Genomic DNA, 50,070 nt, shown 5'->3' with positions numbered 1-50,070 from the left:
TTAGAGGAATAGCTACTCGATATGACAAGCTCAAAAGAAATTATCAAAGTTCTGTTGCCTTAGCCTGTATATTTTTATGGCTACCGTTATAGGGTTAATTATGAACAGTAAGTGTCAACAGACCCTAGTTATTTAACTTTATTTTATAGATGAAGATATTCTGAAATGACCCTAGAGTCAGGCCGCTTTTTTAGCTATGATCTAGGCTCTCGTAAAAAACTGTTTATATTTGGAGTGTGACGTGAAACCAGTTCGTCTGGCAATCCTCGGTCTTGGTACTGTGGGTGGTGGTGCCCTTAAACTATTAAAAGAAAATGCTGCTGAGATTAAACGTCGCACCGGTCGTGAAATTCAAATTACCCATGTTGGTACGCGTCGTCCGCGTCCTGATCTGGATCTACCTGAATCAGTTAAACAAAGTGCAGATCTGCTCGACATCGTACGTCAACCTGATGTAGATGTGGTGGTTGAAGTCATGGGCGGTATTCACCCTGCTTATGAAGTGATTAAAGAAGCCATTTTGCATGGCAAACAGGTCGTAACTGCCAACAAGGCCCTATTGGCTGAACATGGAAATGAACTGTTCAAACTTGCCGATGACAACGCTGTGCAAATTGCTTACGAGGCAGCGGTAGCTGGCGGCATTCCAATTATTAAAGTGATGCGTGAAGGTCTGGCAGCCAACAAGATTGACTGGCTGGCTGGTATCATCAACGGTACAGGCAACTTCATCCTGACTGAAATGCGAGATAAAGGCCGTGCCTTTGCTGATGTACTGAAAGAAGCGCAAGAACTGGGTTATGCAGAAGCAGATCCAACCTTCGATGTAGAAGGCATCGATGCAGCACACAAACTGACATTACTGGCCTCTATTGCTTTTGGTATTCCGTTGCAGTTTGATAAAGTCTTTACTGAAGGCATCAGCAAAATTACTGCACAAGACGTGAAATATGCTGAAGACTTGGGCTTCCGTATTAAACACCTCGGTATTGCCCGTCGTGCTGAAACTGGTATCGAACTCCGTGTACACCCTACCCTGATTCCTGAAGAGCAATTGATCGCTAATGTGAATGGTGTAAAAAATGCAGTTCTGGTTCAAGCCAATGCGGTTGGTCCTACACTGTATTACGGTGCAGGTGCGGGTGCAGGTCCTACAGCTTCTGCAGTAGTCGCAGATGTCGTGGATATCGTACGTGATATTTCTTATACTGAAGATGGTGCTGGTACAATTCCACAACTGGCTTTTGAAAGCTTAAGTGACCTGCCAATCCTGCCACGTGAAGAAATGACGACTGGATACTACATCCGGATCAATGCTGAAGATCAAACCGGAGTACTGGCTGAAGTAACCTCTATTCTAAGCCGCGAAGGCATCAGTATTGATGCAATTCTGCAGCAGTCACGTCTGAAAGATCTTATTCCTATCGTGATCCTGACTGATCCAGTCAAGGAAGCGAAAATGGATGAAGCGTTAAAACAAATTCAAGCTCTTCCTGTCATTCATGGCGAAATTGTACGAATTCGTTTAGAATCGCTTGATAATTAATCGGGTCGAGGGGACACTCTCCCCTTGCCAAGCTCTACACACAATTGGAACATCATCATGTCGAATGCCAATCGTTATACTGGTTTAGTTGACCGCTATCGCGACCGTTTACCAGTGTCTGCAACTACTAAAGCCGTTTCTCTGGGTGAAGGTAACACGCCACTGATTAAGCTTGCGAATATTCCGCGCATTATTGGCAAAAATGTTGAAATTTATGTGAAGTACGAGGGCTTAAACCCGACTGGTTCATTTAAAGACCGTGGTATGACCATGGCGGTAACAAAAGCGGTTGAAGAAGGCTCTAAAGCGATTATCTGTGCTTCTACAGGTAATACTTCAGCTGCTGCTGCAGCTTATGCAGCGCGTGCAGGTATCAAAGCGTTTGTTTTAATCCCAGAAGGCAAAATTGCGATGGGTAAAATGGCGCAAGCGATGATGTATGGTGCGATCACCATGCAAATCCGCGGTAACTTCGATGACGGTATGCGTCTGGTAAAAGAAATCGCTGATAAAGCACCTGTGACGATTGTTAACTCAATCAACCCATACCGTCTGCAAGGTCAAAAAACCATTGCTTACGAAATCGTGGATGAATTGGGCCGTGCACCAGATTACCACTGCCTGCCTGTAGGTAATGCGGGTAACATTACTGCGCACTGGATGGGTTATACCGAAGCGGTTGCAAATCAGCCTGCTGGCGAGTTTGAGCAAGTGGTTTACGACGCTGCTACTGATGCCTTCACTGGTCCTAAACCTGAAGGTCTGCCAACAATGGTAGGTTACCAGGCTTCTGGTGCTGCACCTTTCCTTCGTGGTGCACCTGTTGAAAATCCTGAGACTGTTGCAACTGCAATCCGTATCGGTAATCCACAAAGCTGGAACCATGCGAAAGCGGTTGTTCGTGATTCTAAAGGTTGGTTCGATGAACTGACTGATGCCGAGATTCTGGAAGCGCAACGTCTTCTTTCTATGTATGAAGGCGTATTCGTAGAACCTGCATCTGCAGCTTCAATCGGTGGCGCAATCCGTGACATTAAAGCAGGTAAAATTGCTGAAGGTTCTGTGATCGTGTGTACTGTAACTGGTAACGGTCTGAAAGATCCGGATACTGCGATCAAACAATGTTCTGATGCCGTAATGCTTTCAATTGACGCAACTTTAGAACAGGTTCGTGAATCAATTCTTTCTAATATGTAATTTAGATTGAAATAAAAGGCCCTGCAATTGCAGGGCTTTTTATATGCGCTTAAAAAAGATTAAACACGTTGTTTAGGCAGGCTAGATACCCAAGTCATCAGACGAGTCGCATCATTGGTACGTGCAGCAGTTGAATCCGCACCTAATACCACGACCACCACAGGACGGTTATTCAAGGTGGTGTGCATGACGACACAACGTCCTGCTTCATTAATATAACCGGTTTTAGACAGATTGATATTCCAGCCACCATTACGCACCAGTGAATTGGTGTTGTTGGATTTCAATACACGGTAACCCAGGTTGAAATCATAGCTGGCAGTGGTAGAGAATTGACGGATCAGGCCATACTGTGAAGCGGTATTGACCAGAATCCCCAAATCACGTGCAGAAGACACATTGCCAGGATGCAGGCCAGTAGATTCCATATAGTGGGTTGAATTCATGCCCAGCTCTTTAGCTTTGGCATTCATCTTCGCAATGAAGGCTGCACGACCGCCTGGATAAGTACGCGCCAATGCAGCTGCAGCCGGGTTCTCAGACTTCATCAAAGCAAATAATAAGGCTTCAGCACGATTCATGCTGTCCCCGGCTCTTAAGGTAGAACTTGAGCTCTTACAGCCTGCACAGGAAAAATCAGCCTGTTGCAGGGTAATTTTTTCAGACATATTCAAACGCGCATCTGAAATCACTACTGCAGTCATCAATTTAGTAATCGACGCAATCGGGTAAGCATTATTGGTATTTTTACTGAATAACACTTCACCCGTCTGTGAATCCATCACCAGAGCTGCACGCGCACTTACAGCAGGTTGATTAATAAAATGACTATTATCAATAATCTGCACAGGTTTTGTCGGTACTGGTGCTGGTGCGCCGCCCTGACGAATCGTCGTCGTAACAGTTGCTGAACCTGGTGGTGAAGGTTCTGCAGCAGATACGCTCAAATTATCATTCATGAGCTGATTGACTTCATCAGAAGACCAGCTGATGCTGGATCCGCCCTCTGTTGTGCCAGAATTCATAATGATTTCAGCAAAACTTGTCGTGCTCATGCTGATTAACACGGACAGGCCGAGTAGATGCCTTAAAGACTTGTTTATTTTCTTCACTATTCCTTCACTCAACTAACAGAGGTAAGATTGATTTGCGTATTACCTCTAATATGCCTTACATTTAAACACAATGCCGAACATTTTTTGTTCTTGACACTATGTGATAAGTTTCAGATTTAATCTGCGAATAGGATTGCTAATTTTGTAGTTTCATTGCAAGCTTATTTTGCTTTATGTAACAAAAAAATGATTTTTTAATGAGGGAGAGTCTAGGTGATCACAGTTTTAGTTGTCGACGACCATGAATTAGTTCGTACTGGAATTTGCAGAATGCTGGAAGACCATGCGGATGTTCAGGTGATTGGACAGGCTGAATCTGGTGAAGAAGCAATTACCCTCGTCCGTCAGCATCATCCCAATGTGGTTCTGTTAGATGTCAACATGCCAGGTATCGGTGGTGTAGAAACCACACGCCGTTTGCTACAGACTGCTCCTGAAACCAAAGTTCTTGCGGTCAGTGGCCTGGCTGAAGAACCTTATCCTTCACTATTATTGAAAGCAGGTGCCAAAGGTTATATCACCAAAGGTGCACCTGTATCAGAGATGGTCCGTGCCATCAATAAAGTCATGCAGGGCGGTAAATATTTCAGTGCCGACATTGCTGAACAGCTGGCGAGTTCTTACCTGTCCGATACCCAGCAATCTCCTTTTGACGCACTGTCTGAACGTGAAATGCAGGTAGCCATGATGGTAGTGAACTGTATTAGCGCGCAGGAAATTGCCGACAAGCTGTTTGTAAGTGTTAAAACAGTTAATACTTACCGTTACCGGATCTTCGAAAAACTGAATATCGATAGTGATGTTAAACTAACCCATCTTGCAATGCGCTATGGCCTGATTAAACCTTAATTTAACACTCTGCTTAATGCGGTTCCTATGGCGCAAACATCCAGTTATTCTGAACTGAATCAATATCATCTGGGCCTATGGTATAGCGCCTACCGCCTGATTATCAGCACGGGTCTGTTGCTGATTTTTCTGCTGACTTATCCTGATATGACTACAGATTATCAGTATCCTAAACTCTATCACTATGCCTTAATGATTAGCGTCGCCGTCAATACTGTGCAGCTGTTTACGCTGAGATGGGTAAAGCGCCTGATTCAGCCGCAGTTCATTCTGATTTTTGCCAGCGATGTCTTTTTTCTCAGTTTATTGACCTTGGCCAGTCAGGGTCCAAATGTGCATCTCGGACTGATTTTTGTTATTACCATTTTTTCAGCCTCATTATTGCTCGATGCCAAGAAGGCCCTGATCATCACCCTGATTGCGGTGATTAGTATCATCTACCAGCATTTTATCGGCAGTATTTTTGCCTTTTCCTCGCTTACCAATATCGGGAATAGTGCCCTGCTGGCCTTTTTGTTTTTTGTCGTCTATGGCTCAGGACAAATTGCGGTACGGCGCTTTCAGATTCTGGAAAACCTGAATTTTTCTCAATCGCTGGAACTATATCGCTTACAGAATATTAACCGCTATATTCTGGAACAGATTGAAACCGGCTATCTGGTTTTAGATGAGAATTACCATGTGGTGCTCAGTAATCCGGCTGCCTGTCATCTGCTCGGCATTGAGCCAATGTATGCCCATGAAAGATTTTCGTTATACCAATCTCAAAATGACCTGTTTGAACTGATCCGTTTTGAAAATCTGGAAAATGGCGAGCGGTTTCAATTTGAATCCCAGCAGAGTCGTTATAATATTCACGTGCAGGTACAAAAGCTGATTGTGCCGCACCAGACTCTGACTCTCCTCGTGCTGCAAGATGCCCGTAAACTTAATCAGCAGGTGCAACAGTTAAAGCTTGCTGCTCTAGGCCAGCTTTCCGCCAGTATTGCCCATGAAATTCGCAATCCTCTGGCTGCCATTGTACAGGCCAATGATCTTTATCTCGATTCTGAACCTGAACAGCAACAAGTTCTGCATCAGATGATTAGCCGACAGGCCACCCGGATTGACCGGATTATTCAGGACACCCTGAATATGGTGAAGAATAAAGAAACCCATCCAGTCGTAATTCAGCTGAATGAATTTATACCACTGTTTATTCAGGAAGATTTAGCAGATGTGGCGGACCAGATTCAATTTAATATTGATGTACCACTGGCAATTCAGTTCGATGAAGCCCAGTTACGTCAGATTCTAATTAACCTGATTCGTAATGCCATCCGGCATAATTCACCGGATTCGTCCCATATTCAATTGAATATTCACCCATATGAACATAAGGTATGGATAGATGTCCGGGATTTTGGCTCTGGTGTTGCCACCCATGATCAGGAATTATTATTTAAACCTTTTTTCAGCACGTCTATCCATGGAACGGGACTCGGACTATATTTATCACACAGTTTTTGTGAAGCCAATCAGGCACAACTCAACTACATTTCACAAGAACAGGGCGCATGCTTTCGGATTAGCTGTCAACGTGTGACAGCATAAAAGGAATAAGGGGAAATATTGTGGAACAACAACCACTGGTTTTATTGGTGGATGATGAGGAAGATCTATGTACCCTCATGCAAATGTCATTGATGCGCATGGGAATCCGTACGCATATTGCTCATCGTCTGGAAGATGCAAAAAAATGTCTTAGGGATCATCAATATGATGCCTGTCTGACAGATCTAAATCTTCCTGATGGCAATGGTCTGCAATTACTGGACTGGATTAACCAGCATTCCCCTCACCTTCCGGTAGCTGTTCTAACGGCTTATGGCAATATGGATATTGCTATTGCTGCACTCAAGGCAGGTGCATTTGACTTTGTTAGCAAACCGATCAATCAAAAGCATCTGGAACAACTGCTGCAAAAAGCACTGAATAAACCAGTAGACTATTATCAGAATAATTCCAATGATTCATTAGAACATAAATTGCTGATTGGACAATCTCTGCCTATTCAGCAATTGCGGGTCACCTTGAAAAAAATTGCCCGTTCTCAAGCTCCGGTATTTATTACTGGTGAATCAGGGACCGGGAAAGAAGTGGTGGCCAATCTGGTCCATCGTCTTAGTAACCGCAATGAAGGACCTTTTATCGCGATTAACTGCGGTGCAATCCCGACTGAATTAATGGAAAGTGAACTGTTTGGCCACAAGAAAGGCAGCTTTACTGGCGCGACTCAGGACAAACAAGGACTAATTCAGTCTGCCCATGGAGGTAGTTTGTTCTTAGATGAAATCGCCGAATTACCGCTATCTATGCAGGTTAAACTGTTACGTGCCGTCCAGGAAAAACGCATTCGTCCCGTCGGTTCCGATACTGAAATTGATGTCGATTTCCGTGTCATTAGTGCCAGCCACCAGGATCTCGATGCGCTGGTACAACAAGGCAAATTCCGTCAGGATTTGTTTTTCCGTATTCATGTGATGGATCTGGTCTTACCACCACTGCGTGAGCGTGGTCAGGATATTCTGCTCCTCGCTGAGCATTTTATTCAAAAGATCTGTCAGGAATGGGAGATTCCTGCGAAAAAGCTAACGGAACGGAGTAAAGAATTTTTACTGGAGCAATATTATCCGGGCAATGTGCGTGAACTGCGCAATATCATTGAACGTGCCATTACTTTGAGTGATGAAGACAAGATTGATCTTCAGCATCTGCAAACTGCTCCACTGCGTCATACGGTATCCGTCCAATCAGAAACGGCAAATCTGGCAGAGCCGACCTCATCTACGGATCAGATCATTATTCCCAAGAAACTCCCCGAAGAAGGTCTGGAACTGTATTTAGAAAAGATCGAAAAAGAAATTCTGCTGAATGCTTTGAATCTGACGCATTGGAATCGTACATTGGCCGCCAAAAAACTTGGTATGTCGTTTCGCTCTTTACGTTATCGTCTGAAAAAATTCGGACTGGATACCGAAGAAGAGGAATAATTATTTCTGCAGGAGCAGCAAGTCTGTGACGTGATCCAGATAGCTCTCCTCACGCGCATCCTGACCTAAGGGATAGGTGAAATGTGGCTGAATCCCCTGTCCTTCGATCATATTGCCGCTCGGGCTAAAGTATTGTGATACCGTCATCTGCAAAGCGGAGCCATTGCTCAAAGGAAACAGTTTCTGTACCACCCCTTTGCCATAGCTCTTTTCCCCTACCACCCAGGCACGATTATGTTCTTTCAGAGCAGCAGTAAATACTTCTGCAGCGGAAGCCGAGCGGTTATTAATCAGAATCCCGATTTTCAGGTTCTGAAACTCAATTCCTGGAAGTGCCTGAAATTGCTGATTGCCTTCAGAGCGGCTCTTGGTTGAAACAATAATGCCCTGATTCAGGAACAAATCTGCTGATTCAACAGCCGCCGACAATAAACCACCTGGATTATTACGTAGGTCAAACAGCACTGCTTTCAGGCGATTGCTTGAATAACTTTCAATAATCCGTTTGATTTCATTAGCGGTATCTTGCTGGAAAACTTTGACCTGCAGCACCAGAACTTGATTGCTGTGCAGCGTCGATTTAATCTCGGTATCCACTTTGGTATTGCGGACCAGTGTAATCGGTACACTTTGCGCAGAAAGCTGGAGCGTTAAAGTAGAGCCAATGGCACCGGTTAATAAATCTCGCACTTGCTCACGTTTCAGCGCACTCAAGACCTGATCATCAATCTTGTAAACTGTGACACCATTGCGAAGGCCTTGTTTGGCAGAATCAGCATCCAGACTTAAGCCTTGTACCATCCATTGTTTTAGCTGTGGATTAAAATGCAGATCAAAATCAATACTGGCCAGATCACCTTCAGTATATTCACGCAGCTGTTTATAGTCTTCAGGAGATAAATAGCGGGAATAGCGGTCCAGGCCACTCACCAGACCTTGAATGGCTTGCTGGAAAAGCACATCGTCATTTTTGTCTTGAATATAATTATCTTTGACGATGCCATAAATCTGAACAAATTCCTGGATGGATGTAACAGGAATTTCATTATAGACCTGTTCATCCATTTCCAGTTCATCGAGTGCCATCTCGGTCGAAACAGCACTCCAGGCGGAATGACTCAAACACATCAGTAAGCAGGATAAGACTACAGACTTGCCATGTGTTTTTATCATTCTTATACCTGTTTTATAAAAGATTAAGCGTGCAGCTCAATAAGATTGCGACCCTGCATTTCAGCTGGTACCGGAATTTGCATCAAGTTCAGCAGGGTTGGTGCAACATCAGCCAATACGCCACCTTCTGCGATTGTTGCAGAGCTTGGACCCACATAGATAAATGGAACCAGTTCAGTGGTATGCTGGGTATGCACTTGACCGCTCTGATAATCCTGCATCTGCTCCACATTACCATGGTCTGCAGTAATAATCATATGACCTTTTTTCGCCATCACAGCTTCATAAACTCGGCCTAAGCAAGTATCCACGGCTTCAACGGCTTTCACTGCTGCATCAAATACACCAGTATGGCCGACCATATCACCATTGGCATAGTTCACAACCAGTAGGTCAAACTCGCCTGAATTGATCGCTGCCACCAGTTCATCTGTTACTTCATAGGCACTCATTTCCGGTTTCAGGTCATAAGTCGCAACATTTGGAGATGGGATCAGGATACGTTTTTCACCTGGATATTCATCTTCACGGCCACCGCTAAAGAAGAACGTTACATGCGCATATTTCTCGGTTTCTGCAATACGTAGCTGAGTTTTACCCAGGTTCGACAGATACTCACCTAAAGAATTTACCAGCGCTTCTGGCATATAGGCTACTGGTGCATCAATGGTCGCCTGATAACGGGTCAACATTACGAATTTCGCCAGATTCGGTACAACCTTACGTTCAAAACCGGCAAAATCTTTTTCAACAAAGGCACGAGTCAATTCACGGGCACGGTCAGCACGGAAGTTCATGAATACGACGCTGTCGCCATCCTGAATCTTCACAGTGTCGCCAATGCGAGTCGCTTTTACGAATTCATCTGATTCCTCTGCAGCATAAGCCTGTTCCAGACCTTCAACTGCAGTAGCTGCAGTACGCATTGCTTCACCTTCAGTCAGCAGACGATACGCTTGCTCTACACGATCCCAACGGTTGTCACGGTCCATGGCAAAATAACGACCGATCATGCTGACAATACGACCCTGGCCCGGATATTGAGCAAATAATGCATCCAGTTTTTCTAAAGAGGGTTGCGCACTTTTTGGTGGTGTATCACGGCCATCGAGAAACGCATGCAGATAAACCTGAGCACCGCGTTTTAAAGCCAGTTCAGCCATCGCCACGATATGATCTTCGTGTGAGTGCACACCGCCTTCAGACAACAGACCCATAATGTGGACTGCGCCATTTGCTGCTTTGGCTTTCTCAACCGCATCTACCAGCACTTCATGTTCGAAGAAAGCCCCAGTACGGATATCTTTGGTAATACGGGTAAAGTCCTGATACAGCACACGGCCAGCACCAAGATTCATATGACCGACTTCAGAGTTCCCCATCTGACCATCAGGCAGGCCGACATCTTCACCTGAACCTGAGATCAAACCATGCGGATGCTTTTCCTGCATAGCAGTTAAATTTGGTCGTTTAGCCGCTAAAAACGCATTGTCTTCGACCGCTTCGCGATGACCCACACCATCCATAATCACCAAAACGTGAGGGATTTTGCCAGCAGTTGCATCCGTCATAATGAAATACTCTTTTCGTCTACGAATTAATCGCTCTAGTTTACTGAATTTTGCAAAAAGAGGCCATGACCAGACGATGGTTTAAGCCTCTTGTTGCGATTGATTTCTTCTATTTTCCTGTGGCTTAGCGGGCCCGATGGAGCAAGTAGCCGCCAATAGCAAACATCAGCAAAATAGGAATAAATACAAACCATGCCGGTGACGGCGCATAGACCAGACTGGCATAACCGAGAAAATCCTGCAGATAGAAGAAGCCTAACCCTGCGAATAACGCAATCACCAAACGGAAGCCCATCGATTGCTGACGCAATGGCCCAAAGATAAATGAACAGGCAATCACTACCAGCGCAATCAGGGCAAATGGCGAACCGACTTTCTGCCAGAAAGCCAGCTGATAGGTTTTAGGTACCTGACTATATTCATGCATATAGCTCATAAAGCTCACCAGCTGGCTTGGCGATAAATCTTCCGGATCAATCGTCACCATATGCACATATTTCGGCTGCAAGGCCAAAGCCAGTGGTTGCTCATCATGCTGTACTAGTGTCGCATTGCCATTTTGTAAAATATCAAACTGTTCTGTGCTATCTAGTTTCCAAGCCCCATCTTTGACGAATTCACCCTGCTTGGCATCCAGAGTACCCCGCAGTCGGTAATTGTCATCAAAGTCCAGCATCTGTACATTTTTCAGCTGGCCCTTGGCGTTAGCATAATCAATATAGATAAAGCGATTACCCTCACGCGTCCAGTAACCTTTCACTTCACCAATTTTGACTGGCTTGTTATAGCTTTTGACTGCTTTGGCCTGTTCATTGGTATATGGAATCACCCACTCGCTCAGGGCAAACGATAATACGACCAATAGCAATGCTGAACGGATCACCCAGCCGACAATCCGCCACAGACTGACTCCGACTGAACGCATTATGATCAGTTCACTATTGGAAGCCAATGTACCTAAACCGAGTACCGCGCCAATCAGTGCCGAAATTGGCAGGATTTCATAAAGATAATTCGGTGCCCCCCAGAGTACATATTTCAAGGCATCCCAGGCACCATAGCCTTCTTTCAGGGAACCCAATTCACCTAAATACGTAAATAAGACCTGCAGACCTGAAAGAACAGCGGTTGCCCCAAGCATCGCCAGCGCGGTGGTTCCGGTCACATGTTTGGCAACTATACGACGTGCTAACATTGTTAAGACCTCACTCGCTGAATCCGTTTTTTAATTTTTGGCGCCAAATTCTGTTTACGTGAGAACAATGCACCGGCTATGGCATATATGATCAGGACCAATGGATAAGCCCAAATGCCCATTTCCGCCTTGCTGACCCGGGTTTTGATGGCCATCAGGGCGACGATCAGGCTGGCAAAGATCATCAGTGCCGGGAATAATTTGAGATAGCGACCTTGACGTGGGCTCACTTCAGACAGGGCTACAGACAAAATCAGGGCAATTACAATGGCAAATGGTACAAAGACACGCCAGCCAAGCTCACTGGCTACGACAGGATCCTGACGATTTTTCCAAAGCTGTCCGGTCGGCAAGGCTTCAACTTCATCACTGGCCAGTTCTGCTTCTTTATCACTTTCGATCCGTAAACGATAGCTTTCAAATTCAGCCTGGGTATATTGCGGCGTGCCTGGATAAATTTCATAGCGGCGGCCATTGACGAGATCGACCACATTGGCCGCATCATTCGGCATTTCAATTCGGGTCGCTTCCTGCGCCAGAATCATCACATCTGGCTTGCCTTCTTTTTCCGCACGCTGATAGAAGAAGATATCTTTCAGGTTTTTGCGATCTTCGGATAGATCTCCGGCATAAATGGTATAAGGTCCGGAAGAGATAAATTCTTTGGGCCGAACCAGATCAAAGCCGGTTCGTACTGCCTGCTCACTGGTCAAGGCTTCGAACTGTCGAATCCCCCACGGTGAAGCCCACAACATGAGAAAGCCTTGTGCAAGGAGATAGACCAAAGTCATCGGAATCAAAAGACGTGCCAGCTGATGCCGGCTAATTCCGCTACCATTTAAGACCGCCATCTCATGATCAACATAGAGACGACCAAAGACCAGCATTAAGCCAATAAAGAACCCAAGTGGAAGAATCAAGGTCAGGAATTCAGGCAAACGATAACCAATGATGCTGAACAGGATTCCAGCATCCAGACGCCCCTGTGCGGCCACACCAAAATACTTGATCAAACGACCGCCCATCATGATAAGGGTCAGTAAGGCAATCACCACCAAGGAGGTCGATACCACTTGCTTGACCAGATAACGCCGAATAATCAAATTAGTTCTTCCAAAATGAGCTCCATAAAACGAGTGCTAGTTTACCCGAATAGCAAAAATATAAAACCTAGGTGGCTCTGCCCATTGAAAATCTATTCGGATAAATGTTTCAATGCTTGAATGATTTGCAAATCTAAACAGGCGTGAAAACAAGATATGAACCTTACAATTAATACGTCATTCCCAGAGAATGGATCAAGTCAATCTTTGTTGATTTTAGTCGACTCAGAACAGATTCAGAGCGCTGCATCAACATACCAAATCAACAGCCTAGATACATTAATTAAAGCATCTCAATTCAAGGCTGGTCTGGCAGAAAGTTTAAGCCTGATTGGACAGGTCAGCCAGTCTCAGCATGCGGCCCTGATCGGCCTCGGCAAGACTGCCGAATTACAAGCGGGAAAACTGGCGAAAATTGCCCAAGCCATTATTAAAGGCTCTCAAAAAAAATTCAAACAGATTTCTGTTGATCTGACACAACTTCCACAAGAATTGCACTATCTGTTTGCATTGGCTTTAACTCAAGCCAGCTACGGCTATGACGAATACAAGTCAAAAAAGAACGAATTTATTCTGCAGCAGATTGATTTCATCGCTGCCGAAACTCCGCTAACAGCTGAACAGTTGCAATTGATTCAGGCCGTTCAGACTGGTCAGAATCTGGCGCGTGATCTGGGTAATCGTCCTGGCAATATTTGTTTCCCAGAATATCTGGCAGAACAGGCGCAAGCGCTGGCGGCTCAATATCCGGACCTGCTTAAAGTAACTGTACTTAATGAACAGCAAATGGCTGACCTTGGTATGGGTGCCTTCCTTGCAGTTAGCAAAGGTTCAGACCGTCCAGGCCGTATTATTACAATTGAATATCTGGCTCATCGTGAAGAAGCACCAGTTGTATTACTGGGTAAAGGCATTACTTTTGATACCGGCGGTATTTCATTAAAACCAGGCGCTGGCATGGATGAAATGAAATACGATATGTGCGGTGCAGCTTCAGTTCTGGGCACGCTTCTTGCACTATGCGAATCTCGTTTACCAATTCATGTGGTAGGTGCGATTGCTGCAGCGGAAAATATGCCATCGGGCAAAGCCACCCGTCCAGGTGACATTGTAACCACCATGAGTGGTCAAACTGTTGAAATTTTAAATACTGATGCTGAAGGCCGTCTGGTACTCTGTGATGCGCTAACTTATGTGAAACGCTTCAACCCTGCCCTGGTGATTGATATTGCAACTCTAACCGGTGCTTGTGTAGTGGCCTTAGGTTCAGTCTTGACCGGTATGTTTACGCCAGACAATGAGCTGGCTGCAGAGCTTGAAACCGCCGGCCAAAATGCATTTGACCGTGTATGGCGCATGCCAGTACTGGACGACTATCAGGAACAACTGGATTCACCATTTGCTGATATTGCCAATATTGGTGGCCCTAAAGCCGGTTCTGTAACAGCTGCATGCTTCCTGCAACGTTTTACGCGTGAATATCGCTGGGCTCACTTGGATATTGCAGGTACTGCATGGAATTCAGGTCCAAATAAAGGCGCAACTGGCCGTCCAGTACCTCTATTAATGCAATTCCTGGCTAATCGCGTTCAAAAGCATGGCTAAGGTCAGCTTTTATTTATTTGAAAAAAGCCCTGAACGACAAGTGGACAGCACTTGTCGTTTATGCCGTAAAATTTTGCGTCAGCCAGAGCGTATCTGGCTGCTGTGTGCCGATCCTGCCTTACAGCAGGAACTGGATGAAAAGCTATGGAACTTTGATCCTGCCAGCTTTATTCCGCATGGAATCGATCAGCCAGATGCGACCGTTTGTATATCGGCTCAATTACCAGAGCAGCCTGGCTGGATTATTTTTAATTTTAATCCGGAAGCACTTGAACCTGATGCGAAATTTAGTCACATTATTGAGATTATTAAAAACAATGAACCAGCCAAACAGCTGGGACGTGAAAAATATAAACAATATCGTCGCTTTGGCATTCAGCCAAATACCTTTAAGCTCTAAGTAATCACGTGAACAAGGAGATGCAAGTGGCATTAAATGTAGGTCCAGATTTTAAACAGCGCTGGTTAAACACGCCTGAGGCTGTACGTCAGACCTTTATCGATGACCTCTCGCGCATCTGTGAAGTACTTAAGCCTGAAACCGCTGTAGAAGAATGGCTCGTTCGCGACCAACAGTTACAGAAAGAGTCTGAGCGTAAAATTGAAGCAGCGTATGCACAGCGCAAGGCCGAACTGATTGAAGAAGCACGTATTCGCAGACAACGGGCACTCGAAAAAGCCTTAGCCGAAAAACGTGCTGAAGAGCAAGCCTATGCCGAACAGCTACGCCGTGATGAAGAGCGAAAATTTGCCGAGCAGACCCGGAAGCTGGCTGAAATGCGTCATATGCTAGATACTGAGGTTCAGGATTATGCCGCACGTTATCAGAAAAATCCGGATCAGGTGCTCGACTTTGCCAAAGGTCGCCTAAATATCGACGATACCCAGATTTTATCTGAGCTGGAAAGTTTACGGTTACGTCTGGAACTCGAAGCAGAAACTGTGATTGAACAAACCGTCAATGCACTGCGTGAGAAATTACGCGCTGCAGCCAAAGAAGAAATTGACTATATTCTGAAAAATTCTGATCTGGCTGAGTAAAGTTGATAGTCAGTTGGCTGAAAAGATTCTTTTTATTTTTCAGCCTAATCCATCCCCTGTCTTGGTTAGTTTATTCCATCAAACTATAAAATCTGCTTTAAAATTAAAACAAGTCAGCCAGTAAAAATGCGGTATTGCCAAGCAGATAGCCAGCCCCTAGCAGAGTGCTAATCCAGAGAATTCCCCCAGTCACATTATAAAAACTGAAAGTTGCAAAGCTCATATGGCCAGAACCTGCCGCAAAAGGACCGAAGGAACGTACAAAGGGAATAAAACGCGCAATTAAGATCGTCTTGCCGCCATGTTTCATAAAATAATGATTGGTTTTGACCATATATTCGGGTTTGAAAAACCGTGAATGCTCATTGAAATATTTTAATCCGAGCACCCTGCCTGAATAATAATTCACGGTATAACCCAGAATCGAAGCAATCAGCAGCAATAAACCCATGGAGTGTAAGGTAATCAGGTCAGAGCTGGAACACAGCGCACCGACGGCAATCAACAGACTGTCACCGGGCAAAAAGAAAAAAAATGGCGAACCTGTTTCCGCAAAAATCACCAGGAACAAAATTGCATAGATCCATACCCCATACTGCTCCAGCAATAAGGGTAAAGACTGTTCAAGATGAAGTAAAAAATCGAGCATTCGACCTGTCCACTGGGGCTAAAATCGCGAGTTGAGCTACGTATTATCCCGAAAAATAAAAAAACAGTCTAATTTTTCAATTAGATTGTCTGGTAATTGCGCAGCTAATTTATTTCAAAAAGCCATTTTCGGCTAAGAATTCCATGCTGATTTTAGACTGTTCTGTAGTTTCTGCGGCCTTGTCACCAAGCAATAAACGCTCGATATAACGTGCCAGTACATCCACTTCCAGATTGACTTTAGTGCCTAACTTCCAGGTACCAATATTGGTCCGTTCTGCCGTATGCGGAATTAGATTCAGACTAAGGATATTTCCACGCAAATGATTGATGGTCAGGCTGATGCCATCTACTGTTATAGAGCCCTTCTCTGCCAGATATTTGGCAATTTCTTTTGGTGCAGTCACTTCAAAATAAATGGAACGGGCATCGGAACGTACCACCGTAATTTCACCTACAGCATCGACATGACCAGAAACAATATGTCCACCAAAGCGTGTAGTTGGTAGCATCGCCTTTTCGACATTTACAGGTTGGCCGACTTTCCAGTTAGCCAGTGTAGTCCGGTCCAGGCTTTCACGTGATACGTCTGCAGCATACCAGTTCTCACCCCAGTCAATTACGGTCAGACAGATACCATTGGTGGCAATTGAATCGCCTAGATGTACATCGGACATATCTAGATCCGTCTGGATGCGTAAACGCACATCACCGCCAACGCTTTGCAGGCTCTCGACCTTGCCCAGACTTTCAATAATACCTGTAAACATCTTTATTTCCTTTTTCTCTGCACTTACCACAAGGCCAATTGGGTACTCACCCCGGTCGTATCCACACCGCCCAGCTCGGCATAATGATGCAACTGGCTCAGTAACTGACGGATTGGCGGACCTGACTTGGCATGTGTGTCGGTAATTACAATAAATTCTAGTACACGTGCACGTTCAGACTGGCGCTGTTTGCTGACACGATAACGTGGCACATCCTGAGTGAGCAAGGTTACACGGCCACGTTTCAGGTTGGCCTGCAGCAAATCTGTGGCACTGATATTACCATCGGTTGAATAACTGGTCAGGATAAAACGCGCATTAATGGTCGCCAACAAAGTTTCATAGGCTTCTTTGGCATGCTTGGATGAGTTGTACTGACTTGGACGTTCTTTACGCCATGCACGGTCAATCCCGCTCTTGAAGCCTTTAGTGTCTGGAGTCGGTAAATCCACCTGATCCCACAGCGTTAAAGCATTGAGTACATGATAGTTACTACTATAGGCATGCTGGTTATACGGTGGATCCAGATAAGCCACATCGACTTCAAAACCACTCATCTGATTGGCCAGATGTTGGGCATCTACACACCACATTTCTGCAGCAGGTCCTTGATGCTTGGCATCTTCACAGAAACGGCTTGGCGTTAACCAAAGTAGTGATTCAATGCGTTCTAGTGCAGTCTGGGTTTTTCCACCCCAACCATGATGAAAACTTTTAAATACACCAGAAGTATTGCTGACAAAACTGGCTGAATAGAGCAGCGGTGCTAACAAAGCACTCATCTCGACATCATCGATTGCACCTTGCGCCTGCCAGGTCGCAATCTGCTGACGAATGGCATCAATACGCATGCCATTACGGCGCTTGAAGAACAAACGGTCACGGGTCGGATCATAGATTTCGTCATTGCGTGGACACAGGTTATGCGTCACCCAGCCTTTGACTTCAGGCAGACGGTTTAGATAGTCGATCGCTTTCTGATAGCCACCCAGTTCTTTAAATGCAGGTGCATCAGTGCATGCCAGAACTGCATGATTCAGCGCATGGCTATACGGTTCCCAGTCATTGGCAATGACACGATAGCCATTTTGACGTGCCAAACGTGATACCACACCAGAACCGGCAAAGAAATCGGCAAATATCGGCGCACGGCCATCTTCACGTTTTAGGGTTCCCGTGCTCTCAAGTGCTTCCAGAATTAAGTGTAGTAAACGGCGTTTGTTCCCCAGATAAGGAACCAGCTGATGGAAAAGATATTCATCTGTGGTACGTGCCGCATGGCGACGTTTGTGGTAAACCGTAGACTCTGAATTCATAGTGTCTCTTGAGAGGGAATTAACCTGAAGCGCATGTCATCACCCAAACGGGTCACGTCCTGCAACTTGAATCGAAGTTGTTCTGCCATTCGGCTGAATTCTGCATTGAACATACTACGCGCAGTTTGCCCCAATAAAGTCGGTGCAACATAACTGATGAGTTCATCCACCAGCCCTGCCTGTAAAAATGCAGTAGATAAAGTCGCACCTGCTTCAACCAGCACATCATATATCTGATGCTGCTGAACCAGTTGCTGTAATAATTCTTTTAAAGGCTGAATTTCGAATTGGATCACACCCAGATCAGCCAGCTCCTGACGATAAGGCCCCATCACCATCACCGTTTCTGGAGTCTCCAAAATCTTGGTAGTGAGGGGTAAACGCCCCTGGCGATCCAGAATAATCCGTTTGGGCTGAACTACCGTGCTGATGTCATTCATACCTTTCAGGCTACGGACATTGAGCTGACAGTCATCAGCCAATACAGTTTCAATCCCGGTAATCACTGCGCCAGAAATGGCACGCCAGTGCTGGACATCCTGACGGGCTTCAGGACCGGTAATCCATTTCGATTCACCCGATGCCATTGCCGTACGGCCATCCAGACTCGATGCAATTTTCAAACGGACATAAGGCATCCCAGTCGCCATCGCTTTTAGAAAGCCATCATTCAGTGGATGTGCTTCATCTTCACAAATGCCGACTTCAACGTCGATTCCGGCATCTTTCAGGATTTGCACACCTTTGCCAGCGACCAGTGGATTCGGATCAGGACAAGCCACAATCACTTTAGCTACGCCTGCTTCAACCAATCCTTTAGCACATGGTGGTGTACGGCCATAATGGGCACAAGGTTCCAAAGTCACATATGCTGTTGCGCCACGTGCCTGCTCTCCGGCCTGACGCATGGCAAAGACTTCCGCATGAGGCTGACCCGCTTTGGGATGAAAACCTTCACCCACGACTATGCCATCTTTGACAATGACACAGCCGACATTCGGGTTGGGTTTAGTAGAGTACTGTCCCTGACGTGCCAGCTCAATGGCACGACGCATCCAGATTTGATCTTGAGTGAGTTCAGTCATGCTTATTCTTGAAACTCACCGCGTTGCTGCATCTGTTCAATCTGACGACGAAAGGCTTCGACATCCTGGAAATCCTGATAGACCGAAGCAAAACGGACATAAGCGACATGATCAAGTGCAAATAGAGATTGCATGACAATTTCACCAATCGTGCGTGATTTCACATCACGCTCACCCAGACGGCGAATCTGCAACTGGATATCACTGAGCACCGTTTCAATCTGTTCTTGCGTCACAGGACGTTTCTGCAAGGCATGCATCAGGGAACGGCGTAATTTGGCTTCATCAAAGGGTTCATTCTTGCCATCAGATTTGATGACACGCGGCATCACCACTTCATAACTTTCAAAGGTGGTAAAGCGTTCATTACAACTGACGCATTCACGACGGCGGCGAATCTGGCAACCTTCAGCGGCCAGGCGTGAATCAATCACTTTACTGTCTGGTGTATTGCAAAATGGGCAATGCATAGCGGTTTAATTGAACAAATCCTGATGATTTCCGAGTGTAGCAAAAATTCCAAACTTTGTAGAGTTTTACGCAACATATAGAAAAAAAACAGCCCAGATGGGCTGTTTTACACAATATATTGATTATTGTTTTAGCAGATTATTCTACGCGTTCGCCATGTTGACTTAAGTCCAGACCCATGCGTTCATCATCAGAAGAAACACGGATACCGATGATCAGATCAATTACTTTAAGAATCACGAAAGTTAATACTGCAGAGTAAGCGATGGTTGCCAGTACACCTTCAACTTGAACCCAAAGTTGGCTCATTACATTTGCTGGAGCAGCATCACCCATGATGAATTCGCTTGCGAAGAATGCTGTCAGAATCGCACCAACGATACCACCCACACCGTGCAAACCAAAGGCATCTAGAGAATCGTCGGCTTTTAGTGCGCGTTTCAGAGCAGTAATACCCCAGAAACATACCACACCACCGATCAGACCCATTGCCAGCGCACCACCGACAGTCACGAAACCAGCTGCTGGAGTAATCACCACCAGACCTGCTACCGCACCAGAAGCCCCACCTAATACAGATGCTTTACCACGTACTACTTTTTCAGTAATTAACCAAGAGATCGCTGCTGCCGCTGCTGCAACTTGAGTTACGATCAGCGCATAACCTGCAGAACCATTTGCACCCAATGCTGAACCACCGTTGAAGCCGAACCAGCCTACCCAAAGTAAGCTTGCACCGACTACAGTTAAAGTCAGGTTATGTGGCGCCATTGATTCACGGCCAAGACCCATACGTTTACCAAGCATGTAGGCTGCAACCAGACCCGCTACACCTGAGTTGATGTGAACGACTGTACCACCAGCAAAGTCAAGCGCACCGTCGTTACCTAACCAGCCGCCGCCCCAGACCCAGTGAGTAATTGGTGCATACACCAGAATCACCCAGAGTGCAATGAATGCCACAAAAGCACCAAACTTCATACGCTCAGCAATCGAACCGCTGATGATGGCAACCGTAATAATGGCAAACGTCATTTGGAAGATCACGAACAGGATTTCAGGAATTGTGCCTGAAAGCGCATCGGTGGTTATTCCAGCCAGCATGAGCTTGTCCAGACTGCCGATAAAGGCATTTCCTTCACCAAAGGCCAATGTATAGCCAATCACGACCCAGGCAATACTGACTACGGCTGCGGCAACAAAGCTGTGTGCCATTGTTGCCAGCACATTTTTCTTACGGACCATACCGCCATAGAACAGGGCTAAACCTGGAATGGTCATCAGTAATACAAGGGCTGTTGAAGTGAGAATCCAGGCTGTATCGCCAGTATCGAGAGTAGCTTCTTCTTCTGCAGGCGCTGCTGGTTCAGCTGGCGCCACTTCAGCAATCTCTGCTGTAGTTGTGTCTGTTGTTGTAAGTGAAGTATCACCAGTCTCTGCAACGAGTGCGACTTCTTCAGTAGGTGTTGGTGCTGTTACGGCCTCTTCAGCCCACGCAACAGAACCACCTAAAAGAGCGCTGGACAAGCCGAACGCCATTAGCATTTTTTTCATTCGTATCCCCCAACCATGTTTTTTGTGAGTTATTAGGTACTCAGCAAACTTCGTGCCAAATTAAACAGCGTCTGCACCTGTTTCACCGGTACGAATACGGATGACTTGTTCTAAGTTAGTTACGAAAATTTTTCCGTCACCGATTTTGCCAGTGCTTGCAACACGAGTAATTGATTCAATTACCGAATCAACCATTTCATCGCTGATTGCGATTTCGATTTTGACTTTCGGTAGGAAATCTACAACGTATTCAGCACCACGATAAAGTTCAGTATGGCCTTTTTGACGACCAAAGCCTTTGACTTCAGTCACAGTGATGCCTTGAACACCAATTTCAGATAATGCTTCACGCACATCATCCAATTTGAAAGGTTTTACAATTGCAGTTACGAGCTTCATGTTTGTTTTCCTTCGGCTTATTTCACCAGTAAGGTTTTATGTTCAAATTTCATGCCAAGATTCCTAAGGTCGGGGGAAATTAGAAAGCCCGGCACGATGTTTCTTGCTCTTTTATTTTATACTTATAACGTATTGGAATCTGCACAAATTGGATATTTTTTATGTGGATTTTTACAATATTACTAATCGAAGCAGCCTATATTTCATCTGAAATACTGTAAGTCACTCTTGCAGCAATGCTACACTGTCCGCGCATTTATATGGCGATGGATCGGATTATGATTGAAACCCTGTTACAAGCAATTTTGCAGCAAGTTGAACAGCCTAAAAAGGACCTCGAGCACAACCTGCGTGCCCTGCTCAACGAAGCCGTCAGTAAAATGGATTTAGTGTCTAAAGAAGAGCTCGAACGTCAACGCACTGCCCTAAATAATGCCAATCAGCGTTTAAATGAGTTACTAAAACAAGTCGAAGAACTAGAAGAAAAAATCTCGATTAAAAAATAAGCACAACTACAGTGCACAAAAGACACGAGAACAATAAAAATAATGCACTATATTGGAACAACAATATGTCTTTTGCCAAAATTTATACGCGAGGCCTGTTAGGCCTGCATGCACCTTTAATTGAAGTCGAAGTTCATGTCAGTTCTGGCATGCCTTCCCTCACCATTGTGGGGCTTCCTGAAGCCGCAGTCAGGGAAAGTAAGGATCGGGTTCGATCAGCTATTCTGAATAGCGGCTTTCAGTTTCCGACCAAACGCCTGACCATTAATCTGGCACCTGCCGATCTACCTAAAGATGGCTCACGTTTGGACTTGCCGATTGCGCTAGGAATTTTAGTGGCCTCAGGGCAGCTTCCAGAAAATTGCACAGATGACCTTGAATTTATTGGTGAACTGGCCCTAGATGGTCAATTGCGGCCTGTAACAGGAATCCTGAGTATTGCAATCGCCTGCCAGCAGGCACAGCATCAACTGATCTTGCCTAGTCCGAATGCTCAGGAAGCCTCTCAGCTTCCGGATTTTCAGGTATTTGCTGCCAATCATTTACAGGAAGTCTGTGCACATCTGGCTCAAGCAGAAACCTTGCCCCCGTTTAAGACCAGTCCATTAGATCAGCACTCTTTTTATAAATTTGATCTTGCGGATGTGAAAGGACAATTGCGACCACGACGTGCCTTGGAAATTGCAGCTGCAGGTGGCCATTCCCTGCTGTTCCGCGGCCCACCTGGTACAGGTAAAACCTTATTAGCATCGCGCCTCGCCAGTATTTTACCTCCCTTAAATACTCAGGAAAATCTGGAAGTTGCTAGTATCTATTCAATTGCCAATGCCAATCATCCCTTTGGCCAGCGGCCATTTCGGGCACCGCATCATACTGCGTCTGCCATTGCACTGGTCGGCGGTGGCTCACATCCTAAACCTGGAGAGATCACACTGGCACATTTGGGCGTTTTATTTCTAGACGAACTGCCTGAGTTTGACCGCAAGGTTTTAGAAGTATTACGTCAGCCGCTTGAGTCCAAAGAAATTGTAATCTCACGTGCTTCCCGGCAAATTACTTTTCCAGCCAATTTTCAACTGGTGGCAGCCATGAATCCCTGTCCATGCGGTTATGCATTTAATCAGGACAGCCGCTGTCAATGTTCACCTGAAAGCATTAAGCGTTATCAGAGCCGGATTTCTGGCCCATTACTGGATCGGATTGACCTGCATATTGACGTACCACCTTTACAGGCACAGGAATTACAGGACAATAAACCTGTCGAAAACTCTGAAACGGTCAGACAGCGTGTGATCAGCGCCTATAATATTCAGATCGAACGGCAAAATGCCTTGAACATGAGTCTTAGTCCAAAGCAACTAGAACAATACGCCCCTCTCGATCCACCAGCTCAGAAAATGATTGAACTGGCTCAGCAGAAACTGAATTTGTCAGCACGAGGCTATCATCGGATTTTGCGTGTTGCCCGAACCATTGCCGATCTTAACCAAAGTCCAGATATTCAGACTGGGCACTTATCGGAAGCCTTGTCTTATCGCGGGCAGCAGCAGATTTAGAATATTAAAAAAGGCGACCTGAGATCGCCTTTTTTAAACCCCAAAGATTAGAAGCTGTAGCCTAGTCCTAATACCACTTTATTTTTCTGTTTATCTTCAAAACGGTTATAACCACCAAAAATATAATTCATGCTGGCGGTGATGCCTGTATCAGCAAGTGGCTTGCTTAGACCGATATCGAAATGACGGAAACCGAAACTGTTTTCTGTTCCTTTTATGTCGCCATCTTTGGCATAAATATATAGGCCAAGTGCAGTATCCAGACTAAAATCTTTTGGCAGTGCATAGCTATAGGTGCCTTTTAGATAGGTATCCCCTGCATTACCCCAATCAAGATCTTCAAGCAATGTTTGAGCAGTCACACCAAAATCTTTGTACGTCAGACCCAGCATGGTTTCAAAACCATTTGAGCCTGTATTGCCAATATCATAATAGTAATAATAAGTTAAACCCGCTGTATAACCCCAGTCTTCATTGATTGAACCGTTATAGCCCGCATAAAAATCATTTTCAAAGGCATTGGGCAAATCATCACCATAGTCTAATGTCGAACCCCACCAGCCTGCATAGAAACCAGAAGCATGATTGTAGTCCAGCCCCCCCTGTAAAGTAGCGCCCTTATTTTCTGGCGTATTGGTAATACCACGCAGGTTATAGCTTGAAAGTACGCTGATATTTCCAGATACCGTATGTTCAGCAGCCGGTTCCTCAGCAAAAGTAAAAGAAGATGCAGCGCCCAATAAAGCAAGAGATAATACTTTTAATGTTGATTTCATTGTGTGACTCCCCCAGATCGTCTGAGACGTTTTTTATGGTCATTGATTAAACTCAAGCTCGAAACTGCAAGAGCTATGCCAATCTGGAATAAAACAACTAAAATCTGATGAATAAAAATAAAATAAAGCACTAGGTGTTTGTTTTTAAATTATATTTAAATTTTTAAAAAAAGCACTTTAATAGATTCTTTTTAACCTTGGTCCTTTTTCAAAGATTTATTTTCTTTTTTCGGTCTTATACATAATCATTTACAAGTTGCGCCATTTTGAGTCTATTTTCGCTTTGATTAAATTTTGTGCTAAAAAAAGGTGCAGAAATAAAAAGTAAAGAAACACATTGCTCTATTCGAGTTTTCGATTCTTGCTCAAACTCAGAAAATTTCTGGATTAAAAAGTTCAAAATAGTGCTAAGCAAGAAAAAGTGATGCTCATGGAATGACTTTTTATTATTCAGAAATCTATGCGCATTTTTGGATTTATAAATATTTAAATTAAATATTTATATATTAAAATTCAATAATTTATAATCAATTCTCACTTTTAAGAAATTATTAATGAAGAGTCTGATACAGAAAATGAAGATTTTGAACACTCAACTTTTTCATTCTAAGAATTTTAATTTTAAATATTATTGATGCACTCATGAGTCATACCCTTCAGAGAATTTATATTTAAAAAATATCTTTGTTTTTATTTGTTTTTTTACTATATGGTCAGGATTTAGACTGTTAGATCTCTTACCATTATTCACTTTAGATTAAAAAAAATCCATCGACTTTAGTGGAATATCGTAAATAAAAATGACATTTATTCAGCGAATCTTATACAATTCCTAAAAATTTCCATCAATTTGTATAAGGCTCTCTCCCAATGCAAAACACAAAAAAATTAACATTGGCAGTTTTGATTCAGGCTGCATTGATCTCAACCGCTTTTGCTAGCGAGCAGAGTGAGTCTAAAGGTTTTGTAGAAGACGCAGAAGGATCTGTACTTTTCCGTACTGGTTATTTATCTCGTGATAAGAAAAATGGCGTAGCAGATACAAGTTCAGCTGCACAGACTGCAATTGTGAAACTGGATTCTGGCTTTACTCAAGGTGTAGTCGGCTTTGGTGCCGGGATCATCGGTGATGCTTCTTTCAAACTAGGAAACAACAAAAATGCCGGTAATGGCATGATTCCTCGTGAAAACGGTTTCAATGCTAAAGGTGAGTACGTTAAAGGTGCTGGCGATACTTATGATCATTGGGCTCGTGGCGGCGCTTATGTGAAAGCTCGTGTATCTAATACCACTGCTGTATATGGTACCCAAGTTTTAGATCTTCCTGTATTGGCATCAAATACTGCACGTCTCGTTCCTGAATACTTTGAAGGCGTATTAGTGACTAGCAATGAAATTGATAACCTGTCATTAACAGCTGGTAAATTTACTAAAAACCAATATTCAGACCAAATCGACTCTGATGGTAACGAGCTTGATCGTGCTGTTGTTTGGGGCGCGAAATATAAATTTAGTGATGCTCTAAACGCTTCTTACTACGGTACAGATATTAAAGACCGTTTAGACCGTCATTATGTGAATGCGAACTATAGCTATGCAGTAGCCAATGGCGGCACTTTAACTCACGATTTCAGTGGCTATCATACCGAGTGGGATAAAAAAGCTGACGGTGGTGCATATACTTATTCTCATACCACAAATGACTTAAGTAACTTAAGCAACAATATTTGGGCTATTTCTACCACTTACAATACTGGTCCGCACAATATCATGGTGGCTTACCAACAAAATACTGGTAACACAGGCTATGACTATGGTTTGGGTCGCGGTGTAGGTGATGGTCATCAAACGATTTATCTACCAAACTCATACCTGTCTGACTTCATTGGTAATAATGAAAAATCAGCACAACTTCAATACACATTTGACTTCGGTGCTGTAAATGTTCCTGGTCTATCTTGGACTTCAGCATTTGTATATGGTTGGGATATTGATGTACCAGCAGACCCTGAAGGCGATCGTTCAGTGTTAGCGACTAGCGATGCTCATGAACGTGAATTCTTTAACCAAGTGAAATACACTGTTCAATCTGGTTTTGCTAAAGATGCAAGCTTGCGTTTACGTCACTCTTACTACCGTGCAAGCAATGATTACCAATCTAACTACATTGGTGACACCAACGAATGGCGTATTTGGTTAGACATTCCTGTGAAATTATTCTAATTCACCCGAATTTCAAACCATAATAAAAAACCTGCACATTGTGCAGGTTTTTTTTGTTTAAGCTTTAAAAAGCTAAAGACTCAAACTGAAAAGCAAATGAATTATTTATTTGCTTCTGCATAAGCTGCAATTGAGCTGAGTACTTCTTGTTTCGCAACATCAGCACCTTCCCAACCACTTAACTTAACCCATTTGCCTGGTTCCAAGTCTTTGTAATGCTGGAAGAAGTGTTCGATTTGGCTGATCAGTAATGGAGGAAGATCAGTATATTCTTGAACATCTTTGTAGATCGGAGTCAGTTTGTCGTGTGGAACTGCAACCAGTTTCGCATCAACACCACCGTCATCTTCCATGTTCAGTTTACCTACAGGACGGCAACGAATGACTGAACCTGGCTCTACTGGATGTGGAGTTACGACCAATACGTCTAGAGGATCGCCATCTAGAGAAAGTGTATTTGGTACATAACCATAGTTTGCTGGGTAGAACATTGCTGTACCCATGAAACGGTCTACAAATAATGCATCAGAATCTTTATCGATTTCATATTTGATTGGTGCTGCATTTGCAGGAATTTCGATAATGACATAGATGTCGTTTGGCGCATCTTTACCCGCTGGGATATTGCTGTAGCTCATAGCATCACTCTTTAACAAGTTATATCTTTTAAAAACCGCGATAATTATAACGGTTTTTACAGATTTTTTTTGATTTTAAAATATCGAACTGTAAATATCTCGACCTGCTTTATTTTTGGCTTAAGAGATTTTGATAATTAACAGCAGTAAGGTTATTGGACATAATAAGGATAACAGCCAGACAATTGAACGTAAGGTCGACCAGTTCGCCAGATAACAGATCCCATAGATGACCCGAAAAACCAGATAGGCAATCCCAAAGGTCATCACCAGACTTTGCGACACGACCATATATTCTGCCATCAGAATCGAGGCGATAAAGAGCGGTAAGCTTTCAAAGCTATTTTGCTGGGCGGCATTGGCACGACTGGCCAAGCCTGTAGACTTTTCTAAAAATGCCCGCGGATTCTGATTGTCTTTTGCACGAAACCCTGCCGATTTTTTCGCAATCAAGGTAAAAACATAGGGTAAAAGACAAGCTGCCAAAATGAGATAGATAACCCCACTAATGCTATGCATCTGATTTTTCTCTTGAGAATTTTTATGTCTATCATAGCATGGCGTTTCGTGAATAAATTTTGTTAAATAGAGTGTTTTTATAAATGATTAAGGATTCACTATGGTCAGCCCTGATCAAAATGAAATGTTCGATGTCCTCGAGAAACAGCGCCAGCATCAACGTCAAGTGGATCGCGTATTAAAAATCGTATTGCCGATTGTGGCATTTCTGATAGCGGTCATTTGTGCCAATATGAATATCTGGTCTCCCCTCTTTACCTTTGCCATCTTATGGATTGCCTTCTATGCCGTGGGCATCAAACGCATGCCGATCTGGCACTGGGTGGTCGCAATCATCATTTATTGCTTGATAGATAATATTCTCAGTTATGGCAGTTTTAATTTGAGAGGATTTAACCGCCAGTTTGGTACCATGTTTATTTTTTTGGGTGTGATCGGTGTAGGACGTCCTTACTTCGACCGCTGGCTAATGAAAAAAGAGAATTAAAAAAAGCGCCCTTAGGCGCTTTTTTATTGCAAGATTTATGCAGTCTTACGTAGGTCTTTGCGCAGGATTTTGCCTACGTTAGATTTCGGTAATTCATCCATAAATTCAACATAACGTGGACGTTTATAACCGGTCAGATTTTCTTTCGCAAATGCCAGAACTTCTTCAGTCGTCAATGAAGGATCTTTCTTCACAACGAACAGTTTTGGCACTTCACCTGATTTTTCATCTGGTACACCAATTGCAGCCACTTCCAGAACTTTTGGATGTTTCGCAACAACTTCTTCAATTTCAGAAGGATAAACGTTGAAGCCAGAGACCAGAATCATGTCTTTCTTACGGTCAACGATTTTGATATAACCACGTGAATCCATTACACCGATATCACCGGTACGGAAGAAGCCATTTACCATCACTTTATCGGTTTCATCCGGACGGTTCCAATAGCCTTTCATCACCTGTGGACCACGGATTGAGATTTCACCCTGCTCACCGAGTGCAACTTCATTACCGTCATCATCCAGAATTGCAACTTCAGTCAAAGGTAACGGAATACCAATCGTACCGCTAAATGCTTCAGATGCCGGTGGGTTCGCAGTTGCTACTGGAGAAGTTTCAGACAGGCCATAACCTTCAATGATGTTAGTGCCAGTAATTTTCTTCCAGGCTTCTGCAGTAGAAGGCAGAACCGCCATACCACCGCCCATCGCCATTTTTAAACGGCTATGATCCAGTTGCTTGAACTCTTCGTTGTTTACAAGCGCATTAAACAGCGTGTTCACAGCAGGGAAGAATGTTGGCTGGTATTTACGTAATTCTTTCATCACCGCAGGCAGGTCACGCGGGTTAGGAATCAGAACGTTCGCCTGACCTTTATACATGCCGTAAAGTGCACAGACCATGAAAGCAAAGATGTGATAAAGCGGTAAAGCACAGAAAATACGGTCATCTGGCTGGCCATCTTGCGCACCGAATTTGCTCTGGAAGATACCGTCACACTGCAACAGGTTAGCAACCAAGTTACGATGGGTCAGTTCAGCACCTTTAGAAACACCAGTAGTACCACCTGTGTACTGAAGTACAGCAGTATCACTTAAAGTCAATTCAGGGCGTTTATAGTTGCTTGGGTTAACTTTATTCAGGGCTGCATTGAACTTGATGTGGCCTGGAATATCCCATGCCGGAATCTGCTTACGTACTGAACGCAATACAAAGTTCACCAAAGTACCTTTTAAAGCACCCAGCATGTCACCCACAGAAGCAACCACGACGTGCTTCACAGGCGTTTTGCCAATAATTGACTGATAAACGCTGGCAAAGTTCTCAATAATGACGAGAACTTCAGCACCAGAATCTTTTAACTGATGCTCAAGCTCACGTGATGTATACAGTGGATTTACATTCACCAGTACTAAACCAGCGCGGAACACCCCCAATGCTACGACCGGATACTGAAGAACGTTTGGCATCATTACGGCAACACGTGTGCCTTTTGCCAGACCCAAACTTTGTAAATATGCTGCGAATTTACGACTAGCTTCTTCCAACTCATTGAACGTTAAAGTCTTATCCATAAAGATAAAGGCATCACGTGAGCCAAATTTTTGGAAATTGCGTTCAAAAATATCAACCAGAGACGTATTTTCTGCTGGTAATTCTACAGTTTCTGGAATCCCTGTTTTTTGGTATTCAGCGAACCAAATTTTTTCCATAATGCCAATCTCTCCAATCATAATCCTTAGTAGTTCAACTGTTTTTTTCAATGCTGCACGTCATTTTTTAGACTTGTATATGTGCAACATTGCATCCATTTGTCGAATCGTTACTCATATATAACGTATTTCGATTCATGGATGCTAGTATTATCTTTGAATCAACAGTTTATTTGCTTTTTGATATCCACGTGGTAACAGGGTTCCTTTAGAGCCTCGTTTCCCAATATATTTTTGCAGGTCATCCCCTTTAAGTTTTAATTGTTGCTGTCCTGCAAGCACTTGAATTATTTCATCAAGTTTTAATATTGTCATGGATAAAATTTGATCTTTATCTTCAAGTTGTATCAATTTATTACCTTTACCTTTATTCAATACAGGTAATTCCGACAGATCAACAATCAGCAGACGACCAGCTGAACTGAGTAGTGCAACATGAGTTGCATCTTCCAGCGGTTGCAGGTTCATGACCTGTGCACCTTCAGATAGATTCAGGAAAGCCTTACCAGCTTTGGCATTGGTATCCAACTGCTTGGCTTGGGTTTTAAATCCATAACCTTTGCTGCTGACTGCCAGGATTTCTGCATCATCTTCAGCCACCAATACCTGCTTGAAACCAACTCCACTTGCCGGAGAAAGTTTTGAACTCAACGGTTCACCGAGTCCTCGTGCCGATGGCAGGCTATTGATTGGCAAGCCATAGCTACGGCCACTATCATCTAATACATAGACGCGTTGATTAGACTTACCTTGGGCATGACTGAGATACTGATCGCCCGCACGGAAATTCAGATTTTCAGCATCCACTTCATGCCCTTTAGCACAGCGAATCCAGCCCGCTTCAGACAATACTACCGTTACAGGATCCGCTGGCAGCATTTCAGTTTCATCAATAGCAGCGGCTTCGGCACGTTGCACGATTGGAGAACGACGATCATCCCCAAATTTCTTGGCATCTTCTTTTAGTTCATTGATGATCAAAGTTTTTAAAGACTCAGGATTCGCCAGCTGTTCACGAATCACGGCAGCTTTAGCTTCCAGCTCTTCCTGTTCGCGGCGCAGTTCCATTTCTTCAAGCTTGGCCAGATGACGTAGCTTGAGTTCTAAAATGGCTTCGGCCTGAATCTCATCAATACCAAAACGTTCCATCAACACTGGTTTAGGCTGATCTTCCTCACGAATAATCCGAATCACTTCATCAATATTCAGGTAGGCAATGATCAAACCGCCGAGAATATGCAGGCGTTTTTCGATCTTATTCAGATGATATTGCAGACGGCGAGTGACTGTAGTTTTACGGATTTCGATCCATTCCAGCAGAATACGACGAATCGATTTCACCTGTGGACGGCCATCCGCGCCAATCATGTTCATATTGACACGATAGCTGGATTCCAGATCTGTAGTCGCGAACAGATGGCTCATTACCGCTTCAGCATCAATACGGTTCGAACGCAATACCACCACTAAACGTGTTGGATTTTCATGGTCAGATTCATCACGAACATCAGTGACCAATGGCAGCTTTTTCGCCTGCATCTGGTCCGCGATCTGACTGATAATTTTTGAACCGGATACCTGATATGGCAATTCGGTAATCACAATTTCATTTTTATCAATAGTGTATACCGCACGCATGCGATAGCTGCCACGACCTGTCGTCTGGATTTTAAGCAGCTCTGATGGTGGCGTAATGATTTCCGCTTTGGTCGGTAAATCCGGTCCCGGAATGTATTCTGCCATTTTGGCATCGGTCAGGTTCGGATTACGGATCAGGGCGATGGTACCTTTCACCACTTCGCGCAAGTTGTGAGGCGGAATATCGGTCGCCATCCCCACAGCAATCCCGGTGGTACCATTTAACAGGATATTGGGAACACGTGCCGGCAAGTTGATCGGTTCTTTCATCGAACCATCAAAGTTATCCTGCCAGTCACAGGTACCCTGTCCCAGCTCGGATAAAAGCAGTTCACTATATTGCGACAGTTTGGCTTCGGTATAACGCATCGCCGCGAAAGACTTCGGATCATCAGGTGAACCCCAGTTGCCCTGTCCTTCAATAAACGGATAGCGATAACTGAATGGTTGTGCCATCAGGACCATGGCTTCATAACAGGCCGAGTCACCATGTGGATGGTATTTACCCAGTACATCCCCGACAGTACGCGCCGATTTTTTCGGTTTACTGGTCCATTTCAGACCCAGCTCACTCATGGCATAGACAATACGGCGCTGTACCGGTTTCAAACCGTCACTGATATGTGGCAATGCACGATCCATAATCACGTACATGGCATAATTTAAATAAGCTTGTTCGGTAAATTCGGCTACGGAACGGTTTTCTGTCGCATGATGCGCAAGGCTTGTCATAACAACCTATAATCCTAAAATTCGTTTTTGTATCAATGTTTCTTATGCTAAGTCGCGGCTGTGTGCTGCACAAGGGCAGTAAACTACACAGCGCGACAAATCGTGTCTTATGGGCTAAAAATATCCACTTTATAGCAGCTGAGCAACTAAAAAATCACCAACCTTATAAACCCATAGATTCTAGCGTCTTGCCCTTGGTCTCTTCACCCAGGACTAAAATGACCACAGTTACTGCGATTAATACTGCAGTAAACATGGTAAAGACGTAACTGAAACCATTTGGCATCCCCATCAAATGGGTTACGGCAAAGGGTGCAGCAATCCCGCCAATACGACCAATTGCACCCGCCCAGCCTGAACCAAAAGCACGGATATTAGTTGGATACTGTTCTGGTGTATAGGTATAAAGAACGCCCCATGCCCCCAGATTAAAGAAGGACATCAGACAACCCCAGATTACGATCTCGGTGACACTACCGGACTGACCAAAGAAATAGGCTGAAATCGCACACATGCCGATAAAGCCAGCTAAAGTCGCCTTACGACCGAGTTTTTCGACTAGCCATGCTGCCGCAATATAACCCGGCAATTGCGCCAGAATCATAACCAGGACATATTCAAAAGACTGCACGATGGTATAGCCTTCCTTGACCAGAAGGCTTGGTAACCAGGTAAAAATACCATAGTAGGAAAAAACGATCCCAAACCAGATCAGCCACAGCATCAAGGTTCGGCGGGCAAAAATACCACTCCAGAGCTGGGTAAACGAGATATTCTGCTTGGCAGCCACGGGTTTAACTTCAAAGATTTCCATGACTTCGACGCCGCATTTGCGCTCAATCTTTTTAACCAGAGCCTGTGCTTCATCTACCCGGCCACGATTGATCAGATACGGCACCGACTCAGGCACCAGTTTCCAGATTACGATGGCATACAGTGCCGGTATCCCGCCAATCATGAATGCAGCTTGCCAGCCAAAATCAGGAATCACAAAACGTGACACCAGTGCAGCCACCAGCCAGCCCAAGCCCCAGAAACTTTCCAGCAGCACAATGAAACGACCACGTACCCGTGCCGGGATATATTCACTGACCAGTGTCACCGCAACCGGCAACTGACCCCCTAATCCCAGACCGACAATAAAACGAAATACCAGTAACCAGGTCAGATTCGGCGCAAAGGCACAGGCAGCAGTCGCCAGACTATAAATCACCAGCGTACTGGCAAATACCGTTTTACGTCCCCAGCGATCTGCCAGTCCACCTGAGAAAATCGCTCCAATCGCCATACCGATAAAACCGATCGAAACCACCCAGCTTTTCTGGTCAGCGGTCATCTGCCAGTCTTCAGCCATTTTCGCCAGAATAAAGGAAATCAATCCCGTATCCATGGCATCAAACATCCAGCCAAGACCAATCACCCATAAAAGAGTGTAGTGGAACTTGCCGATCGGCAAGCGCTGTATCCGAGAAACTAAATCCATAACAAAAATCTCTGATCAGGTGAAACGGGAGGTGCTGCTGTCCCAACAGGAGGTTTGATTTTTTATTTTTTTATACTACGAATACGTACGCCTGCGGGAAGTTTTCCCTCCCGCAGTTACCATAATTCATATCAAGATTCGTCTTTGGATGAAGCGGACTGTTCGTCATCATCCTTATAGATAAACTTCGGCATTTCCAGACCGAAATAGATCGCAATCAAACGCAAACTAAAGCCAAAAATCAGGGTGGAAATAATGGTCAGTTCGAGTGACAGACCGAAATTGCTGCAGAGCCAATAGAAGATGACTGCAACAAAGGAAATACTGGCATACAGTTCACGGCGGAAGACTAAAGGCACATCATTACATAAAATGTCACGTAAAATACCGCCCGATACTCCGGTCAGAACCCCGGCGACCGCACTGACTACAAAACCATGCCCCATTTCCAGCGCAATCTGGCAGCCAATGATGGTAAAGCCAATCAGGCCCAAGGCATCCAGTACCAGGAAGATATTGCGTAAATGGCGCATCCATTTGGCAATCAGGATGGTGACAAAGGCGGCACAGCAAGTCAGCACCAGATATTCCGGGTGTTTGACCCAGGTCAAAGGATAATGGCCAAGTAGTACATCACGTACCGAACCACCACCGAGCGCCGTAACACAGGCAATAATCGTGACCCCAAACCAGTCCATACTACGCCGACCGGCAGACAAGGCTCCGGTCATGGCTTCAGCGGTAATTGCAATAATATAGATGACGGTCAGTAACATCGCCCTGCTTCCACCTGAGGCTATGAGATGGCGGCTATTCTAAGCTAAATCTATGTGAAAATTATAAAAAATGCGCACAACATTGCTTAAATTTTTTCCCGGAGCCACAGATGCACGGCTGTTTCATTGTAAACTGTTGATCTGTCGTTGGATCTAGAAAGTACCAGCGATTCTCGAACTTTACAAAATGTGAAATTTCATGATGAATCTGGGCCTGCTTGCCATCGTGATAATGTGCTTTGAACTCGACCAGCGCATGGGTCTTGTCCAGCTTTTCATTGGCCTGCACGATTTCCAACTTCAGCCATTGATTGGTTCTACTCCATTCAGCAATGGCTGGCATGTCCAAAGCCTGCTGCTGTCCACGGGCAGTAGTCTGCTGGATATAATCAATTTCATGCTTGGCAAAGGCACTATACCGCGAGCGCATTAATTGCTCGGCGTTTTGAGCCAATTGCTGGCCCTGATGTAGTGGCTGGCAACAGCTTGCGTATTCACCTCGTCCACATGGACATGCTTCTGACATCTCAATTCCATAAAAAATAGCCCGACAGTGCGGGCTATTTTAGCAAACTTTTAGCTTCGTCCTTCGGGCGCTGAACTAATCTTTCCGGTTCGCTGGGGCAATGATATGCACCTTATCAATCTTGTGGCCGTCCATCGTGACCACCTCAAAGATATAATCATCTGCTTCGAGCTTTTCGCCATTTTCTGGCAAGCGCCCCAGATGGAACAGAATATAACCCGACAATGTCGAATATTCTTCCGTTTCATTGACCAGATCACGATCCAGAAGCAGTGACACATGGCGAATATCAGTTGAACCATCCAGAATCAGGCTGCCATCTTCCAGGCTTTCTACAGCTGCTTCTAGCTGGTCTTCATCCGGGAATTCACCGGCAATCGCTTCCAGCACATCAATCGGTGTCGCCACGCCTTCAATGGAACCATATTCATTCAATACCAGTGCCATTTGTAGCGGTGCCTGACGTAGCTGATCCATCACCATCAAGACCTGAGCATTTTCATGCACAATCACAGGTTCACGCAGATGTTTTTCGAAGTCCAAAATACCTGTTTCGATGTATTCATTCAGGACTTTATGGGTTAGCACGACCCCAGCAATATTGTCCAGTTCACCACGCGCCACAATCAGGCGTGAATGGCTCATATGCAATAACTGCTCTTTGATACTGGCATGATCATTTTCCAGATCAATCCATTCCAGTTCAGGACGTGGTGTCATCACCGATTTCACCGGACGTTCTGACAGGCCAAGTACGCCCTGCACCATAACGCTATGGTAGACTCCACTTTCGTCGTCATCAAAGACTTCATCAGCAAAGGCACGAGTCGCCAGTACATCTTCCGGTTCAGAAGAATCATTGTCCTGAGCCGGTTTACCGCCCAGCATACGCATTACGGCAGACGCAGTACGGTAACGCATATCAGTTGTCGTCACCATTTTTTCCTGATTGCGTTTCATGGTCTGGTTAATGAACTCGACAATCACCGAGAAACCAATCGCGGCATACAGATAGCCTTTTGGAATATGGAAACCGAAGCCTTCAACCACCAGCGAGAAACCAATCATCATCAGGAAGCCCAGACAGAGAATCACTACTGTCGGGTGCTTGTTGACGAAATCCATGAGGGCTTTAGAGGCCCACAACATGATACCGACCGCAATAATCACCGCGATCATCATCACAGACAGATCTTTGACCATACCAACCGCAGTAATCACGCTGTCGAGCGAGAACACGGCGTCCAGTACCACGATCTGCACAATCACCATCCAGAACACCGCCTGAACCGGATTTTCTTCCTTGGTCACAGGTTTGGCTTCCAGACGCTCATGCAGCTCCATAGTGCCTTTAAACAGCAGGAATACACCACCGAATAATAAGATCAGGTCGCGTCCTGAAAATGGATGCTCAAAGATATGGAATAGCGGTTCAGTAAGCGTTACGACCCAGGCAATCGATGCCAGCAACACCAGTCGCATTAACAGCGCCAAGCCCAGACCGGTAATACGCGCTGCATTACGCTGTTCGGGTGGAAGCTTTTCCGCCAGAATTGCAATAAAGACCAGGTTATCGATCCCGAGTACAATTTCAAGAACAATCAGTGTGAGTAAGCCAATCCAGGCAGAGGGATCTGACATCCATTCAAAAATCATTGCATCTGCTCCTCTAACCGAGGAGAAAAGCAAGTATTTGCATGATGAGATACAGGTTGATACCCGACTTGAATTAAAGACTTGATAATGTGACGTTTTACTGAATTAAAGCGCCAACTTCGACTACCCATGTGAGTTCTATTGTAGTAAGACAGACTTTCAGTATATCAAGAACAGCATGAAATTCACCTGTTTTCATCCGGGATTATGGATGAATTTGAATGAAAGATTTTGTCCTAAAATGAGGTCTGCTCATGGAATTGTCATATTTGTTAACTAAGTTATAGTAAGTAGATAAAAAAATGATAAGGTGAAAAAAATAAATGCAAAGTGTAATGGAAATGACCGATTATTTTAATGATAACTCCCCAAAAACAACACGCCCGCTAGTAGCTTTATATTGTGGCTCTCGTGCCGGCAACAAACCGATTTATCTGGAAAAAGCGATTCAACTGTCACAAGGTCTGGCCGAACATGGTTTTGGTCTGGTCTATGGCGGCGCCAGTATTGGTCTGATGGGCCAGGTGGCAGACACCATGATTCAGCATGGTGGTGAAGCGGTGGGCGTGATTCCGGAATTTATGCTGGATTATGAGATTGCCCATCCTCAACTCACAGAACTGCATATCGTCACCAGCATGCATCAGCGTAAGGCCATGATGGCAGACCGGGCCTGTGCCTTTGTCGCCTTGCCGGGTGGATTGGGAACCTTTGAAGAAATTCTGGAAATTGCGACCTGGGGTCAGCTGAACCAGCATCAAAAACCGATGATGCTGTATAACGTCAATGGCTTTTATAATCCCCTGATTGCCCAGCTTGATCTTGCGGTGCAGGAAGGCTTCTTGCCGCCCCAACATCGGGCTAAACTGATTATCTGTGAACATGCAGATCAGATTTATACCACCTTGCTGAATCTGGATGCTCCGCAACGTTTCGTCGTTTAAATTTTCTTGTCTGCTTTAAATAGCAATGATTTAAAGCCATAAAAAAGCGAGCTTGATGCTCGCTTTTTTCATTTATACATGCAAAGCCATTAACCGGAAATCGTGTGATAGAACCAAGGCAAAGTCGTCGCCAGAAACACACTAATGGCTAGACCAAACATCAGTTTCATGGCATCTTTGCTGACATTCCGTGAAGTACGGTGCTTGTTGACTTCGGTCACCAGCATCGAAATCGCAAATTCACGACCGGCCAGTAACCCCAGGAATACCCAAGTGGTACTCATCGGGATGTTACTCCACTCTTTGAACACCAGCAGAATCAATGCATAAATAAAGTCGATAATCGTAGCAGAACGGACATCCGTCACCCCGGTCTTGGTATCAACAATATTCTGGATAGCTCCACCACGCTGGTAAAGAATCATGCCCAGCAGGATGACAAAGACAGAAATTGCAAAGATCAGGAACTCAAACGGCACCTGACGCGGCACATAAACAAAGATATTAGCCAGATCCTGGATCAGCCACTGGCTCCACAGAAATGCCGTAGATAGCCATTGCAAGGCCATCCACATTGGGGAGTGTTGCTGATCACGGGTTTCACTGAAATAGACCGCGAGTTTTTTCATGACCAGACGATAGATCACAATCGCCACAAAGAAAGCGACGGCGTAACCCATCATTGACTTGGTCAGCATGGAACCCAGACTGCTCGGGGAGAAAATCGTGAGCACCAAGAAAGTAGTACTGACCGGAATGCCATATTTGGTCAAAATGATCAGTAAAAGAGGCGGTACCACATATAGCCAGGTGACCCCATCTTCAGGGAAAGGAATGGTTTCCAGACGTCCATAAGAGGCATCCCCTACCCCAGAAGCAAACCAGCCATAAATTAACACCACAACCAGAATAGTACTGATGTAAATCCAGAGTACCCACCATGGGCGATGTGAGTTCGATGAAATAAATGTTCCTAATGTTTGCGGAACATCATTCCCCACGATGGAATAGGCGGCCAGACAGAAGCCAACTACCATCAGAATCTCGATGGTCATAAGTACAAAACCTTTTACTAGACAGTTCCCAGTACAGCAGTTCTGGAAGTTTGCCCCAGATTATGACGGTTTTATTTCATTTTCATGACATTTCCGTCATATTTTTTTGTAGCCTGCTCCTTAAAAAGAAGCTTGAAGTGTTCCAAAAATGACGTATTTATGAATCTGTATCAATTTGAGAGGTTCTCAGTATAGAAATATATCTTTTACCCTTTCCTCTTCAATAACTGAAATCAGGCTGTGAATTCATTAGCATTTTGTCTACACGACTCCTATTCACAATCGTTTTTATTTCAGTCACACTGCTGCATAGATTTCTTTAAACTATTCAAAATAGATGATTTTTTAAATCCATGAATGTCACTCCTACGCATCAATCCCTACAACCTGAATTCAGACTGCTGGTCTTGCTGGTATCGATTGGCTTTTTCATGCAAGGCCTGGATACCACGATTATCAATACCGCCTTGCCTGCGATTGCCAGTAACCTGCAGGAAGATCCGTTACGGATGCATAGTGTGGTGGTGGCCTATGTGCTTTCTGTGGCAGCCTGCATTCCCTTAAGTGGCTGGCTGGCAGATCGCTTTGGGGTTCGGAATATCTATTTTGCAGCGATCATTATTTTTGCTCTGGCCTCACTCGGCTGTGCCTGGTCTGAGAATCTGAATGAACTACTGGTTTATCGGGTATTTCAGGGCATTGGAGGTGCTTTGCTGCTTCCAGTCGGACGACTGGCCATGCTGAAAATTATTCCTCGTACCCAGTTTCTATCCGCTATGAGTCTGATGAGTCTGGCCGGACTAATGGGTCCTTTAATCGGTCCAACCTTAGGTGGCTGGATGGTGGAATACCTGTCCTGGCACTGGATTTTCCTGATCAATCTGCCGATTGGTCTGCTGGGTGCATTGATTACCTTTAAAGCTATGCCCAATATTACCGAACCGACGGTACAGCGTTTTGATTTTGGCGGTTTTATTCTACTGGTCATCGCAATGATCGGCTTGTGTCTAGGGATTGAAAACTTTGCCAATCCACAATATCCACTATGGTGGAGCTTAAGTCTGGTCGGAAGTGGCCTGATTGCCTCACTCATCTACGCCTACCACTCGCATACTCATCTGAACGCGCTTTTTCGCAGTAAATTATTTAAAAATAAGATCTATTCGATTGGCATTCTGGGTAATTTCTTTGCCCGACTCGGCGGCAACTCGATTCCGTTTTTATTGCCTTTAATGTTGCAAGTCGCTTTTGGTTTCGAACCTTTTATTACCGGTTTACTGATGATTCCAACGGTACTCGGTTCTTTAGCATCTAAACCGATTATCCGCAAAATCATTCAACGTTTTGGTTATCGTAGAGTCTTGTTGATCAACACCTTGCTGGTCGGTCTATGTATCGCCAGTTTTGCCTTGACTACGGCGGAGACTCCAATTTGGTTACGTGCTATACATTTCTTTGTGTTCGGGATTCTGAATTCGCTGCAATTTGTCTCAATGAATACGCTGACTTTAAAAGATTTAAGCCAGCAGGATGCCAGCAGTGGTAACAGTTTTCTGTCGATGATCATGATGCTGTCAATGAGTATCGGGGTGGCACTGGCAGGTACGCTAGTCAATATGTTTAGTGCCTACTTCGGCCCAGAACAGCTAGATAATGCCTTTCACGTTTCGCTGCTCTGTCTAGGCTGTATTAACATTATTGCTGCCTATATTTTCTGGCATATCCCCAAAAACACGCCAGTCTAGGGCAGAATATAAACTCGATATGAATATCTCTAGATTAGGCCACCGTGCACATGAAAGCAGCTCCTACTTCTAGCAACTGGAAAAAATACTCAGTGATTGCAGTCGGGCTGCTGATTACGCTTGTGGTAACCACTGTGCTTTATCTGCTGGTTTTCAAACAGCCATCAGCGCATGCAGCAGATTATTCGATTCATGGTTTTGATGTTTCCCATCATCAGAAAGAAATAGACTGGAAGAAAATACCAAAACAGAAATATAAATTTGTCTATTTAAAATCCACAGAAGGTGGTGATTTTAAAGATACCAAGTTTCAGGAATACTGGCTGCAGGCCCGCGAACAGGGCTTTCTGGTCGGTGCTTATCATTTTTACCGGCTTTGCCGTGATGGCAGCATTCAGGCTCAGAATTTTATAGAGTCGGTTCCGCGTAAAAGTGATGCCCTGCCACCCGTAATGGATCTGGAATATGACAGCAAATGCATCAATCACTATTCCAAAGAGCAGATGCTCAAGGAAATCCGGATCATGCATGATGCCTTAAAACACCATTATGGCAAGCAGCCGATCTTCTATGTGTCCAAATCTTTTTATAACATCGTGCTGGCGGGAGAGTTTACTGACGTACCGCTCTGGGTACGTGAGTACCAAGGTTTGCCAGATTTAAAGGGTCAGCCTAAATGGACCTTCTGGCAGCATACCAGTCAGGGTGAAATTCCCGGCATTGCCCGTACTGTGGACCTGAATGTGTTTTATGGCTCGGAGCAGGACTGGATCAAATTTTTACAGCAGAACAGTATTCCCACCCCAGATCAGTCCCAGCCTCCGGCCAAGAAATAAACTCAATTTCTCCCTGATTCAACCATGAAATGGATATTGAATTATTTAGGCAGGATATGCTTCGTCTTGAATAATGCTTTAGCCTGTTTACTTGTCAATCCGGTCTCTTCCCAATCCAGCTAAAGCCACTTAAGATACTGGATATGCGCAAAATTATTCATATCGATATGGATGCCTTCTACGCCTCAGTCGAGCTGCGTGAGCGTCCGGAGCTGAACGCTCTGCCTGTGGTGATTGCCTCGCATCATCCGCGGGCAGTGGTCGCGGCTGCCTCCTATCCGGCCCGCGAATTCGGACTGCGCTCTGCCATGCCGATGACTAAAGCACGTAAGCTCTGCCCTCAGGTCATCGTGATTGAACCAGATTTTGCCAAATACCGTCAGGTCTCTGGTCAGATTCATCAAATATTTCAAACTTATACCAAGGTCATCGAACCGTTGTCTCTGGATGAAGCTTATCTGGATGTCACCGAAAATTTGCAGCAGATTCCAAGTGCCACTGAAGTGGCAATGCGCATTCGTGAAGATATTTTTCAAACTACTGGACTAACCGCTTCTGCTGGCGTGGCGCCGAATAAATTTCTCGCTAAAATCGCCTCTGACTGGCATAAGCCGAATGGAATCTGTGTCATCAAACCTTCACAGGTGCAGCGTTTTATTCAGGATCTTCCACTGAAGAAAATTCCCGGTGTAGGCAAAGTTACCCAAGAAAAATTAAAAAGTTTGAATCTGGAAACCTTGGGAGATTTACAGCAGATTGAAGAAGCGATCCTGATTCAGCATTTTGGCAAATATGGACGGCGCCTGTTTCTCTATGCTCAAGGCATTGATGATCGGCCAGTCGAAGCTGAACGGGAACGCCAGCAGATTTCCAAGGAAACGACTTTCGATGATGATCTGTATTTACCGCAATGCCAGCCTTACTGGCAGCCATTAATTGCCCAGCTCTGGCAGAGTCTGGAAAAAAAACAGCTCTCTGCCCGCGGGGTTACTGTAAAACTGAGAATGAAAAATTTTCAGACCATGCAGCATAGTAAAAGCTTCAGCCAGCTGCTGCGTAGCCCGCAAGAACTGGAGCAGGCTTTACACTTATTGCTTCAAGAGATGCATATTACTCCTCAACTGCAGTTTCGGCTGATTGGGCTTGGCGTCTATCAGCTCGCTGCACGTGAAACAGAAACGCAATTGCTGCTGCTTTAGGCCTATTTTGTACAAGTATTAGACGTTAGTTTAAAAATACGGCAACTTTGTTTTTACATTTTGAATTTTTGGAGTACTCTATCTGCGCAATGCATTATCCATGTATGTGCTGAGATGCTGAAAATCACCTTTACTTTCAGCATACTGTCCTGTGATTGACGTGACGATCAAATCCGAATATTACAGGGCAACTCTGATGTATCTCATGGAATCCCTCCCTGCATGTCCTCTGTAAATTCTTCTGTTATTCAAGAACGACGCGCGCGTAAAGCGGCGTTATCCAGTTTTGTTGGTGCTGTTGTCGATTGGTATGATTTTCTCCTTTACGGCATTGTTGCGGCCTTAATTTTTAAAGACCAGTTTTTCCCAAGCATTGGTGCCAATATGGGTACCTTGGCGGCTTTAGCCACCTTTGGGGTAGGCTTCCTGTTTCGTCCTCTAGGCGGTGTGGTATTTGGTCATTTCGGCGACAAGCTCGGCCGCAAGAAAATGCTGGTTCTGACTGTGGTCCTGATGGGGATTTCCACCGTCGGGATTGGTTTTTTACCTAATTTCGAAGCCATTGGCTGGTGGGCACCGGTTTTACTGGTGACCCTGCGTGCCATTCAAGGCTTTGCAGTCGGTGGTGAATGGGGTGGTGCTGCCCTGATGGCGGTGGAAAATGCCCCTAAAGGCAAAAAAGCCTTTTATAGCAGTGGTGTTCAGGTCGGCTATGGCGTAGGTCTGGTACTGGCAACGGGTGCGGTATCCGTTATTATTGCCACACTGGGTGAAGAGGCTTTTGCTGAATGGGCTTGGCGCATTCCGTTTATTGCCAGTATCGTGCTGATCGGGATTGCGATGTGGATTCGCCGTGATCAGGATGAATCTCAAGAATTCGTAGAGAAAGTGATTAAGGCAGATCATCATCCAGAAAAACTGCCAATCTTGCAGGCCATCAGCAAACATCCTAAAGCTTTCTTTTATATTATTGCCTTACGTTTGACCGAACTGCTGACCATGTATCTGGTCACCAACTTTGCCCTAAACTATTCCACCAATAATCTGGGCATGGACAAACAGTTCTTCCTGAATATCACCCTGATGGTCGGTGCGATCAGCTGTTTCAGTATTCCTTTCTTTGCCTGGCTATCGGATAAAATCCAGCATAAAACCATGTGCGTCTGGGGTGGTCTGATCGGTGCACTGTCTGCCTTTCCGTTTTTTATGGCACTGGATGCACAAAATACCTGGATGATTATTGTTGGCGCCATTCTACTGGCCAATGTCGCGCATGACATGGTGGTCAGCGTGCATCAACCGATTTTTACCTCGCTATTTGGTACGGAATATCGCTATAGCGGTGCCGGAGTCGGTTATCAGGTCGCCAGTATTATTGGTGGTGGTTTTACCCCAATGATTGCAGCCTCCTTAGTGATTTGGGGTGATGGTTCATGGCATTATGTAGCCATCTATCTTGCGATAGGCTGCCTATTGACTGCATTAGTCGCAGCCTTGATGCCAAAAACCAAGGATTAAGCTGATGTCTGTTCAACGTTTGCATGTTTCACAACGCTTTTCTGAGATCGCCATTGCCGGCAATCTGGTTCATCTCGCCGGTCAGTTGGCGACAGACCTGGATCTAGATATCAAAGGTCAAACCCAGCAGACACTGGATATTATCGACCAGTTCCTGGCGGATGCCGGTACCGATAAAAGCCAGATCATGTCTGTGACGATTTATCTCAAAGATATTGAAAAAGATTATGCAGCGTTTAATGAAGTCTGGGATGCCTGGGTATCGGATATTCAAGCCCTACCCCGCACCTGTGTCGAAGCTAAACTGTATGATCCACGCGTGTTAGTGGAACTGACTGTCGTAGCCGTCAAACCTGAATAGACTTCTATTCAGGCCTAATTGCTACTCATCTAAAATAGAAAAAAGTATGCACTTGGCATACTTTTTTCGTTTAGGTTCTATCAGTTTAATGCTTTGACTTTACGTCGTTCCAGATCTGAATAGAGATGATATTTTTTGAGATCATTCACAGCGGTAAATCTCTGGTCTTTACTGGAATGCTCCTGCTCACGCAGGAAATCTCCTCGTAACTGATAATATTCCGGTACATCTTCATAGCGAATGACCCGATAACCGGCCATAGTCAACAAGGCATCCTGAAATTGCGCCTGCTGTGGACGTTTTAAAATCACCGGATCATCGACGGCTACAATGGCAACAATCTGATATTGCTGATCCAGAATCACAAAATCTGCAATCAGATCACGATACTTGTGCCGGGTACGACCAAATTTGGTGGTAAGTAGTGCATCATAAGAAACATGGGCCAGTACAATATAATCAGGCAATACTTCTTTCAGGCGTGTAAACGTCAGTTGTTCATTTGGATTAAAAATAGCGCGCTGTTTTAAGGCGCTGTCTTGTGGTTTTGGGCTATTCCTTAGCTGCTTCCATGCCATGAGCACGACACAGAACACCAAGAAACTCCCTATAATCATATAGGTGGTCATGACTCAATCCTTGCATTCTTATAATCATTCTTGTTTTATTGTTATCCAGTATAAACCCATACTATTTTTAAAATTGCCCTGCTACCATTCTGTGTAGAGACCAATACAATTCTTAGCAAAACTTGATTGCCAGTTACTTAAAAACCGCTTTTTACTATTTCAATAGAAATTAGGGTTAAATCCTTATACGCGACTGTAAAATAGTCTCCTGATAGATCGCAATATAAATCGGTTGAACTGTAAGACAATTCCGACAAAGTGTTATTTTTATATCATTTTTCAAAAATTTAAATCGACTAAAAATAAAATATTTTACATTTTAATTGAGAACCTGAAAGCCGCATCAATAAAGTCTGAACATAAAAAAGACACCCGAAGTGTCTTTTTTATCAGCTTAATCAAGCACGTGATTTTGGCTTTGATTTTGCTTTAGGTTTAGGGCCGCCGAATGGCTTTTTCGCATCACCCGTTTCACGCGGTGGCAGACCAGTATGCTGGGTCAGAATCTGGCCTTTTTTCGGACGGTTATTTTGAGCCTGACCACGATTACCTGGGTTAGCAGTACGTTTCTGTGAATCACCCGCTACAGTCGAATTCTTCTTACGTGCAGACTGGTATTGCCCATCTGTACCAGCAGGTTGATAGGTTGGAATCAGATGCTGTTTCGAGTTACCAATCAGATCCTGACGCCCCATTTCCTTTAAAGCTTCACGCAATAAAGGCCAGTTGTTTGGATCATGATAACGCAAGAAGGCTTTATGCAGACGACGACGTTTCTCACCTTTCACGATGTCCACATCTTCAGTATAACGCGCGACTTTCGCCAGCGGGTTTTTACCGGTGTAGTACATGGTGGTTGCAGTGGCCATTGGTGATGGATAGAAGGTTTGTACCTGATCGGCACGGAAGCCATTCTTTTTCAACCAGATAGCCAAATTCATCATGTCGTAATCGGTGGTACCCGGATGCGCCGCGATGAAATAAGGAATCAGATACTGTTCCTTACCGGCTTCTTTACTGAAACGGTCAAACATCTGTTTGAAGCGATCATACGTTCCGATGCCCGGTTTCATCATCTTCGATAATGGACCTTTTTCGGTATGCTCCGGCGCAATCTTCAGATAACCACCCACGTGATGGGTGACCAGCTCTCTGACATATTCCGGATTCAATACAGCAAGGTCATAACGCAGACCTGATCCAATTAGAATCTTTTTAATACCCGGTAAAGCACGTGCCTTACGGTATAACTGAGTCAACGGTGCATGGTCGGTATGCAGGTTTTGACACACACCCGGGAACACACAAGAGGGCTTACGACAATTCTTCTCAATCTCAGGATCTTTACATGCCAAACGGTACATGTTGGCTGTTGGGCCACCTAAATCCGAGATAATGCCGGTAAAGCCCGGTGCAGTATCACGAATTTTTTCTACTTCACGCAGGATTGATTCTTCAGAACGGTTCTGGATGATACGGCCTTCATGCTCGGTGATCGAACAGAAAGTACAGCCACCGAAACAGCCACGCATGATGTTCACCGAGAACTTGATCATGTCGAAGGCCGGGAAGCGTGCATTACCATATACCGGATGTGGCAGACGTGCATAAGGCAGGTCAAACACATAATCCATTTCTTCGGTAGTTAATGGAATCGGTGGTGGATTGATCCACACATCACGTTCACCATGTTTTTGTACCAAAGCACGCGCGTTCCCTGGATTGGTTTCCAGATGTAGAATACGGTTCGCATGCGCATACAGCACAGGATCATTCGCCACTTCTTCAAAAGAAGGCAAACGAATCACTGCCAGTTCACGTGGTGGTAATTTATGTTTAATTGCTTTAGAAGCTGGTTGTAGCTGCACAATTTGCGTATCTGGATCTAAATTGTCCCCTTCACGCACGATTGGATTGGCTACGACTTCTTTCTGGAAATTCTGGTATTGGCTTAAGCTGTTGCCTTTATCTTTTTCAATTTCACAACCATCAATATCTTCGCTCATCACATAGGGGTTGATGATCGGATCGACACGGCCAATGGTATCGACATCATTGGATGCGATTTCCACAAACTGGGCTTTCGCAGCACGGTTATGTTTATTGATAATGAATGCGGTACCACGAACATCAGTAATCTGATGAATCTTTTCACCCTTAGCCAGGCGATGCATGATTTCAATGATCGAGCGTTCGCCATTACCGTACATCAACAAGTCCGCTTTAGAATCCATTAAGATCGAACGACGGACTTTATCTGACCAGTAGTCATAATGTGCGATACGACGTAATGAACCTTCAATACCACCGAGTAATACCGGCACATCCGGGAAAGCTTCACGACAACGTTGGCAATAGACGGTTGCTGCGCGGTCTGGACGTTTATTCGGCTGGTTATCTGGAGAATAAGCATCATCTGAACGAATCTTACGATCCGCCGTATAACGGTTAATCATCGAGTCCATATTACCGGCAGAAACGCCCCAGGCAATATTCGGCTTACCGAGTACACGGAAGGCTTCTACATTAGTCCAGTCCGGCTGGGCAATAATCCCCACGCGGAAACCTTGTGCTTCGAGCACACGTCCAATGATCCCGGTCACAAATGACGGGTGGTCAATATAGGCATCACCGCAGACAAAAATAAAGTCACAACTGTCCCAACCGAGTTGGTCCATTTCCTCGCGTGACATCGGCAAAAAAGGCGCGGGTTCAAAACATGACGCCCAATATTTGTCGTAATCAAACAACGCTTTAGGCGCAGTCTGAGCGTTATAAGCAGTAGACATGGCTAGCAATTCTCGGCTGGCAGATGGAAGATCAGAAAAGTGATCAAAGATGAAAGCCGAGTATTTTAGCATGAATTCGGCTCAGGTTGCTTGATTATAATTTATACAAAAACAGCTTTAAGACCTTAATCAGGAATATATACTCATCCTGATTTTGAAGAATCATTTATAGGTTTTAACCGCTGTGCCATCAGCAAGCCTAATCCTAAAATAATAGCGATAAATACACTTAGTCCTAACCATCCGGAATTTTCCCAGACCAGTCCACTCGAACTTCCAAGTAAGCTTGAACCCAGGTAGTAACAGAACAAATAAAGGGACGAACCTACCGCACGATACTGTAAGGATTGCACCGATACCCAGCTACTGGCAGTTGAATGAGCCGCAAAAAAGGAAAAGGTAAAAATCAGCAAACCAATAAAGACTAAAGCCAAGTTATTAATCAACATTAAGGCTAAGCCAAACAGCATGGTACAAAGCATGGCGGCAAGTACCCTATAACGTCCAAACTTCCTGCTCCAAGCTGCGGCTCGTGGCGAGCTATAAATTCCGGCCAGATAAGTAATCGAAATCAGACCAATCCAGACATGAGACAATTCAAATGGCGCTTGAATCAAACGATAACTCAGATAGTTAAATACCGAGACAAATCCCCCCATCAGGATAAAGCCCTGTAAAAACAGAATTCTTAATTTAGGATCACTCAGATTCTGTTGAAATGCTCTGATAAAACGGCTGAATTGAATTGGATAAGCTTTGAAATGCCTGGACTTCGGTAGTAGAAAGTAGAAAGTTGCCGCGATACATAGATTCAGCAATCCAATAATCAAAGTCGCGGATTGCCAGGAAATAAAATCGACCAATGTCCCTGCGATCAACCGTCCGCTCATGCCCCCAATCGCAGTTCCGGAAATATACAGCCCCATGGCAAAGCCCACATCCTGCTCTACCACTTCCTCTCCAATATAAGTCATCGCCACGGCTGCCACACCACTGACCGTTAAACCAATCAGTACTCGTGTGGCTAGAAATATCGACCAGATTGGCAGTAAAGCACTGAGTAACAGTAAGACTGAAACTGAAAATAACGACCAGACCATTATCGGCTTACGGCCAAAACGGTCTGAAATCAGACCAGTAAAGATCAAGCCAATAGCCAAGGCAATGGTAGAGAAGGAAAGTGGAAAACTGCTTTGTGTTGGAGAGATATAAAAATAATCCGCCAGAATCGGCATCATCGGTTGGACACAATACAGCGATGAAAAAATCGCGAAACCCGCCAGAAATAAGGAGAATAAAATAGCTTTAAAAGCAGATGAACCATATGCGATATGGCTTGAAGATGAATTTGAGGACATATCCGCTCCATGAACCTGCTCAGTATACGCCTCTCAATTCGCCTTTTATGTGATGATTCAGTTTAAATAACCATCGAATAATTAATTTTCTTAAACCCCACGCATAAAAAAAGCCCCCTGCGTGAGCAGAGGGCTTTTGGAATAATGAGCTGGCGATGACTTACTCTCACATGGGAGACCCCACACTACCATCAGCGCTAAGAGGTTTCACTTCTGAGTTCGGGAAGGGATCAGGTGGTTCACTCTTGCTATGGTCGCCAGCACAACTGGTATGCTTACTCGCTATGGTCTTATCTACGTTGCTTGCGCTTCGTTTGCCTAGCTTTCTTCAAATAGAATGCATTAACAGATGTATCTGAGTTCTTGCGAGTAGAACTAAGCAGTGCTTAATTATACTCTCATTTGTTCGATTAGCTTAACTAAATCAAGGCTTCGTCTGATCGTTAGATCAATATGAAATCAATTGATGCTTTATATACAACTGCTTGGGTGTTGTATAGTCAAGCCTCACGAGCAATTAGTATTGGTCAGCTTCATACATCACTGCACTTCCACATCCAACCTATCAACGTCGTAGTCTTCAACGGCTCTTTAGAGGACATAAAGTCCTAGGGAAATCTTATCTTGAGGTAGGCTTCCCGCTTAGATGCTTTCAGCGGTTATCCCTTCCGAACATAGCTACCCGGCGATGCGACTGGCGTCACAACCGGTACACCAGAGGTTCGTCCACTCTGGTCC

The 50,070-nt window shown here is 44.7% G+C and carries 43 protein-coding genes, 2 rRNA genes and 1 pseudogene; 19 read left to right on the top strand and 27 right to left on the bottom strand.

Annotated features, from left to right (window positions below; translation table 11 throughout):
• The 3 genes and pseudogenes from FTU72_RS10555 to thrC form a co-directional block, all read left to right on the top strand.
• A pseudogene (locus FTU72_RS10555) lies at positions 1-92 on the top strand (IS5/IS1182 family transposase); the annotation flags it as partial.
• Between the two features lie 149 nt (positions 93-241).
• The gene (locus FTU72_RS10550; protein ID WP_005233480.1) at positions 242-1,546 is read left to right on the top strand and encodes a homoserine dehydrogenase; all 1,305 of its coding nucleotides are present in this window, start codon (positions 242-244) and stop codon (positions 1,544-1,546) included.
• A 57-nt stretch (positions 1,547-1,603) separates the two neighbouring features.
• Entirely contained in the window at positions 1,604-2,743 is a 1,140-nt protein-coding gene (thrC, locus tag FTU72_RS10545; RefSeq protein ID WP_104426956.1) for a threonine synthase, read from the top strand.
• Between the two features lie 59 nt (positions 2,744-2,802).
• On the opposite strand, the gene FTU72_RS10540 is transcribed toward thrC, so the two are convergent.
• The gene (locus FTU72_RS10540) at positions 2,803-3,855 is read right to left on the bottom strand and encodes a serine hydrolase (protein WP_034703413.1); all 1,053 of its coding nucleotides are present in this window, start codon (positions 3,853-3,855) and stop codon (positions 2,803-2,805) included.
• A gap of 216 nt (positions 3,856-4,071) precedes the next feature.
• Here FTU72_RS10540 and FTU72_RS10535 point away from each other — a divergent pair, with 216 nt between their 5' ends.
• Genes FTU72_RS10535 through FTU72_RS10525 form a run of 3 tightly spaced genes read left to right on the top strand, consistent with a single transcriptional unit; the run spans position 4,072 to position 7,739 of the window.
• A complete protein-coding gene (locus FTU72_RS10535; protein ID WP_005233474.1) occupies positions 4,072-4,707 on the top strand; it encodes a response regulator in 636 nt (211 codons plus the stop codon).
• A 27-nt stretch (positions 4,708-4,734) separates the two neighbouring features.
• A complete protein-coding gene (locus tag FTU72_RS10530) occupies positions 4,735-6,300 on the top strand; it encodes a PAS domain-containing sensor histidine kinase (RefSeq protein WP_180011332.1) in 1,566 nt (521 codons plus the stop codon).
• A 17-nt stretch (positions 6,301-6,317) separates the two neighbouring features.
• Complete coding sequence (locus FTU72_RS10525; RefSeq protein WP_180025475.1) at positions 6,318-7,739, top strand: sigma-54 dependent transcriptional regulator; 1,422 nt, start codon at positions 6,318-6,320, stop codon at positions 7,737-7,739.
• Here FTU72_RS10525 and FTU72_RS10520 read toward each other — a convergent pair whose 3' ends face one another.
• The 4 genes from FTU72_RS10520 to lptF all read right to left on the bottom strand — a co-directional run bounded on the left by FTU72_RS10520 (position 7,740) and on the right by lptF (position 12,781).
• Positions 7,740-8,912 (bottom strand): S41 family peptidase, encoded by a 1,173-nt coding sequence (locus tag FTU72_RS10520; RefSeq protein WP_180052800.1) that lies wholly within the window; start codon positions 8,910-8,912, stop codon positions 7,740-7,742. It abuts the gene before it with no gap.
• Between the two features lie 23 nt (positions 8,913-8,935).
• Complete coding sequence (gene gpmI, locus FTU72_RS10515) at positions 8,936-10,483, bottom strand: 2,3-bisphosphoglycerate-independent phosphoglycerate mutase (protein ID WP_180015005.1); 1,548 nt, start codon at positions 10,481-10,483, stop codon at positions 8,936-8,938.
• A gap of 124 nt (positions 10,484-10,607) precedes the next feature.
• The gene (lptG, locus tag FTU72_RS10510) at positions 10,608-11,678 is read right to left on the bottom strand and encodes an LPS export ABC transporter permease LptG (protein WP_180003801.1); all 1,071 of its coding nucleotides are present in this window, start codon (positions 11,676-11,678) and stop codon (positions 10,608-10,610) included.
• Between the two features lie 2 nt (positions 11,679-11,680).
• Entirely contained in the window at positions 11,681-12,781 is a 1,101-nt protein-coding gene (lptF, locus tag FTU72_RS10505) for an LPS export ABC transporter permease LptF (RefSeq protein WP_034703425.1), read from the bottom strand.
• A 156-nt stretch (positions 12,782-12,937) separates the two neighbouring features.
• Here lptF and FTU72_RS10500 point away from each other — a divergent pair, with 156 nt between their 5' ends.
• From FTU72_RS10500 to FTU72_RS10490, 3 genes are read left to right on the top strand one after another with little or no spacing between them, the layout of a single operon-like run.
• Positions 12,938-14,386 carry a leucyl aminopeptidase gene (locus tag FTU72_RS10500; protein WP_180052799.1) on the top strand — a complete coding sequence of 483 codons (1,449 nt, stop codon included), beginning with the start codon at positions 12,938-12,940 and terminating at the stop codon, positions 14,384-14,386.
• Positions 14,379-14,786 (top strand): DNA polymerase III subunit chi, encoded by a 408-nt coding sequence (locus tag FTU72_RS10495; RefSeq protein WP_180052798.1) that lies wholly within the window; start codon positions 14,379-14,381, stop codon positions 14,784-14,786. The genes FTU72_RS10500 and FTU72_RS10495 overlap by 8 nt, the downstream gene beginning before the upstream one ends.
• 26 nt (positions 14,787-14,812) lie before the next feature.
• Entirely contained in the window at positions 14,813-15,427 is a 615-nt protein-coding gene (locus tag FTU72_RS10490) for a hypothetical protein (RefSeq protein WP_159123955.1), read from the top strand.
• Positions 15,428-15,530: 103 nt separating this feature from the next.
• Here the strand turns inward: FTU72_RS10490 and FTU72_RS10485 are convergent, their stop codons facing one another.
• The 7 genes from FTU72_RS10485 to glnK form a co-directional block, all read right to left on the bottom strand.
• Positions 15,531-16,076 carry a VTT domain-containing protein gene (locus FTU72_RS10485; protein ID WP_004787301.1) on the bottom strand — a complete coding sequence of 182 codons (546 nt, stop codon included), beginning with the start codon at positions 16,074-16,076 and terminating at the stop codon, positions 15,531-15,533.
• Between the two features lie 109 nt (positions 16,077-16,185).
• Positions 16,186-16,845 carry a riboflavin synthase gene (locus tag FTU72_RS10480; RefSeq protein WP_034703431.1) on the bottom strand — a complete coding sequence of 220 codons (660 nt, stop codon included), beginning with the start codon at positions 16,843-16,845 and terminating at the stop codon, positions 16,186-16,188.
• A 23-nt stretch (positions 16,846-16,868) separates the two neighbouring features.
• Positions 16,869-18,161, bottom strand: a complete 1,293-nt coding sequence (locus tag FTU72_RS10475) for a DNA adenine methylase (protein ID WP_004787305.1) — start codon at positions 18,159-18,161, stop codon at positions 16,869-16,871.
• Entirely contained in the window at positions 18,158-19,246 is a 1,089-nt protein-coding gene (gene ribD, locus FTU72_RS10470) for a bifunctional diaminohydroxyphosphoribosylaminopyrimidine deaminase/5-amino-6-(5-phosphoribosylamino)uracil reductase RibD (protein WP_180052797.1), read from the bottom strand. Before ribD ends, FTU72_RS10475 begins: the two co-directional genes overlap by 4 nt.
• 2 nt (positions 19,247-19,248) lie before the next feature.
• Complete coding sequence (gene nrdR / locus FTU72_RS10465) at positions 19,249-19,716, bottom strand: transcriptional regulator NrdR (RefSeq protein ID WP_004787309.1); 468 nt, start codon at positions 19,714-19,716, stop codon at positions 19,249-19,251.
• A gap of 139 nt (positions 19,717-19,855) precedes the next feature.
• A complete protein-coding gene (locus tag FTU72_RS10460) occupies positions 19,856-21,271 on the bottom strand; it encodes an ammonium transporter (protein ID WP_166136495.1) in 1,416 nt (471 codons plus the stop codon).
• A 60-nt stretch (positions 21,272-21,331) separates the two neighbouring features.
• The gene (gene glnK, locus FTU72_RS10455) at positions 21,332-21,670 is read right to left on the bottom strand and encodes a P-II family nitrogen regulator (RefSeq protein ID WP_004650081.1); all 339 of its coding nucleotides are present in this window, start codon (positions 21,668-21,670) and stop codon (positions 21,332-21,334) included.
• 278 nt (positions 21,671-21,948) lie between these two features.
• Here glnK and FTU72_RS10450 point away from each other — a divergent pair, with 278 nt between their 5' ends.
• Together FTU72_RS10450 and FTU72_RS10445 are read left to right on the top strand one after the other, a co-directional pair.
• Entirely contained in the window at positions 21,949-22,176 is a 228-nt protein-coding gene (locus tag FTU72_RS10450; RefSeq protein WP_004787313.1) for an accessory factor UbiK family protein, read from the top strand.
• A gap of 65 nt (positions 22,177-22,241) precedes the next feature.
• Positions 22,242-23,732: a YifB family Mg chelatase-like AAA ATPase gene (locus FTU72_RS10445; RefSeq protein WP_180052796.1), complete on the top strand. Its 1,491-nt coding sequence runs from the start codon at positions 22,242-22,244 to the stop codon at positions 23,730-23,732.
• A gap of 47 nt (positions 23,733-23,779) precedes the next feature.
• Here FTU72_RS10445 and FTU72_RS10440 read toward each other — a convergent pair whose 3' ends face one another.
• The gene (locus FTU72_RS10440; RefSeq protein ID WP_144723540.1) at positions 23,780-24,508 is read right to left on the bottom strand and encodes a TorF family putative porin; all 729 of its coding nucleotides are present in this window, start codon (positions 24,506-24,508) and stop codon (positions 23,780-23,782) included.
• An 870-nt stretch (positions 24,509-25,378) separates the two neighbouring features.
• Here FTU72_RS10440 and FTU72_RS10435 point away from each other — a divergent pair.
• Entirely contained in the window at positions 25,379-26,731 is a 1,353-nt protein-coding gene (locus FTU72_RS10435; RefSeq protein ID WP_180052795.1) for an OprD family outer membrane porin, read from the top strand.
• A gap of 101 nt (positions 26,732-26,832) precedes the next feature.
• On the opposite strand, the gene ppa is transcribed toward FTU72_RS10435, so the two are convergent.
• A complete protein-coding gene (gene ppa / locus FTU72_RS10430; RefSeq protein ID WP_005233448.1) occupies positions 26,833-27,369 on the bottom strand; it encodes an inorganic diphosphatase in 537 nt (178 codons plus the stop codon).
• A 120-nt stretch (positions 27,370-27,489) separates the two neighbouring features.
• Positions 27,490-27,888 carry an MAPEG family protein gene (locus tag FTU72_RS10425; RefSeq protein WP_004787362.1) on the bottom strand — a complete coding sequence of 133 codons (399 nt, stop codon included), beginning with the start codon at positions 27,886-27,888 and terminating at the stop codon, positions 27,490-27,492.
• Between the two features lie 100 nt (positions 27,889-27,988).
• Between FTU72_RS10425 and FTU72_RS10420 the strand changes: the two genes are divergently transcribed.
• On the top strand, positions 27,989-28,375 hold the full coding sequence (locus tag FTU72_RS10420) for a hypothetical protein (protein WP_034703874.1): 387 nt from the start codon (positions 27,989-27,991) through the stop codon (positions 28,373-28,375).
• A gap of 35 nt (positions 28,376-28,410) precedes the next feature.
• On the opposite strand, the gene FTU72_RS10415 is transcribed toward FTU72_RS10420, so the two are convergent.
• From FTU72_RS10415 to FTU72_RS10390, 6 genes are all read right to left on the bottom strand, one after another.
• On the bottom strand, positions 28,411-30,087 hold the full coding sequence (locus FTU72_RS10415) for an AMP-binding protein (RefSeq protein ID WP_180025469.1): 1,677 nt from the start codon (positions 30,085-30,087) through the stop codon (positions 28,411-28,413).
• A gap of 150 nt (positions 30,088-30,237) precedes the next feature.
• On the bottom strand, positions 30,238-32,457 hold the full coding sequence (parC, locus tag FTU72_RS10410) for a DNA topoisomerase IV subunit A (protein ID WP_179992219.1): 2,220 nt from the start codon (positions 32,455-32,457) through the stop codon (positions 30,238-30,240).
• 163 nt (positions 32,458-32,620) lie between these two features.
• Positions 32,621-33,940 (bottom strand): MFS transporter, encoded by a 1,320-nt coding sequence (locus FTU72_RS10405; RefSeq protein WP_180052794.1) that lies wholly within the window; start codon positions 33,938-33,940, stop codon positions 32,621-32,623.
• A 131-nt stretch (positions 33,941-34,071) separates the two neighbouring features.
• Complete coding sequence (locus FTU72_RS10400; protein ID WP_034169794.1) at positions 34,072-34,716, bottom strand: trimeric intracellular cation channel family protein; 645 nt, start codon at positions 34,714-34,716, stop codon at positions 34,072-34,074.
• 61 nt (positions 34,717-34,777) lie between these two features.
• Positions 34,778-35,242 (bottom strand): YchJ family protein, encoded by a 465-nt coding sequence (locus FTU72_RS10395; protein ID WP_034169795.1) that lies wholly within the window; start codon positions 35,240-35,242, stop codon positions 34,778-34,780.
• Between the two features lie 75 nt (positions 35,243-35,317).
• Positions 35,318-36,898 (bottom strand): TerC family protein, encoded by a 1,581-nt coding sequence (locus FTU72_RS10390; protein ID WP_159123942.1) that lies wholly within the window; start codon positions 36,896-36,898, stop codon positions 35,318-35,320.
• A 323-nt stretch (positions 36,899-37,221) separates the two neighbouring features.
• On the opposite strand from FTU72_RS10390, the gene FTU72_RS10385 reads away from it, so the two are divergent.
• A complete protein-coding gene (locus FTU72_RS10385) occupies positions 37,222-37,842 on the top strand; it encodes a TIGR00730 family Rossman fold protein (protein ID WP_034703864.1) in 621 nt (206 codons plus the stop codon).
• A gap of 89 nt (positions 37,843-37,931) precedes the next feature.
• On the opposite strand, the gene FTU72_RS10380 is transcribed toward FTU72_RS10385, so the two are convergent.
• Positions 37,932-38,897: a hypothetical protein gene (locus tag FTU72_RS10380; RefSeq protein ID WP_034169797.1), complete on the bottom strand. Its 966-nt coding sequence runs from the start codon at positions 38,895-38,897 to the stop codon at positions 37,932-37,934.
• Between the two features lie 353 nt (positions 38,898-39,250).
• On the opposite strand from FTU72_RS10380, the gene mdtD reads away from it, so the two are divergent.
• The 5 genes from mdtD (at position 39,251) to FTU72_RS10355 (ending at position 44,556) form a co-directional block, all read left to right on the top strand.
• A complete protein-coding gene (gene mdtD, locus FTU72_RS10375) occupies positions 39,251-40,642 on the top strand; it encodes a multidrug transporter subunit MdtD (RefSeq protein ID WP_179992221.1) in 1,392 nt (463 codons plus the stop codon).
• A 50-nt stretch (positions 40,643-40,692) separates the two neighbouring features.
• Positions 40,693-41,478 carry a GH25 family lysozyme gene (locus FTU72_RS10370; RefSeq protein WP_180052793.1) on the top strand — a complete coding sequence of 262 codons (786 nt, stop codon included), beginning with the start codon at positions 40,693-40,695 and terminating at the stop codon, positions 41,476-41,478.
• Positions 41,479-41,621: 143 nt separating this feature from the next.
• Positions 41,622-42,677 (top strand): DNA polymerase IV, encoded by a 1,056-nt coding sequence (dinB, locus tag FTU72_RS10365; protein ID WP_180031587.1) that lies wholly within the window; start codon positions 41,622-41,624, stop codon positions 42,675-42,677.
• Positions 42,678-42,899: 222 nt separating this feature from the next.
• Positions 42,900-44,195, top strand: coding sequence for a shikimate transporter (shiA, locus tag FTU72_RS10360; protein ID WP_179992224.1), 1,296 nt, complete (start codon positions 42,900-42,902; stop codon positions 44,193-44,195).
• Positions 44,196-44,199: 4 nt separating this feature from the next.
• Positions 44,200-44,556 (top strand): RidA family protein, encoded by a 357-nt coding sequence (locus tag FTU72_RS10355; RefSeq protein ID WP_005233436.1) that lies wholly within the window; start codon positions 44,200-44,202, stop codon positions 44,554-44,556.
• Positions 44,557-44,636: 80 nt separating this feature from the next.
• Here FTU72_RS10355 and FTU72_RS10350 read toward each other — a convergent pair whose 3' ends face one another.
• From FTU72_RS10350 to FTU72_RS10330, 5 genes are all read right to left on the bottom strand, one after another.
• Positions 44,637-45,185 (bottom strand): DUF2726 domain-containing protein, encoded by a 549-nt coding sequence (locus tag FTU72_RS10350; RefSeq protein ID WP_166136543.1) that lies wholly within the window; start codon positions 45,183-45,185, stop codon positions 44,637-44,639.
• 398 nt (positions 45,186-45,583) lie between these two features.
• Complete coding sequence (locus FTU72_RS10345) at positions 45,584-47,974, bottom strand: YgiQ family radical SAM protein (RefSeq protein WP_180052801.1); 2,391 nt, start codon at positions 47,972-47,974, stop codon at positions 45,584-45,586.
• Between the two features lie 143 nt (positions 47,975-48,117).
• On the bottom strand, positions 48,118-49,332 hold the full coding sequence (locus FTU72_RS10340; RefSeq protein ID WP_180052792.1) for an MFS transporter: 1,215 nt from the start codon (positions 49,330-49,332) through the stop codon (positions 48,118-48,120).
• Between the two features lie 147 nt (positions 49,333-49,479).
• Positions 49,480-49,594: ribosomal RNA gene (rrf, locus tag FTU72_RS10335) — 5S ribosomal RNA — on the bottom strand.
• Positions 49,595-49,828: 234 nt separating this feature from the next.
• Positions 49,829-50,070: ribosomal RNA gene (locus FTU72_RS10330) — 23S ribosomal RNA — on the bottom strand; the annotation flags it as partial.

The sequence above is a fragment of the Acinetobacter sp. YH12137 genome (assembly GCF_013418535.1).
GTDB lineage: Bacteria > Pseudomonadota > Gammaproteobacteria > Pseudomonadales > Moraxellaceae > Acinetobacter.
Note: the sequence above shows the minus strand (reverse complement) of the source record. Positions and strands in the feature narration are given on the sequence as shown.

Bases quoted from the DNA above. Each gene is read 5' to 3' on its own strand.
- thrC (WP_104426956.1), top strand. From the start codon at position 1,604: ATGTCGAATGCCAATCGTTATACTGGTTTAGTTGACCGCTATCGCGAC.
- FTU72_RS10530 (WP_180011332.1), top strand. From the start codon at position 4,735: ATGGCGCAAACATCCAGTTATTCTGAACTGAATCAATATCATCTGGGC.
- FTU72_RS10520 (WP_180052800.1), bottom strand. From the start codon at position 8,912: ATGATAAAAACACATGGCAAGTCTGTAGTCTTATCCTGCTTACTGATG.
- gpmI (WP_180015005.1), bottom strand. From the start codon at position 10,483: ATGACGGATGCAACTGCTGGCAAAATCCCTCACGTTTTGGTGATTATG.
- lptG (WP_180003801.1), bottom strand. From the start codon at position 11,678: ATGTTAGCACGTCGTATAGTTGCCAAACATGTGACCGGAACCACCGCG.
- FTU72_RS10500 (WP_180052799.1), top strand. From the start codon at position 12,938: ATGAACCTTACAATTAATACGTCATTCCCAGAGAATGGATCAAGTCAA.
- FTU72_RS10495 (WP_180052798.1), top strand. From the start codon at position 14,379: ATGGCTAAGGTCAGCTTTTATTTATTTGAAAAAAGCCCTGAACGACAA.
- FTU72_RS10485 (WP_004787301.1), bottom strand. From the start codon at position 16,076: ATGCTCGATTTTTTACTTCATCTTGAACAGTCTTTACCCTTATTGCTG.
- FTU72_RS10480 (WP_034703431.1), bottom strand. From the start codon at position 16,845: ATGTTTACAGGTATTATTGAAAGTCTGGGCAAGGTCGAGAGCCTGCAA.
- FTU72_RS10475 (WP_004787305.1), bottom strand. From the start codon at position 18,161: ATGAATTCAGAGTCTACGGTTTACCACAAACGTCGCCATGCGGCACGT.
- ribD (WP_180052797.1), bottom strand. From the start codon at position 19,246: ATGACTGAACTCACTCAAGATCAAATCTGGATGCGTCGTGCCATTGAG.
- nrdR (WP_004787309.1), bottom strand. From the start codon at position 19,716: ATGCATTGCCCATTTTGCAATACACCAGACAGTAAAGTGATTGATTCA.
- FTU72_RS10460 (WP_166136495.1), bottom strand. From the start codon at position 21,271: ATGAAAAAAATGCTAATGGCGTTCGGCTTGTCCAGCGCTCTTTTAGGT.
- glnK (WP_004650081.1), bottom strand. From the start codon at position 21,670: ATGAAGCTCGTAACTGCAATTGTAAAACCTTTCAAATTGGATGATGTG.
- FTU72_RS10450 (WP_004787313.1), top strand. From the start codon at position 21,949: ATGATTGAAACCCTGTTACAAGCAATTTTGCAGCAAGTTGAACAGCCT.
- FTU72_RS10445 (WP_180052796.1), top strand. From the start codon at position 22,242: ATGTCTTTTGCCAAAATTTATACGCGAGGCCTGTTAGGCCTGCATGCA.
- FTU72_RS10440 (WP_144723540.1), bottom strand. From the start codon at position 24,508: ATGAAATCAACATTAAAAGTATTATCTCTTGCTTTATTGGGCGCTGCA.
- FTU72_RS10435 (WP_180052795.1), top strand. From the start codon at position 25,379: ATGCAAAACACAAAAAAATTAACATTGGCAGTTTTGATTCAGGCTGCA.
- ppa (WP_005233448.1), bottom strand. From the start codon at position 27,369: ATGAGCTACAGCAATATCCCAGCGGGTAAAGATGCGCCAAACGACATC.
- FTU72_RS10425 (WP_004787362.1), bottom strand. From the start codon at position 27,888: ATGCATAGCATTAGTGGGGTTATCTATCTCATTTTGGCAGCTTGTCTT.
- FTU72_RS10420 (WP_034703874.1), top strand. From the start codon at position 27,989: ATGGTCAGCCCTGATCAAAATGAAATGTTCGATGTCCTCGAGAAACAG.
- FTU72_RS10415 (WP_180025469.1), bottom strand. From the start codon at position 30,087: ATGGAAAAAATTTGGTTCGCTGAATACCAAAAAACAGGGATTCCAGAA.
- parC (WP_179992219.1), bottom strand. From the start codon at position 32,457: ATGACAAGCCTTGCGCATCATGCGACAGAAAACCGTTCCGTAGCCGAA.
- FTU72_RS10405 (WP_180052794.1), bottom strand. From the start codon at position 33,940: ATGGATTTAGTTTCTCGGATACAGCGCTTGCCGATCGGCAAGTTCCAC.
- FTU72_RS10400 (WP_034169794.1), bottom strand. From the start codon at position 34,716: ATGTTACTGACCGTCATCTATATTATTGCAATTACCGCTGAAGCCATG.
- FTU72_RS10395 (WP_034169795.1), bottom strand. From the start codon at position 35,242: ATGTCAGAAGCATGTCCATGTGGACGAGGTGAATACGCAAGCTGTTGC.
- FTU72_RS10390 (WP_159123942.1), bottom strand. From the start codon at position 36,898: ATGATTTTTGAATGGATGTCAGATCCCTCTGCCTGGATTGGCTTACTC.
- FTU72_RS10385 (WP_034703864.1), top strand. From the start codon at position 37,222: ATGCAAAGTGTAATGGAAATGACCGATTATTTTAATGATAACTCCCCA.
- FTU72_RS10380 (WP_034169797.1), bottom strand. From the start codon at position 38,897: ATGACCATCGAGATTCTGATGGTAGTTGGCTTCTGTCTGGCCGCCTAT.
- mdtD (WP_179992221.1), top strand. From the start codon at position 39,251: ATGAATGTCACTCCTACGCATCAATCCCTACAACCTGAATTCAGACTG.
- FTU72_RS10370 (WP_180052793.1), top strand. From the start codon at position 40,693: ATGAAAGCAGCTCCTACTTCTAGCAACTGGAAAAAATACTCAGTGATT.
- dinB (WP_180031587.1), top strand. From the start codon at position 41,622: ATGCGCAAAATTATTCATATCGATATGGATGCCTTCTACGCCTCAGTC.
- shiA (WP_179992224.1), top strand. From the start codon at position 42,900: ATGTCCTCTGTAAATTCTTCTGTTATTCAAGAACGACGCGCGCGTAAA.
- FTU72_RS10355 (WP_005233436.1), top strand. From the start codon at position 44,200: ATGTCTGTTCAACGTTTGCATGTTTCACAACGCTTTTCTGAGATCGCC.
- FTU72_RS10350 (WP_166136543.1), bottom strand. From the start codon at position 45,185: ATGACCACCTATATGATTATAGGGAGTTTCTTGGTGTTCTGTGTCGTG.
- FTU72_RS10345 (WP_180052801.1), bottom strand. From the start codon at position 47,974: ATGTCTACTGCTTATAACGCTCAGACTGCGCCTAAAGCGTTGTTTGAT.
- FTU72_RS10340 (WP_180052792.1), bottom strand. From the start codon at position 49,332: ATGTCCTCAAATTCATCTTCAAGCCATATCGCATATGGTTCATCTGCT.